Raw genomic sequence first — 57,671 nt, forward strand, 5'->3', positions numbered from 1 at the left:
GTGAAGATGGTGACCATCACATTGGTTACAAAGATCTAGTAACTGGTAAGGTAACTTACAATAAGTGGACTGCAGAAGGCTCTGATAAATGGACTGCAGTAGATACGCCTGCTATTACTGAAAAAGATGGTTCAGTTTACACACCAACGATGACAGCTGATGGCAAGACAGTAACTTCAATTGATGAAGTTACTGTTGATCCAGACACAACCAAGGACAGCACTGTAACTGTTGCTTACAAGGAAACTACTATTCCAGTTCCATATAAACAGGGCAAAGATGGCGTAACTGATGGTATGGATGAATACATCAAACGTACGATCACAGTTAACTATCCAGATTCTGTAACTGGTAAGGTTCAGCCTGAACCACAAGTTGTTCACTTCACTCGTAAGGATGACAAGGGTAATGCAGGTTACACTACTGTTGATGCTAACGGTAAAAAGACGACTACGAAGAATGACTGGCATGCAGTTGGCTCAGATACTTGGGCTGAATTTGATGCTCGTGTAGTACCAGGCTACACTGCAAACCCAACTAAGGTTGATGCTAAGCAAAGTTTCATCCAATGATAAGGATGCTAGCGTTGAAATTAACTACACTGCAAATGATCAAACAGCTAAAATTTACTTTGTAAACAATGCAGATCATACTGATATCGTAAAGACTCAGACTGTTGATGGTAAGACCGGTGAAACTGTTAAGTTAAGTCAAGATGGTGCTGAAGGTATAACTAAGTTAGTCGTACCAGAGGGATGGACAATTGTTCCAGGAACTCAAACTCCAGAAGCAATTTCATTTGGTTCAACTCCTATTCAAGATCAAACTGTTTACATTGAACACAAGAAGGACACCGAGAGTGGTCTTGATGATAAGAATAAAGACAACACTAATCTTCGTCGTCAGGTAACTCGGACTGTAGTCATTTCAGTACCAGGACAAAAAGACCAAGAAATTCCACAAACTGTAGATCTTTACAGAACTAAGACTGTTGATAAAGCTTTGAAGGCTGAAGGTAAATCTGAAGATGAATACACTACTTACAGTGAATGGAAGTCCAATATTGTAGGCAACAAGATGAAGTTAATGTTTCTAAGAACAACAGGGGTGAAGAACTTGCAGTAGGATATACTCCAACCGCTAACGTGGCCCTTGAAGATAAGAATGGCGCTAAGTTTGTTCCGGCTCAATCAGCTTTGCAGGATGGCGAACCTGTAACAAACTACACTGTTATTGTTGATTATCATAAGAATGGTGATACGCCAGTTCCTTATAAGCCAGGCAAAGATGGCGTTGACGACGGGATGAACAAGTGTGTCACTCGGATCATCACTGTTAAGGAGCCAGGCAAGAACTATTCACTTCACTAATGAAGATGCAAATGGTAACGGTGGCTACATTGATCCAACTAATGGTAAGACCACTTACAACACTGTATGGCACATTGCTGGTGAGTTGAACGAAACTACTGGTACTTGGGATGAATTTGATGCATCAACAGTATCTGGTTACACTCCAGGTCAAGCCAAGGTTGAAGCTAATAACGATGTCACGGTTGACACACCAGCTGTTAGTGTAACTATTACTTACACTAAGAATGCTGCACCAACTCCAGAGACTAAAAACTTTACTTAACGCATTGTTTATAAGGATACTAAGGGCAATGAAATTGCAACTGAAACTCCTGTAAAAATCACTGGCACATTTACTTCTGATAAACCAGCAACTCCTTCTGCTGAAACTATTAAGAGTGGCATGCCAAAGGGCTGGAAGATTGTCGGTGCTTACCCAGCTGACATTGTGGTAACTATTGCACATGCAACTCATGTAGTTAAACCAGGTGATCATGGTGTTGATCCAACTAAGGATGCTTACAAGGATATGTTCAGTCATGTAACTGGAACAATTGACATCTCAAACCCAGATGGTACAGAGATGATTCAAATGTCCAACGCGCTGACTTTAGTCGCTCAGCTGTCATTGATGATGTAACTGGCAAGGTCGCAACAGACTTTACTGGTGATATTGATGGCGTTCACTTCATTACGGCTACAGTGATTTGGACAAGTCTGAAGCTGTTTTAAGCAAGTTCTCAACTCCGGATAGACTTATCACGCTTATGTTAGTAATCAACAAGTTGCTGAAATTGAAGAATTAGTTGTCAAACCAGGCGATACTTCTTCAACTGTAAAGGTAATTTACTCAGTTGAAACTCCAAAGGACAATGATGTATACGAACCTCACTATCCAGAAGTCGTAACTACTTCTGGTAAGACTACAACTACCGAAGTTAAGTACGAAGGTGACAAGCCAACTGGCAAAGTAATTTATACTAAGACTCCAGATAAATTGCTAGAAGGTACTACGGTAACTTGGAAGCAAGGCGAAGAACCTGATCCTAAGACACCAGGTACAACCGACAGTCACGTAATTGTTACTATTCCAGGCCAAGATCCAGTAGAAATTTCTACTAAGGTAACAATTACTGCTAAGACTTCAACTGATACGAGTGATGATGATAAACCTCCAGTAATTCCACCAGCTCCAGAAGGTCACAAGCCAGAAGAGACTAAACCACCTAAGAAGGAACCTGAAGTTAAGAAGCCACAAAAGAAACACATTAAGAAGGATGATACTAAGAAAGCAATTATCAAGAAGACGGTGAAGAATGTAACCAAGAAGGCAGCTAAGACCGAAAATCCATGGGCAACCAATAGCGGTGTTCACGGTGAAGGTCTTGATGCTCGCGAGAAGAAGGGTTACAACTCTAACGCAGGCGTTTACGGTGAAAGCATGAATAATGGATTCACTACTAATACAGGCGCTAAGGGTGCCGACGTTAACGGAACTAATGCAGTTGCTGCAGGCGATAAAGAAAATGCCAAGACTTTGCCACAAACTGGCGAAAAGGACGATAAGACTGGCTTGCTCGGCTTGTCTGCAATGGCATTAGGTGCAGCTGTCGCATTGTTCGGTGAAGTCGTTGACCGTAAGCGGAAAAGGCAATATCTAATTCAAACACATAAAATTGATTAAAGACAGGCAATATAAAAGTTGCCTGTTTTTTGTTTTGTTCGCTTTTCTTCAGAAAACTCGTTTGGTATAATTTTGATATTCAGAACGTACGTACAAAAAAACTTACCTAGAAAGGATCATGGAATGACTAAACTAACAGAGGAAATGTTTCAAATTTTTGATCAACCAGGGTTTTCTTTTAAAAAGATTATATAAGAGTGCGCAGTGGCAAGACAGACCTGCAGAATATAATGAATTACTTACCATTTTGCCTGAGTGGAGCAAACGGCTTTACTTGACTGACTGACGTATTTGGAATGGTGAGATGGCGTCGGAATTTGATGATCATCTTGAGTTGCGCGATTACTTGAATGATCGGCAAAAACAGGCTGAATTCAAAGCTGGTTTAGGGGATGCAACATTTTTAGTTGGTAAATTTATTTTTCGCAAGCAAGCGCCAGACATTAGTATGGAAGATTTTATTAAGCAAACAATTAATGAATTAATACCGCTCTATGAAAAACTAGTATAATTGTTCCCGTTACTATTAGTAAGTTATACAATAAAAGTGGTGAGAATAATGTACGATTATCGAAACAATATCAAAATAATTTTAAATAAGACTGAGGCTGATGATCGCAGCCTTGAAAATAGCTTGAATGCCATTAAGGCGATAATTAATATGGCTGAAGGCGGAACTGCTGAAAAGCCGAATGCTAAAGCGATAACTCAACCTAAGAAAAAGATTGCCAATACCCAGTCGATTGCGCAAAGAAACGCAGACTTGAAGCAATTTAAACAATTGTTAACCGGCTTAGCGCAATTAATTGAAACTCCAGGGGATGAATCTGCTAAGAAAACCTCACTGGAAGCACTGCATAAATTGACTTTTGTACCAGGAGTTGGTAAGCACTACGGCAATGTTCTAGGTAAGTTGGGTCAGGCTATTCAAAAATCGAAAACGACTAAAGAGGCTGTAAACAAGAAAATCTTTGAAGAGGCAATGAAACCAAAAGAGCAGCCTAAACGTGATTATCGTAAAGGCCGACGCTATACTGTTATTCGAGCCTTATCAGGTTGCAATTTAATTGATGATAATGGTCAGATTGTTTATCGCATTAAGGAATCACAAATTCACTCGCTAAACTTAAAGAGCGGCGATATTGTCGAAGCTGTTGAAAGCCAGACTAATCCTAGTTATGAAGCAGAAATTCTACGTGTGGTAGGCTATCGTAAATTGCGCACGCGAGATTATGATCCGATTGAGGAATTTCGCTATGCTGTGGTTCGCGGCAAGACAGGTCAATTAGCTATTACTAGAAACATCAAAGGCGAAAAGCTGCGAATTCGTGGCAAAGATATTAAAATTCCGGTTGATTCCAGCTATTATCAAGGCGAAAATATTCATCTTGAAGATGGATCAATCGTTGATTTGGCCTGGTATACAGGGGATGTACGTATTAAAAAGAACCCAGCTGATGCTGTGCAGATTCGTTGGATTTATCAGGTGGATCCGCCTAAGCAAGCTGATTTATCTTACAAAAAGAAGGATAAGACGAAAAAAGCAACACCAGAGCAATTAACCCAGCTAGACATGAACTTACACTACCAGCGGGTAGGAATTGCCATTGGTGATAATCAAAATGAAGGGATTTTAGAGGGCATCGTTTCTCGTTATAATGGAATTCCAATTCCGATCAATGCTTTTGAAGGTAAGAAAAAGGTGATGGAGCGGCAGATTAAAGATTTAGACATTGTCATCTTAATGACCGCTTATGCTGCCCATGATGCTACCTGGAATATTCAAGAGTTTGCTTCAAAATATGGCGTCAAATTTGCAGTTTCTTCATCTAAAGGCTACCGATCATTTGAACGTGCCCTTTACCGAGCAGAAAATGGTTTGCCAGCATATGAAGGTACGCAAACAATAGATTATAAGGAAGTTAAAAATAAATAATTTATTAATATTGCCGCATTTGATTGTGGAAGGGCATGATTTTTAGTTAAAATAATAATACTAACTAAAAGAAAGGACGCTTAATAATGAAAAACATTAAACAACGTTCCTGGATGAGATGGCTAGTATTCTTAGCAGGACTTGAAATTATTGCACTGTCAATTAACCTTTTTTATGGGCCAATTAATATTGCAGCCGGTGGCTCAACTGGTATTTCAATTTTAATTGACGCCGTTTGGGGAATTAATCGATCGATTACTGTCTTCGTCGTTAACGGCTTAATGCTGATTTTGGCAGCGATTTTTTTAGGCAAAAAGACGACTAAGAATGTTGCCTTAGGGAGTTTGCTTCTGCCAGTTTTGATGGAGATTACCCCAAGTTTTAAGGCAGTTAATAATGGTTTGTTAGCTGTAATTTATGGTGGAGCTTTGATGGGGTTAGGAGTATCGCTACTTTACCGGGTTAATGCTTCAAGTGGTGGAACGACAATTCCACCAATGATTTTAAAAAAGTATTTTTATTTAAACCCAGCAACTACGCTTTTGTGCATTGATATGGTCATCATCTTCTTAAACATTTTTGTTGATGGCTGGAATGCCTTTTTCTTAGCTGCTTTTTCACAGGTAGTGACTGCAATTACAATGCGATATGCAGAAACCGGGTTTGATAAAAAGTATCAAGTTAGAATTATGAGTAATTCTGCCTTGAATCAAATTCAGGATATGCTTAAAGAAGATTATCAAGGTCTAACTATTTATGATGTGGTAGGCGGCTATAGTGATGAAAGCAAGCGGCAATTACTAATCGTAGTTGATCCGCGGGAATATGGCCCCTTAATTTCTAAAATTCATGAAATTGATCAAGATGCATTTATCATTACAGAAAATGTGGCTAAAGTGCACGGCGGTCAATGGGGAATGTGAAAAAATAATTGATCTTAAACAAAAAGCGTTGTATGATATAGGAGTTGTATTTGTGGAAACCTCCACATCTGCAACCGCACGGCTCGGGGTCAGAAGTCTTCTTATGTGAGAAGCACCTCAGTTCGGCGAGTCTAAGTATTTTTTCGGAGGTGTACAAATGTACGCAATTATTAAGACCGGTGGTAAGCAATACAAAGTTGCAGAAGGCGACAGCGTATTTGTAGAAAAGCTTGATGCTGAAGAAGGTAGCTCAGTAACTTTTGACGAAGTTATCCTTGTTGCTAATGGTGACGACGTTAAGGTTGGTACTCCATTAGTAGATGGTGCTAAGGTAACTGCTAAAGTTGAAAAGCAAGGCAAGGAAAAGAAGGTTGTAACTTTCAAGTACAAGCCTAAGAAGCACTCACACAGCAAGTATGGTCACCGTCAACCTTACACTAAGGTTACAGTTGAAAAGATTGAAGCTTAATTCAGAGGTGAAATGAATATGAACATTTTAGGTATGAAATTATACGCTCACCACAAGGGTGGTGGTTCTACTGCCAACGGTCGTAACTCAGCTGGTCGTCGTTTAGGCGCTAAGGCTGGTGACGGTCAAACTATCCACGCAGGTACTATTATTTACCGTCAACGTGGTACTAAGATTCACCCAGGCAAGAACGTAGGTCAAGGTGGAGACGACACTTTATTTGCACTCGTTAACGGCGTTGTTAAGTTTGAACGTCTTGGCAAGTACAAGAAGCAAGTTTCTGTATACCCAGCTGAAGAAGCTAAGTAATTCAGAGATTAACCTAAAAAGGCGAGTAGCATAGGCCACCCGTCTTTTTTTATGGCTTTTTCCCTCCAGAAGTAGGTATAATTAAAGCAATATACTATAAAAGAAGGTTTCTGAGATGGAAAATAAGCAAGAACTACTATCTTTAATTAATCAGCGAATTGCACACGTAACCGATTTGATTAAAGAAGAAAATGCAGATGCCTTGATTATCTTTAATCAGGCTAATTATCGCTATCTAACCAATTTTACCGGTGAAGAAGCACAGCTAATTTTAACAGCGAGTGGTGAACGAGTATTGTTGTCAGATTCTCGTTTTGCCGGTCAAATTAAGGCTCAGGCACCAGGTGAAATGGATGTCGTAATGAAGCATTCAAGTGATTATGAAGAGCTTACTAAGGCTTTGAAAAAGATGAATGTCAAAAAGGTCTTAGTTGAAGGCGAGTTTGTCTCAGCTAGTGAGTATGAAAAGCTAAAGCAATTAAATCCAGAACTTGAATTTGTGATGGTTGAAGAATTGGTTGAGCGAGTACGTAATATTAAAGATGACCTTGAAATTGCCGCATTGCGCAAAGCAATCGATATCTCAATGGAGAGTTTTAAAGGCATTTTGCCAATGATTAAACCCGGGGTTAAAGAACGTGCAATTGGTGCCAAATTAGACTATTTGTTTAAAGTTAATGGCGGTGATGGTCCTGACTTTGACACAATTGTAGCTTCTGGCGTACGTTCTGCTTGGGCTCATGGTGTTGCTAGTGACAAGGAACTAGCTGAAGGCGACATGATTGTCATTGACTTTGGTAGCTTTTATCATGGCTATGCGGCCGATATTACTAGAACCGTTGCCTTAGGTGAAGTTGATGCTGAAATGCATAAGATTTATGATATTGTGCATGAAGCACAGCGCCGCGGCATTGCGGCTGCAGTTGCGGGCAATACTGGCCATGATGTTGACAAAGCCGCGCGTGATTATATCACCGAACAAGGCTATGGACAATATTTTGGTCACGGAATTGGTCATGGGATTGGCTTAGAAATTCATGAATTATGTCAACCTGCCTTGCCATTTAGAACAACTAAGTTGGTAAATAACATGGTTCACACAGTTGAACCAGGAATTTATTTGCCAGATAAAGGCGGAGTTAGAATTGAAGATGATATCTTAGTTCATGACCAAACACCAGAAACTTTGTCAACTTTGCCTAAAGATGAGCTAATTTCACTTTAATAGCTATTTAATTTGTCGTATTTATGGCAAAAAGGCTTCAAGATTGGTAAGATAATAATTGTAGAAATGAGGGACTTAATATGACAATGATTTCAGTAAACGAATTCAAGAATGGCTTAACTATTCAATACAACAACGACTTATGGCGCATCATTGAATTCCAACACGTAAAACCAGGTAAGGGTAGTGCCTTTGTACGTTCAAAGCTTAAGAGTTTAAGAACTGGGGCTGTACAAGAAAATACTTTCCGTTCAACTGCTAAGGTTGAAACTGCAGACATTCAAACTAAGTCAATGCAATACTTGTACAACGATGGTTCAAGTTACGTATTTATGGACACTTCTACTTATGACCAATTGGCTATTCCAAATGAACAAATTGGCGATGAAGCTAATTACTTATTGGAAAACATGGTTGTTAACGTAATTATGCACGAAGGTGAAACTTTAGGTATTCAATTGCCTAACACTGTTGATTTGAAGGTTGCTAAGACTGAACCTAATATCAAGGGTGATACGTCATCAGGTGGTGGTAAGCCAGCTACTATGGAAACTGGTTTGGTAGTTAACGTACCATTCTTCATTAATGAAGGTGACGTTTTGACTATCAACACTGCTGATGGTACTTACGTATCACGTGCAAACAAGTAGTTTATTTGAGGTAAACAAAATGGCAGATAGTTCAAAGATTCTCTTAAGTGGTGAAGGAAACAGCGAACAAATTAAAATTGATCCAAGTGTTCTAGAAGTTATTTTGGGTATTGCTGCAGAAAAAGTTGATGGCGTTGCTGGGATGCGTGGTAGCTTAAAGTCAGGTCTTAACTGGGTTTTAGGCCGCGAAGATCACGGCAAGGGTGTAAATATTGGCGTTGATGAAGATGGTAAATTAGTTGCTGATATCTATGTTTACCTTGAAAGCGGCGTTAATGTTCCTAAGGTTGCAATGACCTTGCAAAAGAAGCTTAAAGCACAATTACTGCAAATGACAGACCTTGAATTAAAGGCAATTAACGTTCATGTTGTAGGTTTAGTTTTCCCAGAAGATGAAGACGAAACTGAACAGGCTACTTCAGAGCTGTTTCCGGAGGACGAAGAAGAGAAATAATGAACCAACACGAAAGTCGAAAAGTTGCTATGCAAGCAGTCTATTTGGCTAATCAAGAGCCAGATTTAACTGCTGAAGAAGTTGAAGCAAAAGTCGTCGCAACACTTAATTTAAAACAGCTTTCTACCTACTCTAAGAAACTGATCGAAGGCGTGCTTGAAGACCGTGAAGATTTGCAGTCTGAACTAACTAGCCATTTAAAAAAAGGCTGGCGTCTTGAACGTGTAAGTCAAACTGTAGTAGCTATCATGGAAGTTGCTTTGTTTGAAATTAAACATAGTGATGAAATTGATGCTAAAGCGGCAGTTAACGAAGCTTTAAATTTATGTGACGAATTTGCTGAGCCTAAAGAAAAGCCATTTATTAATGGTATGTTAGCAAACTTTGTTTAATAGCGATGAATAGCCGGCATTTTGCCGGTTATTTTTTTACTAAAGGAGACGATTTAATGGGAAAAATTCTTGATGGTAAAGCATTTGCAAATGAGTTAGGACAAAATCTTAAAGAAAAGGTTAATAATTTAAAAAAAGAAGGAATAACACCACATTTTTGCGTAATAAATATTGGAGACAATCCTGCTAGCAAGATCTATGTCCGGACAAAAAAACGGCGTGCAGACAAGATGGGGATTATTCAAGATATTTATCAATTGTCGGCTGATACAAAACAAGAAGAAGCATTGACTTTAATTGATAAATTGAATGCTGATCCTGAAATTAATGGCGTAATGGTACAATTGCCAGCGCCAAAGCAAATTGATGCAGATGAGTTACTGGAGAGAATTGATCCTAATAAAGACGTTGATGGTTTAACGCCGATTAATGTTGGTCATCTTTGGATGGGAGACCATTTCGTTGAACCCGCTACAGCCGAAGGAATTATTGCTCTTTTGAAGCATTATGAAATTCCGTTAGCTGGTAAAAAGGCAGTAGTGATAGGCCGCAGCAATATTGTTGGAAAACCCATGGCAGCTTTGCTACTGGAAGAAAACGCAACAGTTACTATTTGTCATCTCTATACTGAAAATTTGGCTGAGATCACTAAGCAAGCTGATATCATTGTCTCTGCTACTGGACAGGCATTTCTAGTCACTGCTGATATGGTAAAAGATGGAGCAGTTGTAGTTGATGTGGGGATGAATCACGTTGATGGCAAATTGGTCGGCGACGTAGATTTTGATAGTGTGAAAGAAAAAGCTAGCTATATTACCCCAGTCCCTGGCGGTGTCGGTCCACTTACAGTACAATTCTTAATGGAAGCAGTAGTTAAATTGACTAGGAGACAACATGACCGAGAATAAATATTTAACGGTTACTGATTTAAATTACTATATTACGCAAAAATTTAAGAATGACCCGTATTTGCACAAAGTCTTTTTACAGGGTGAATTATCCAATTTTCGCTATCGGCGTAATTCGCATCAGTATTTTTCATTAAAAGATGAAAAATCAAAAATTAATGTGGTAATGTTTCGTTCTTTCTTTGATAAGGTGAAATTTAAGCCCGAAGAAGGGATGAAAGTCTACGTTGTTGGCTATGTTAGTGTTTATGGCCCACAAGGTTCATATCAATTTTATGCAGAACAGATGGAACCAGCTGGTCTGGGAGCTTTATATGAACAACTAAAGCAATTGCAAGCAAAATTATCCAAGGAAGGATTATTTGATCCTGCTCATAAAAAGCCTTTGCCTCATTTTCCCGATCGAATTGCGGTAGTTACTAGTGCTTCGGGTGCGGTTATTCACGATATTATGGTGACTGCTAATCGGCGCTTTCCTCATGCTGAAATTGATTTGTATCCTGCACAAGTACAAGGAGATACCGCAGCTGATTCTTTGGTAAAAGCAATGCAGCAAATTGCCGTTCAGGGCGATAAATATGATGTAATGATCATTGGTCGTGGTGGTGGTTCGCTAGAGGATTTGTGGCCATTTAATGAGGAGAAAGTTGTACGACAAGTTTATGCAATGCCCATGCCAGTAATTTCTTCAGTTGGGCACGAAACTGATACTACCTTGTGTGACTTGGTTGCTGATGCGCGGGCGGCAACGCCAACTGCAGCGGCTGAATATGCTACGCCGAATACGCTAGATGAAATTGCTCATCTCAAGCAGTTAACTAGTCAGTTGGTAGCTGGTATGCAGAATATCATTCGTTCAAAACGTGATCGTTTAAGTCGTGTGCAGAATTCGGTAATTATGCGCGAGCCTACTAGATTATATGATCAACAAATTCAACAAGTTGATCAATTGCAGCAGCGACTGCAAAATAGTATGCAGAATCAGCTTACTCATGTTGATCAAGGCTATCAATTGTTAAAACAACGTTTATTCAGTGCTAGCCCGGATAAAAGAGTTAACCAAATGAAGCAGCAGGAGCAGTTCTTGCAAAAGCGTTTAGTTGATAATATGCAACACTATTTGAAGAACAAGCATAATGAATTTGCTCAGGTGATGCAGCAGTTAGATGACTATAGTCCTTTGAAGACCTTAGAGCGTGGTTTTGTTTACTCAACTGATGAACAAGGACAGACAATTAGTTCTGTTAAGCAAGTACATCAAGATGATCATTTGTTATTGCATTTTAAAGATGGACAAGTTGATGCAGTGGTTACGAAGATAAAGGAAAAATAAAATGGCAGTAAAGAAGAATAATTTTGAAGAGCAATTAACTAATTTGGAACAAATTGTACAAAATCTTGAAAATGGTAACGTACCTTTAGAAGATGCCTTGAAGGAATTTCAAGAAGGCGTAAAAATTAGCCGTGATTTAGAAAAGAAATTAAATAGTGCTGAAGAAACTGTGGCTAAGTTAATTGATAGTGATGGCACAGAACATAAATTAGATCCTAATAACGCATCTGCACCAGAGGAATAACAATGACAGCATTTACTTATTTTAAAGAGCAATGGACACCAGTGATTGATGAGTATTTAGCTAAGCATTTAGCTGGTGAAGTTGAAGACGAAAAAATTAGTCAGATTATGGCTTATTCAGTGATGGCTGGTGGCAAGCGACTGCGTCCCTTATTATTTTTGGCTACCCTCAATGCCTTAGGTAAAAAGATTGAAGAGCCAGAAATTCGAATTGCTTGCGGAATTGAATTAATTCATACCTATTCTTTAATTCATGACGATTTGCCAGCAATGGATAATGATGATTATCGGCGCGGCAAGCTGACTAGTCACAAAAAATGGGGCGAGGCAGAAGCAATTTTAGCTGGCGATGCACTATTGCCAATGGGAATTCAATGGATTGCTGAAGGAAGTAAATCTGCTCGTTTAGTAGAATTAATTACTAAAGCAGTTGGTCCCAATGGCATGGTTGGCGGACAATATTTAGATATTGATTCAACTAACAATGCTAGTGTTGTTGGTGACGCTAAGTTCATTAATAAGATGGAATGGTTAAAGACTGGGTGTTTAATTCAGGCTAGTGTTGAAATGGCAGCAGTTTATGCTGATGCTAGCGAGATTGAACAAGTAAAATTGGTTGATTTTGCTAAAATCTTCGGTCGTTCATACCAGATTTATGATGATTTAGTTGATGTAGTCGAGACTAGTGAGGAAGCTGGTAAAGCAACTCATAAGGATCAAGAAGAAGGGAAAAACAATACTTTAACTTTATTGGGAATTGACCAAAGTCGCAAAGAATTAACCGACTTAATTAAGCAAGCTCAAGATGACTTGCACGGTCTTAATGGTGAAGTATTAGCTGGCTTTTTAGATCTTTATCAAAAGGTGTTATAGATGGCAAAACAAAGAGCAGATATTTTATTAGCTGAGCAAGGTATGTTTCACTCTCGTTCCGCTGCACAAAGAGCAATTATGGCAGGTTTGGTTTCTGATCATAATCATCAGCGGATCGATAAAAGTGGGACTAAGTTTCCTGAAGGTGAAAAATTTTATGTCAAAGATGATGGCAAGAAGTATGTTTCTCGTGGCGGTTTTAAGTTAGAAAAAGCATTAAAAGTCTTTGGTATTGATTTAAAAGATAAAATTTGTTTAGATATTGGTGCTTCAACTGGCGGTTTTACTGATGTTGCTTTACAAAATGGTGCTAAGATGGTTTATGCCTTAGATGTTGGCTATAACCAATTAGCTTGGCAATTGCGCGATGATCCGCGAGTAGTCGTGATGGAAAAGCAAAATTTCCGTTACTCTAAGCCAGAAGATTTTGATCAAGGTTTGCCTGATTTTGCTATGACTGACGTATCTTTTATTTCATTGGATTTAATTATGCCGCCAATGTATGACATTTTAAAAGATCAGTGCGATGCTGTTTGCTTGATCAAGCCACAGTTTGAGGCTGGTCCTGAAAATGTAGGCAAACATGGCATTGTTCATGATCATGAAGTGCATCGGGCAGTAATTGAGCATACGATGCAACAGGCACTAGCGCTTGGTTTTAATGTCCTAGGAGTTGATTATTCGCCAATCAAAGGTGGTAAAGGCAACATCGAATTTTTGATTCATTTACGAAAAGATCAAGCAAATGGCGGTCAAAACTTGTGGCAGGGCAATCCAGCTGAAGTGGTTGATCGTGCCGTAAACGGCTTATAGAGGTGAAACTATGCTAGTTGAGCTGGATATCAAAAACTTTGCAATTATTAAAAGCTTAAAAGTTCGTTTTCAGGAAAAAATGACTGTGATCATCGGTGAAACTGGTGCGGGTAAGTCAATTATTATTGATGCTGTTTCATTATTAATGGGTGGTCGCGGTCAAAAAGAAATGATTCGTTCGGGTGAACCCAAGGCAATCATTACTGGTTTATTTGAGTTAGATGAGCAAAAAGAAAAGATTGCAGAATTATGTGATCAATATGGTTTGCCTCATGATGATGATCAATTAGTAATTAGCCGCGAATTGGCAATTAAAGGTAGAAATGTTGTGCGAATTAATGGTCAATTAACTACAATTAATGTTTTGCGGGAGATTGGCAATTACCTAGTTGATATTCATGGTCAGCATGACCAACAAATTTTGATGGATCAAGATCGGCAGATTGATTTAGTTGATAATTATGCCCCTGCTTCTTTTAAGAGTAAGTTAGCTGCTTACCAAAATGATTTTGCTCAATGGCAAAAGCTGACTAGTCAATTACGGCATTTACGCCAAGATGCCCAAGAATTAGCTCAAAAGCAAGATATTTTGCAGTTTCAAAATAATGAGCTAGAAGCAGCTGATCTGGAGGATCCGCAAGAAGATGAAAAGCTTGAAGAAGAATACAACGAACTTAACAATTATCAAAAGATCGCAGATACTGCTAACTATTTCATGCAATTGTATGATGACGATGAGCACGGAATTGCGACTTTATTGGGGGATGCACAAAATGCGGCAACTGACTTGACTGAATTTGGTTCTAAGTTTAAAGACTTTGCTAAAACTGTTGATGATGGTGTTTATGCATTGAATGATGCCCGAAGCGAATTGTCTAATTTAATGGATGCAATGGACTTTGATGAAGAACGCTTCCAATATGTGACTAACCGTTTGGATACTTTGAATTCGTTGAAGAAAAAATATGGTCCAACCTTAGCTGATGTTTTTGCCTTCTATGAAAAAGTGCAAAAAGAACTCAGTCAATTTGAAACTGGCGGATTAGATGAAGAAAAGCTGCAAGCAGAAGTTGCTAAAATTGAAGAGAAACTGACCCAAGAAGCTCGCAAGCTGCATTTAACCCGAGAAAAAGTGGCTCATTCACTAGAAGAACAAATTAAGCAAGAGCTGGCTGATCTTTATATGGAAAAGGCTCGTTTTTCAATTAATTTTGATGAAACCAAGACTTTTACCGATAAAGGAACCGATGCGATTGTATTTTTAATTGCTCCTAATCCCGGTGAAGATTTGATGCCATTAGTAAGGATTGTTTCTGGTGGTGAGCAATCAAGATTAATTTTAGCTTTAAAGGCAATCTTTAGCCGAGTTGAACCAGTTGGCACTATGATTTTTGACGAAATTGATACCGGTGTTTCTGGTCGGGTATCAGCATCTATTGGTAAAAAAATGCATTCAATCGGCCGCAATAAGCAGGTCATTGCGATTACGCACTCACCTCAAGTGGCTGCAGCCGGAGATCAGCGTTATTTAGTGGCTAAGCAGGTTAAAGATGGCTCAACTTTCACGCAGATTGGGCCGCTTAGCAAGGAAGAGACCATTACGGCAATTGCTCAAATGATGGCTGGACAAGATGTAACAGATGCAGCAAAGAAAAATGCTGCTGATTTGATTAAGAGTATTAAAGATGACTAGTATTAGTAAATTTTGGCGTGATTTTTGCACGAAACATCAGGTTAATCCTGCAGCATTAGAAGGTGCATTTGCATTTGGTGCGAACAGTCATGATGCTAATGTACTTAGTGATTTAGTCAATCGCGGTATTAAAACAGCAACAACCAGCATTTATTCAACGCAAGAGGATGTACCAGTTGTAGGGATGTATGCGATTGTTTTAAATGGACAAAATGAACCGGTTTGTGTTGTCCAAAATGAAACTGTTGAAATCATGCCTTTTAAAAATGTTTCAGCAAAACATGCCTATCTAGAAGGTGAAGGCGATCGTTCATATGAATCTTGGCGTCAAGTGCACCAAATTTTTTTTGCTCGAGAATGTCAAGAACTAGGACGTGAATTTACAGATGAGACTGAAGTTGTCTGTGAAACTTTTAAGAAAATAGATTAGAAAGGCAGGCAAATTTTTGTCTGTTTTTTTACATGTAAAGAGAAAACTTGAAAAACAAGCAATTTTAGTGCAAACTAGATATATTACTAGTTAAGAGGAGTTCAGCATGGCAGATAAAGGTTTATTACTTGTGCTTTCTGGTCCTTCCGGCGTTGGTAAAGGAACTGTTAAAAGTGCGATTGTTGAGAACAAAGTTTTTCCTTTTGAATATTCAGTCTCAATGACTACGCGTAAGCCTCGACCAGGTGAAGTTGATGGTCAAGATTATTTCTTTGTAAGTGAAGAACGTTTTCAAGAAGCTATTAAAAATGGTGAGTTATTAGAATATAATAATTATGTTGGTCACTATTATGGTACGCCTCTTGCTCCAGTAAAAGAAATGCTTCATGAAGGCAAGGATGTTTTATTGGAAATTGATGTGAATGGTGCACAAAAAGTTCGTGAGAAGATGCCAGATGGTGTATTTATCTTTTTAACGCCACCAGATTTACATACATTACATTTGCGTCTAGAACACCGGGGCACGGAGTCTGAAGATGTAATTCGTGGTCGGATTAAACAGGCGCGTAATGAAATTTTAGAGATGGAAGACTATGATTATGCAGTAGTTAATGATACAGTAGCTAATGCAGTTGATCATATTAAAGCAATCGTTGATGCAGAACATGTCAGTGTTAAACGTGTAATTGATGACTATCGTAAGATGGTCAAGGAGGATTAATTATGAGAATTACTTACCCATCAATTGATAAATTATTGTCACGTGTTGATTCACGTTATTCATTATCTGTTCTTGCTGCTAAGAGAGCACATGAACTTGAAGCTGGTGATCCACCAACTTTGGAACATTTTAAGTGTGATAAGGCTGTTGGTAAGGCGCTTGAAGAAATTGCTGCTGGTAAAGTTACTGTTGACCCAGCTCATGCCGAGGTTAACCTCGAAGATTAATTTATTGACCTTCATCCTTTGGGGTGAAGGTCTTTTTTACAGGTGATTAAATGATTGCTCAGGTTATTGTTGATGTAGCGGCGCGGCAAACTAATCGTATTTTTGAATATCATATTCCAGCTGAATTAGAAAAAGATATTGCCATTGGCTCAAGAGTGATTGTGCCTTTTGGTCCGCGCAAAGTGCAAGGCTTTGTAGTAGGGATAACTGATCAAAGTGAATTTAAGGGCGAGCTTAAGGATCTTTTAGTTGTAGTCGATGAAATGCCCCCATTAACACCAGAATTAGTAAAATTGTCGGCTGATTTAGCCAAAAATATCTTTTCTTATCGGATTAAAATTTTGCAGGCTATGTTGCCTTGGGTAATGCGTGCAAATTATCGCAAGTTATTGGTACCAGCCAATGATGCGGCTGCTCAGATGCAGGTATTTCAAGGTGATCCCATTGATTTAAATAAAATTACCGATTTAGCCGAGATTAAACAGTTTCGTAAATTGTTGCGAAATGATGATGCCAAAATCGAATATGTAGTCGAAAATCGGGCTAAAAAGAAGAAGGAAAATCAATACGAACTTGCTTTAAAACCGACAGAATATCCTAAAATTTACAATACTTTGAGACAAAACGCGGTTAAACAAAAGAAATTGTTAATGGATATCACCGAAAATTCAGCAAATTATCCTAAAAGTCAAAGTGAGTTAGAAAAGCAACTTGGATTAACAGCAGCTGTTCTAAGTTCGGCTGTTGAAAAAGGCTGGTTGAAAAAGAAAGCTGTCGAAATTTACCGTGATCCGTTGTCTGGCTTTGATGATGGTCAAAAGGATGCCCCGGTTACTTTAAATGACGAGCAGCAAAGTGTTTTGGACCAGATTACGAATGCAATTGATGAACGAAAAGCAGAGACTTTTTTGTTAGAAGGAATTACCGGTAGTGGTAAGACTGAAGTATATTTGCATGCTATTAGTAAAGCTTTAAAACAAGGGCGAAATGCGTTAATGCTGGTTCCAGAAATTTCCTTAACACCACAGATGGTGCGTCAGGTTAAAGCGCGTTTTGGTCAAGAAGTAGCGGTTTTGCATAGTGCTTTGTCTGAAGGAGAAAAATATGATGAGTGGCGTCGAATTCGTCGTGGTGAAACTAAGGTGGTTGTTGGTGCTCGGAGTGCAGTTTTTGCTCCATTGGATAACATTGGGCTAATCGTAATTGATGAGGAGCATGAATCTTCTTATAAGCAAGAAACAGATCCACGTTATAATGCGCGAGATGTCGCTATTTGGCGGAGTAAATACCACCACTGCCCTTTAGTTTTAGGAAGTGCGACACCATCTTTAGCTAGTCGAGCACGAGCACAAAAAGATGTTTATCATCTTTTACGATTAACTAAACGTGCTAATCAGAAAAAATTGCCTCAAGTAAATTTAATTGATTTAAAGCATGTTCAATTTGCAGGAGGACAATTTGATTTATCAATTGAATTAGTCGATGCGATTAAAAAAAGGTTGGCCAAAAAAGAACAGGTCATTTTAATGCTTAATCGCCGCGGTTTTGCTAACTTTATGCTATGCCGCGAATGTGGATTTGTTTTAAAATGTCCTAATTGCGATGTCTCATTGAATTTGCATAAGGACACTAATAGTATGCAGTGTCACTATTGTGGTCATACTGAGCCGATTCCTACACGCTGTCCTAATTGTCAGAGCGCACAGATTCGTTTTTTAGGCACTGGTACGCAAAAGGTTCAAGAGGAATTAGAAGAACTCTTACCAGGTGCCCGGATTTTGCGGATGGATGTTGATACCACTAGAAGAAAAGGTAGTTACAAGAAAATTTTGGATGCCTTTGGTGCACATGAAGCTGATATTTTGCTGGGTACGCAGATGATTGCTAAAGGGCTAGATTTTCCGAATGTTACCTTAGTTGGGGTAATTAATGCTGATACAGGGTTATGGCTATCTGATTATAATGCTTCGGAAAAAACTTTTGAGTTATTAACTCAAGTAGCTGGTCGAGCCGGCCGTGCTGATAAGGAAGGCGAGGTTTTAATTCAGACTTATAACCCTGAGCACTACGCAATTCAATTATCCCAAACGCAAGATTATGAACGTTTTTATGGTTATGAGATGAATATGCGCCATGCTGGGAATTATCCACCATACTTTTATACAGTTTTGATTTCTATTGCAGCAAAAAAAGAACAAAATGCAGCCCGTGAAGCTTTTCGAATTAAAAGATATCTAACAGAGCATTTGCATGAACCAACGATTATCTTAGGACCAACGCCAAGTGCAATTTCTCGCGTAAAAAATCAATATTATTACCAAATACTGGTAAAATATAAAAAAGAACCAAATTTGAATAAATTATTACACCATGTTCAGGACTCCGCGCAGGAAGTTAAGAAATATGGTTTAAGTATTTTTATTGATAACGAACCAGAAAGAATTATGTAAGGAGATGCTTTAATGACATCAGTAATATTTATGGGAACACCAGAATTTTCAGTTCCAGTACTTGAAGGTTTAATTGACGAAGGTTATGAAATTAAGGCTGTAGTTACTCAACCTGATAAAAAAGTAGGTCGTAAGCAAAAAATTACTAAATCACCTGCTAAGATTGCTGCAGAAAAGCATAATTTGCCAGTCTTTCAACCAGTTAAGTTGTCTGGCTCAGAAGAAATGCAAAAATTAATTGATCTGCAAGCTGATTTAATTGTTACAGCAGCTTATGGTCAATTTTTGCCAACTAAGTTTTTGAATTCAGTTAAGATTGCTGCAGTTAACGTACACGGCTCACTTTTGCCAAAATATCGTGGTGGTGCGCCAATTCAATATTCATTAATTAATGGTGATCAAGAAACTGGCATTACAATCATGGAAATGGTGAAGAAGATGGATGCGGGTGATATCTATGCACAAGAAGCAATTAAGATTGAGCCAGATGATAATGCTGGTACATTATTCAAGAAGTTGTCGGTTTTAGGCCGAAACTTATTGCTTAAGACTTTGCCATCCATTATTGATGGTTCAGTAAAAAAGGTGCCACAAGATCCAGACAAGGTTGTCTTTTCACCTAATATTACCAAAGAACAAGAGCGACTTACCGTTGATATGACAGCTGAAGAAGCAAATGATATGATTCGTGCTTTGAATCCAGATCCAGGTGCTTATTTGATGATTGAAGGCAAACGGTTCAAGATTTGGCGAGCAGAAGTCGCAACTGACTCATCAAGTTTGGAAGCAGGCTCGGTAGTTGCTAACAAAGGTCGCTTTGCGCTTAGTTTTGCTGATAACTCAGTGCTTAATTTGCTTGAAGTTCAACCAAGCGGCAAGAAGAGAATGGATGTTAAGAGCTTCTTGAATGGTCAAGGCAGCAAGTTTGTCCCAGGTGAAGAAATTGTCGATTAAGAAAAGTGCACGTGCGATTAGCTTAGAGACACTAATTAAGGTCTTAGAGCAGGGCTCATATTCTAATATTAGTTTGAATAATAATTTGAAGCATTCTGATTTATCAATTGCCGACCAAAATTTAGCAACTAAAATTGTCTATGGGACAATTCAATATCGTTTGTTTTTGGAATATCAGTTAAAAGGATTAGTTAAAACCAAGCTAACAGAAAAATATGTGCAGCCGTTGTTATTAATGTCTCTTTATCAACTTATCTTTTTGGACAAAGTTCCTAATCGAGCAGTTCTTGATGAAGCTAATAAACTGGCTAAGCAATTTGGTAAACCTCATTCAGCTGGCTTTCGTTTAGTAAATGGAATTTTGCGTTCTTTTACTAGACGCGGAGTAATTTTGCCAAATGAAAGCAATCAGGTTGAGTATTTAAGCATTAAAGAGAGCGTGCCAGAATGGTTAGTTAAATACTTAATCGACAATTGGGGCTTGGACAAAGCTAAGTCAGTTTTGGCTAGCATCAATCAACCTGCTAAAAATAGTGTACGAATTTCAAGCCTGGCAAATTCAGAGCAAGTTTTTAGCCAATTAAAACAAGAAAATTATCAGCCAGAGTGGTCTAAGTTATCAAGTCATGATGTGATTTTAAGTCATGGTGGGATTAGTGAGAGCGATTTATTTGAAAATGGTAAATTAACGATTCAAGATGAAGCCGCTAGCTTAGTAGTAGAAGCTTTTGATTTTAAGCCAAAAGAACATGTATTAGATGCTTGTTCTGCTCCTGGAGGCAAGACGGTCCAAATTGCTGAAAATCTCGTTGATGGCGATGTGACTGCGTTAGACATTCATGAAAAGAAATTGCGTTTAGTGCGGGAAAATGCTCAAAGGATGCATGTTGCTGATAAAGTTAAAACAAAAGCTTGTGATGCACGTAAGGCACCAGAAATTTTTACTCCTGGTGAATTTACTAAAATTTTAGTAGATGCGCCTTGTTCTGGGCTCGGATTATTGCGCCGAAAGCCTGAAATTCGCTATACTAAGAGACAACAGGACTTACAAAATTTACAAAAAATCCAATTGGCAATCTTAACTGCAGTAAGTTCACTCCTGAAAAAAGATGGCAAGTTAGTTTATTCAACTTGTTCAATTTCAGTAGAAGAAAATGAGGAAGTAGTTAAGAAATTTTTGCAGACAAATCCTGCCTTTGAGCTAGCTCCATTTAAGCTAACTAAACTTGAATCAGAGACAGGGATGTTGAAAATAATGCCTGATCTAGACGGTAATGATGGATTTTTTATTGCTAAATTTAAGTTACGAGGTTAGATTTTTGATTGAGACAGCATACGCTTCAAGTATCGGTAAGGTACGAAAAAGCAATCAAGATTTTGTAAAAGTTTTTAAAAATCAAAAGGGAATTGTCTTAGCTATTGTTTGTGATGGTATGGGCGGTCATCAAGGCGGTGATGTTGCTTCTACGATGGCAGTTACTCATTTGGGACACAATTTTAGCAGGACTGATTTTACTAATGCTAATCTTGCTCATAAGTGGCTTGATGTGCAATTAAATTCTGAAAATGAAACAATTTTAAAAACTGCTGATAAATTTCCAGATTTAAATGGCATGGGCACTACTATTGTGCTGGCATTTGCATTTGATCAGAGTGCTTTAATTGCCCACTTAGGTGATTCACGCGCTTATAGCTATTCTGAGGGAAAATTCGAGCAGCTAACAGAAGATCATTCTTTAGTTAATGAATTGGTCAAGATGGGCCAAATTACTAAAGAGCAAGCTAAACATCATCCTCAAAAAAATATTATTACGCAAGCATTAGGCGTGTCGAGCACAATTGATCCTGAATTTGATGAGATTAAATTGGGCGAAAACGATATTATTTTGCTGTGTACGGATGGTCTAACCAACTCCCTTAGCGATCCTCAAATCCAACAGATTTTAGCAACTAAAGAACTTAGTTTAAAAGAACGCTGTAACAAATTGATCAGTGAAGCTAATCGATTAGGTGGTGGTGATAATATTACTGTCTGCCTAATTTGGAACAAGGAGGACGAGAGTAGTGATCGATAAAGGTTATCTGCTTGGGGAGCGTTACCGCATCATTGATACCTTAGGTGAAGGCGGGATGGCTAATGTCTATTTAGCGGAAGATATTATTTTGCAGCGTAAAGTTGCCGTTAAAATTTTACGTTTAGATTTACAAAATGAACCGCAAACCCAAGCTCGTTTTCAAAGAGAGGCACTAGCTACCAGTGAATTGAGTCATCCTAATATAGTTTCAGTCCTTGATGTGGGAACTGATCACGGACTGCCTTATATGGTAATGGAATATGTTGATGGCCCAAATCTAAAGGAGTATATTCGCAAAAATGCACCTTTAGATTTGCATGAAGTCATTCGCATCATGGACCAAATTTTGAGCGCAGTCGCTTTAGCCCATAAACATAATGTTATTCACCGTGATTTAAAGCCACAGAATATTTTAATGGACAAGCGCGGTAATATTAAAATTGCTGATTTTGGCATTGCTGTTGCCTTGAATCAAAGCTCAATTACGCAAACTAATTCGGTTATGGGTTCGGTCCATTATATGTCGCCTGAGCAAACTCGGGGCGGGATGGTTACCAAGCAATCGGATATTTATTCATTGGGGATTATTCTTTATGAATTAATTACGGGAACTGTTCCATTTAATGGTGATACACCGGTTGCAATTGCTCTAAAGCATGCCCAAGAACCTATTCCATCCATTCGTAAAAAAGATACTAGCGTACCACAGGCACTTGAAAACGTTGTTTTAAAAGCAACAGCTAAGGATCCGCGTGATCGATATGCCACTGCGCAAGAAATGAAAGTAGATCTAGATAGTAGTTTAGATCCTGAACGGGCAGATGAGCCGATTTTTGTTCCTGATCACGGCAATAACGATGATAAAACAATTGTTTTACCAGGATTAAAATCAGAAAAAGAAGATAAAAAAGTAGAAGAACCGGCGAAAGCGGAAACGGTAGAACCTGATAAACCAGCAGAGAAAAAATCTTTTTGGCAAAATGTTAAAAAACATAAGTGGTGGTGGTTGATCTCGGTTGTTGCTGCAGGGTTGATTATCTTAATGATGATTTTTGCCTTAAGCGGTAATGGCAATAAACATCAAGATGTTAATATTCCTGATGTCACCAATATTGCAGAAAAGACCGCTGAAAGTAAGCTAGAAGCAGCAGGATTACAGGTCGGCAAGATAATTAGACGTCAGTCAGATGATGTTAAAAAAGGTCATGTAATTACAACTAAGCCTACTGCTGGTAACAGTCTTGAGCGCGGCAAAAGTGTTGACTTAATTGTTTCTAGCGGCTCCAGCATGGTAAAAGTGCCTGATATGGTAGGTAAAAACTATGATGAAGCAGCAGAAAAATTAGAAAACATGGGCTTTGATGTTGTTAGAGAGGATCAATATTCAAATAAGGTTGATCCTGATCGAATAATTTCACAAAGTATTGCTGCCGGTGTTGAAGTCAAGCCAACGCAAACTACGATTACGTTAGTAGTTTCTCGTGGTAAGCAAGCTCGATTGCATCAAAAGATGATTACTTTAAAGGATTTAAGCAATTATTCTTTAAAGAGTGCACAAGATTATGCTAAAGAGCATGGTTTGACCTTGCAAATCAATCAAGAATATTCCGATGATGTTGAAAAGGGTATGGTAATTTCAATGGATCCCGGTCCGGGAACCAAGGTTGAACGTGGTTCAACTGTGACAATCAAAGTTTCTCGTGGACCAAAAGAAGATAAGGAAACTACGATTACTAAGACTTTCACTGTTAACTATGTTGGTAGCAATTTAGCTAAAGATGAAAAAACTGACAATGATAAAAATCAGGATGATTCTAAAGCAGAATCTGTTGAAAATAAGGGTGATCATGTTCAGATTTATATCAAAGATGATGATCATTCATTAAGTAATATTTATCGTGATCTTTATATTAAGCACGATATGAGCTTTTCAATTCCGTTTAACATCAGAGAAGGTAGTGGACAATTAAAAGTTGTTCGTAATGGCGATACAATTTTGAATGAAAAGGTGACTAAATAAATGAAACTAGCACAAGGAACCGTTGTAGGTTTAATTGCTGGTTATTATGATGTAGAAACCGCTGCGGGTATCGTTAGAACGCGAGCTCGCGGCGTTTTTCGTCAAAAAAAGCAAAAACCAGCAGTCGGCGATCATGTAGAAATTCAAATAGATGATAAGGGTATGAGTTATTTGGTAAAGATTTTGCCGCGGATCAATCGCATTGGTCGTCCAGCAGTTGCCAATGTCAGTCACGTATTACTAGTAATTTCTGCAGTGGAGCCAGATTTTTCAGTAGAGTTATTAGATCGATTTTTAACTTTCTTTTCTTGGCAAGAAGTTGGTGTGACAATTTATTTATCCAAAGCTGATTTATTGCCGGAAGCGAAATTAACGCCAATTAAACAAGCATTAAGTTATTATCAAAAAATTGGCTATCCTGTTTTTACTGACTATCCTGAATTGCAAACGCAAATTCCAGCATTGATTAAGAAAAATCAAATTTGGACTTTGGCCGGTCAATCAGGTGCAGGTAAGTCAACTTTGCTTAACCATTTAAAAAAGGATGCTAATCAGGAAACTGGTGCAATTTCAACTAGTTTAAATCGTGGTAAGCACACAACTAGAAAGGTTGAACTCTTCAAATTAGGAGCTGGCTTTTTGGCTGATACACCAGGTTTTTCATCGATTGATTTAACTCCAATTAAGTTGAATAAATTATGCAATTACTTCGTTGAATTTAAAAAAGCTAGCGTTCAATGTAAGTTTCGTGGTTGCCAGCATTTGCAAGAGCCTGGTTGTGAAGTGAAGAAATTACTTGAAGCTGGAGAAATCTTAGCCAGCAGATATGAAGATTATTTAGCAATGCGGACCGAGATTAGCGAAGGACGCATGCCAGAATATTTGAAATAGAGGTATTAATTAATGATGATTGCCCCCTCAATTTTGAACGCAAATAATATTGACTTAAAAAATGATATTGAAAATGCAGTAGAAGCTGGAATCAGCCGTTTTCATATTGATATTATGGATGGACACTTTGTACCAAATTTGTCCTTTGGCCCACAATTAATTAAAGATTTTAAGCGCGAATTTCCAATGACTAATGCTGAAATTCACTTGATGAGCAATGCCCCCGACAAATTGGTACCGTCCTTTGTAGAAGCAGGAGCTGACTTAATTGAATTGCATTATGAAGCAATGGATCAACCTAAACTTTATTATTGGCTGGATTATTTGGCTTCTAATGGTGTTGATACTGCTTTAGCAATTAGCCCTGATACGTCAGTTGATGTGATTAAGCAATATCTGCCTTTATTAAAGCAAGTCTTGGTCATGACGGTAAAACCAGGCTTTGGTGGGCAAAGCTTTATTCCTGAATCAATTGATCGAATTAAAGCGGTTAGAGAGATTGTCGGCCCAGATTTTGATATTGAAGTTGATGGCGGGATTAATGATCAAACGATTAAGTTAGCTAAGGATGCTGGTGCTAATATTTTTGTTGTTGGTTCATATCTCTATGAAAATGGCAATATTAGTGGTCAAGTACATAAATTAGAGAAAATTATCAAATAATGAAAGCATATGCATTATTAGGTGGGCCGACAGATTTGTGGCCGAAAGATATTAAAGAAAAACTAGCTAATGCTGACTTAATTATTGGCGTTGATCGTGGCGCCTTATTTTTGGAAGAATTGGGGATAATTCCTGATGTTGCAGTCGGTGATTATGATTCCTTACAAAAAAAGGATTTGCAGCGAATAGAAAGTAATATTTCTGATATTCGCTATTCAAATCCCGTCAAAGATTGGACTGATTCCGAATTAATGTTGCGTGTTGCTTTTGAAGATTATCATGCCGATGAGCTGGTAATTTTAGGAGCGACCGGTGGTCGAATAGACCATTTTTTGATTAATTTATTAATGGTATTGAATCCTGAGATAAGATGCTATGCAGAAAAAGTAACGTTAGTTGATAAGCAAAATTTGATTTGCTTTTTTGATGCAGGAGAACATCTGATTAAAAAACAGGCATCATATCCTTATATTGGTTTTGCGGCTCTAACTGCTGTAGAAGATTTTAATATCAGCGGAGCACTATACGAATTAAAACATTATTCAGGTGATTATCCCCGCATTTTTTCGTCAAATGAATTTTTGGCTAATAGTAATCAATTTAAAATAAGTAGTCAAAAAGGCGTGATTGCGGCAATTTATTCTAAAGATATTAATCGTTTTCATAATTTATAGAATATGATACAGTAAAGTGGAACTATAGGAAAAGAAAACGAGGTAATTCAAATGAAATACATTGACTTTGAAAAAGATGTTGCCGGTTTTGAAGATGGTCGTTATGAAGCAAGACTTGATCGTGCTAAGCAAAATGTAAAAGATTATATGCACAAGAATCATGTTCACGTTTTTGATAAAAAGAAGAAAAAGGAAGTTGCTACAATCAATGGTTTAGCTAGAAATGTAACTTATCAAGACTTGGGTTTACCAACTAAGCTAGGTGAAATGATTACTGAATATGCTTATACGCCAATCGATGAAAGAATGGCTGATTTGATTTCTGATGATGACAAGCACCATAACATTATGAAGTAAGATGAAGTAAGACGAAATAAAACGGTAAGAAGACAGGAATGTTTTCTTACCGTTTTTTAATTGTTGTACAAATGATGTACAAGATACGTATTTTTTTAATGAGTAAAAAAATAGCTTGCAAGATCAGCGATCTAACAAGCTTTTGGTCTATTAGGCACGAGTAACTTTACCAGACTTTAAAGCCTTGGTTGAAACCCATACGCGCTTTGGCTTACCGTCAACAAGAATGCGAACTTTTTGAAGGTTTGGCTTCCAAGCACGACGAGCTGAGTTCAATGAGTGTGAACGTTTGTTACCGAATGTAGTCTTCTTACCTGTTACGTAATCTTTTGCCATTTGCTAAACCTCCTTTATTTGTGATGTCATACTCAATTAGATTATCATATGTTTTGGTGCAATTCAACACCAAAAGGATTTTTTTACAGTATATTTTAATTATTGATTATCTCGTTACTATGATAAAATAATAAACGTATATATAGATAATAAGACGGAGGACGAAACATGGCTGTTAAGATCAAGACAAAAGATGGTTTGATTGATATTTCAAACGGTGTAATCGCAACTGTTGTTGGTGGCGCAGCTACGTCTAATTATGGCGTTGTAGGGATGGCTTCAAAGAATGCCATTCGCGATGGATTTGACGGAATTCTTAATCGTGCCAATTATAAGCGCGGTGTTGTTGTCAAGTCAGAAGATAATGAAATTACGGTTGACGTGTACATTATTGTCGGATATGGTTTAAAGATTTCTGAAGTAAGTAAGAATGTTCAAGATAGTGTTAAATTTAATTTAAAGAATCAATTAGGAATTGACACTAAAGCCGTTAATGTCGTTGTACAAAGCGTTAAGGTACTTGACGAATAACGCAAGCGGAGGTTTTAAATAGTGGTTTTAAATGAGATAGATAGTAAGCAATTTAGAGATATGGTGCGTGTTGCTACCCACCGAATTGGAAAAAATGCTGAGTTTGTTAATTCATTAAATGTTTTCCCAGTTCCTGATGGCGATACTGGTACCAATATGAATTTAACCATTGAAAGTGGTGCAAAAGCTGTTTCTGAAAATCCTAGCACCAGCGTTGGTGATTTAACTGAAAGCTTGGCTAAAGGGATGTTGATGGGTGCTCGCGGTAATAGTGGTGTTATTACTTCACAATTATTCCGCGGATTTTACAAGGCAACCCAAGGAATGAAGACTTTAACTGCACAAGAATTGGCTAATGCTTTTTCAAATGGTGTAGCTACTGCTTATAAAGCCGTAATGAAGCCTGTTGAAGGTACAATTTTAACTGTAGCTCGTGTTGCTGCACAAGCAGGTGCCACTAAGGCAAATGATACTGACGATGTAACTGAAGTAATGAAGGCTGTTGTCGAGGGTGCTAAGAAGGCACTTAAGTCAACCCCAGATTTATTGCCAGTTTTGAAGCAAGTTGGTGTTGTTGACTCAGGTGGTCAAGGTTTGTTGTTTATCTATGAAGGCTTCTTAGAAGGCTTGTTGGGTGAAAACTTTGCTGATCAATATCAACCTGATGAAAATGAAATGGATGAAATGATCAATGCAATGCACCACCAATCTTCAGTGCAAAGTCAATTGGCTACTCAGGACATTAAGAATGGTTATTGTACTGAAATTATGGTCGACCTTAATGCTGACGTGCCTGACAAGAAGAAGTTTGACCTAGAAGAATTTAGAAAGCATTTATCAGGTTTAGGCGATTCATTATTAGCTGTTTCTGATGGTGAAATTGCTAAGGTTCACGTACATACTGAGCATCCAGGTGATGTTTTCCAATATGGTAGTCAATTTGGTCAATTGGGCAAGATTAAGATTGACAACATGAGAATTCAACATGAAAGTATTGTGGACCAGGATGAGGAACAACAAGAAGCAGTTGATTTTGCTGTAATTGCTGTTGCCTCTGGTAATGGTATTCGCAAGTTGTTTGAAAGCGAAGGGGTAAACCGGATTATCTCAGGCGGTCAAACAATGAATCCATCTACGCAAGACTTTATTGATGCGATTAAGAAGTCTGGCGCTAAAAAGGCAATCGTTTTACCAAATAACGGTAACATTGTGATGGCTGCTAAGCAGGCAGCAGAAGTTAGCGACATTCCAGTAGGAATTGTGCCATCTAAGACTATCTCACAAGGTTTGACTGCAATGCTTTCATTTAACCCAGATGCATCTGTTGATGAAAACGTTGAAGCAATGACTGAAGATTTGGATACTGTTGTTTCAGGTGAAGTTACTCAAGCTACTCGTGATACTGAAATTGACAAAGTAGAAATTCATAAGAATGACTACTTGGGTATTGTTGATGGCAAGATTAAGGTTGATAATGCTGACTTGATCAAGACAACTACTGAAATGATTGAAAAAATGCTTGATGATGATTCAGAAATTATCACGATTATGTTTGGTCGTGATGCTAGTGAAGCTCAAGCACAAGAAGTTGTTGATCAACTTGAAGCCAAGCATGATGATCTTGAATTTGAAATTCATGATGGTGGTCAACCTGTATATCACTTCTTAGTATCAGTTGAATAAAATGATTGATAATGCATTATTTGCTCCTGTGACAGATTTAAAGGGTGTAGGAACAAAGACTGCAGCTGCATTAGGCAGTTTAGGCATTTATAGCATTTATGACTTACTCTTTTATTTTCCTTTTCGCTATGACGAATTACAAACGTTACCGTTAGACCAAATCATGGATGGACAAAAGGTAATGTTAAAGGGAATCGTGGCAACTGAAGCCTTTGTTAGTCGATTTGGCTATAAAAAGAGTCGCCTAAGTTTCAAAATGAGAATTGACCATGATGTAATCATGGTCAATTTTTTTAATCAACCATGGTTAAAAAATAAGATTGAAATTGGGCAAGAAGTAGCTATTTATGGTAAATATAATGTCGCGCGGCAAAGCTTATCAGCTTTTAAATTTGTGGCAGCAAAAGAAAATGATAGTGGCATGGCACCGATTTATCCGGTTAATCGGCATGTTAAGCAAAAGAAATTAATTGATCTGATTAATACTGCAATTGATAATTTTATTGATCAAGTTCAAGATATTGTGCCGGAAAAGTTACGTCAAGAATATCGCTTGCTCAAGGATCAAGAAATTATCGAAAAAATGCATCATCCTAAAAATGGACATGAAGCTGAGCTGGCTAAAAGAAGTGCAATTTTTCGTGAATTTTTCATTTTTGAGTTGCAATTAGCTTTGCTTACTCATAACGATGGCAAGCAAGCTGGTTATGCTAAAAAATATGATTTAACTGAAATAGCTCAGCTAACGAAGTCACTTCCTTTTGAACTGTCTGATGATCAAAAGCGAGTAGTTAATGAAATTTTTGCTGATCTGCATTCTGATGGACAAATGCGTCGTCTTTTGCAAGGGGATGTTGGGTCAGGAAAAACTGTAGTGGCCGTATATGCAATTTTTGCGGCCATTACCGCTGGTTATCAAGCAGCCTTAATGGTGCCAACTGAAATTTTAGCAACGCAACATTTTAAGAAAATTGATGAATTATTGCGTCCTTTAGGCGTAAGAGTAGCTTTGTTAACAGGAAATACTAAGATATTAGAGCGGCGAGAGATTTATCGTGAATTAACCGATGGTACGATTAATATAGTGATTGGGACTCATGCTTTGATTCAAGATAATGTTATTTTCAAAAAGCTGGGCTTAGTTATCATTGATGAACAGCACCGTTTTGGCGTAGGACAACGACAAGCTTTGATTAATAAGGGAGATCAACCTGATATTTTGGCAATGACGGCAACGCCAATTCCGCGAACTCTAGCATTGACAGTTTATGGCGACATGACCGTCTCAGAAATCCATCATTTGCCGGCTGGTAGAAAGCCAATTATTTCAACTTGGAAAACTAGCAGTCAAATGAAGGATGTCTACCGTCAAATGCAAGAACAATTAGATCAAGGCTTCCAAATTTATGCGGTAACTCCGTTGATTACAGAATCAGAAACCTTAGATTTAAAAAATGCAGAAGAACTGCATGAAAAACTAAGTCATGACTTCCCTGATCAAAAAGTAGTTTTACTTCATGGTCAGATGCCTGGAGCGCAAAAAGATGAGATTATGGCGGCTTTTGCAGCAGGAGAAATTAATATTTTAGTTACTACTAGCGTAATTGAAGTTGGGGTCGATGTGGCTAATGCTAATATGATGGTAATTTATAATGCTGATCGTTTTGGTTTGAGCCAATTGCACCAGCTTCGTGGTCGAATCGGCCGTGGTCAAACTCAAAGTTACTGCGTCTTTGTAGCTGATCCTAAGACTGACTCCGGAAAAGCTAGAATGAAAATTATTGCTGCCACAAATGATGGTTTTAAATTAGCTGAGGAAGACTTAAAGATGCGTGGCGAAGGTGATTTATTTGGTAAAGCTCAATCGGGTTTGCCAGAATTTCGTGTGGGCGATGTTGTAAATAATTATAATACCCTGGTTGTGGCGCAAAAAGAGGCGCGTGCGCTAGTTGCAGCTGATCCGGATTTATCTAAGTCAGAACACATGGCGCTCAAGCAAGTGCTAGAATATAAGCAATTAGAGCAAAATAGAATTTAAAAAGATTGTGGTGAAAATATATGAGAACAATTGCAATTGATGCGATGGGCGGCGAGAAGGCTCCAGATGCAATCGTTAAGGCAGTTTTACAAGCAAAATCTGAAATGCCTGAGACTAAGTTTTTATTATTTGGTGACAAAGAAGCACTTAGAAAATTAATCCCTGAAGATCAAATTAACGACCAATTAGGAGTAGTGCCAACAACGGAAGTTATTGCTGATAAAGATGAACCAGTTAAAGCAATTAGAAGAAAAAAAGATTCTTCAATGGTAGTTGCAGCTAATTTTGTTAAAGAAGGAAAGGCTGATGCTTTACTTTCATTAGGCAATACTGGTGCACTTTTGGCCTGTGGAATCTTCATTATTGGTCGAATTAAAGGGATTGTTCGCCCAGGTTTAATGCCAACTTTACCTGTAAAAAATAGTGATGATGGTTTTAATATGGTTGATGTTGGTGCTAATGCTAAAAGTAAGCCAGAATATCTTTTGCAATGGGCTGAAATGGCATCATATTATGCTGAAAAGATCCGTGGTATTCAAAATCCTCGTGTCATGTTGCTCAATAATGGAGCAGAAAGCGATAAAGGCGATGAAGTTCATCAAAAAGCTTATGAATTGCTCAAGAATAGCGATTTAAACTTTTTGGGCAATATTGAGGGTAATGAATTGTTACTTGGTAAGGCTGATGTTGTTGTTACTGATGGCTTTACTGGTAATGCAGTGCTCAAGAATATTGAAGGAACTTCGAGTGTTTTACTCCATTTGTTAAAAGACAGTTTATTAAATGGCGGTATGATGACTAAATTAGGTGCTTTAATGGTTAAGGGCTCACTAGCCAGCTTGAAGTCAAAATTTGATACTGCTAAATATGGTGGTGCAGTTTTACTTGGAGTTAATGCTCCAGTAGTTAAAACTCACGGTAGATCAAATGAACGTCCAATTTATTTCACTCTCAAGCAAGTTGATAAAATGATTAAAGAAAAACTTGTTGAAGATTTTAGAGACGAATTTGCTGAAAAATAGTACAATATTTTATTAAAAAGGAGTGTTTTTATGTCAGAAGAAGAAATTTTTAATAAAATTAAGGACATGATCGCCGACAACTTTGATGTTGACAAAGATAAGATTACTGAACAGACTAATTTTATGAACGATTTAGATGCTGATTCAATTGATTTAGTTGAATTTATCTTGCAACTTGAAGATGAATTTGGCGCAGAAATTCCTGATGATGAAGCTGAAAAAATTAAAACAATTGGGGATGCAGTCTCATATATCAAAGCTCATCAAGGATAATTTTCTAAAAAAGCCGTGTCGTTATTTGCATACGACCGGCTTTGTGTTTATAATTAGAAAATAAATAGAAAAGATTAAATGCTTTTAATAAAAAGCTTGAGATGGAGGAATGACCTTTGGAGAAGCAGAGTGATCTTTTATTAGATATTCAACACCTGCATACGGCATACCGTTTGCAAGGGAAATTCTATGATGCAGCAGACGATGTTAATCTAACTCTGAAGCGTGATGAGATTTTGGCCATCGTTGGTGAATCTGGTTGCGGCAAGAGTACGATTGCTTCAAGTATCATTGGATTGTACGACCATAAAAATACTAAAGTAACAGGGGACATTCTCTATAATGAATTAAACCTAGTTGGCTTGAACGAATCACTTTTCAATAAGATTCGTGGTGATAAGATCGGCATGATCTTCCAGGACCCATTGGCCAGCTTGAACCCATTGATGCGTGTTGGTGACCAAGTTGCAGAAACACTTTATTACCACACTGAGATGGACGAAAAGGCACGGCATGCGCGTGTAATCGAATTGTTTAATCAAGTAGGGATGCCTAAGCCTGATGAAATGTACGAAATGTACCCACATGAATTGTCAGGTGGTCTGCGTCAGCGTGTGGTTATTGCCATGGCAATTGCATGTAAACCAGAAGTTATTATCGCTGATGAGCCAACTACTGCTTTGGATGTTACTATTCAAGCTCAAATTTTGGACTTGCTAGAAGATATTCAAAAGCAATCACATTCAGGGATCATTTTGATTACTCACGACTTAGGTGTCGTAGCTGAAACTGCTGATGAAGTTGCAGTTATGTATGCTGGTCAAATCGTTGAAAAATCTGATGTAAAGACAATTTTTGAAAACCCACTTCATCCATACACACGGTCATTGCTTAATTCAATGCCTCAATCAGATGATACGGATGAAGACCTTCACGTAATTCACGGTACTGTGCCATCACTTAAGAATATGCCACGTACTGGGGATCGATTTGCAGCAAGAATTCCATGGATTCCTGCTAGCGCACATGAAGAAAATCCTAAGGTGCATGAAGTTGCACCTGGTCACTGGGTAAGATGTACTTGCTGGAAGTCATTCCACTTTAAAAATGAAAAGACGGCAAGTGGGGAGTAGTTTATGGCAAAAGAAATTATTCAAATCAAAGATTTAAAGGTCTATTACCCAATTCGCTCCGGTTTTTGGAACAGAATTACTGATTATGTTCGTGCCGTTGATGGAGTTAATTTCTCAATTAATGAAGGAGAAACTTACGGTTTAATTGGTGAATCGGGTTCTGGTAAATCTACTACTGGTAAAGCAATTGTTGGGGTTGAAAAAGTTACTGGCGGTCAAATCATGTATAAAGGTTTGGACGTAACCAAAGTAAGTAACCGCAAAAAGCTTGATTACAACAAGGATGTTCAGATGATTTTCCAGGATTCAATGTCAAGTTTGAACCCAAGAAAGAGAATCGAAGACATTATTGCTGAGCCAATTAGAAACTTTGAAAATTTAACTACAGATCAAGAACGTGATCGTGTTCAAGAATTGCTTGATATTGTGGGGATGCCTAGTGATGCCATTTACAAGTATCCACACGAATTCTCAGGTGGTCAACGTCAAAGAATTGGTGTAGCTCGTGCCGTAGCTACTAATCCTAAGTTGATTGTGGCTGATGAACCAACTTCTGCATTGGACTTATCAGTTCAAGCACAAGTTTTGAACTTTATGAAGCACATTCAACAACAATACAACATTGCATACTTATTCATTTCTCACGACTTGGGTGTTGTCAAGCACATGTCAGAAAACTTGGCAATTATGCACCGTGGTCGCTTAGTTGAATTAGGTAGTCGAGAAGAAATTTATAAGCATCCAATTCATATTTATACTAAGCGTTTGCTTTCTGCTATTCCTAAGGTCGACGTTGAACACCGTGCAGAACACAAGAAGCACCGTGAACAAGTTGAAAGAGAATTTGAAGAAGACCAAAGCAAATGGTATGACAAGGATGGTCGTGTATATCCATTGCAACAAGTAGCACCTAAACACTGGGTCGCTTTGCCTGAAGATATGGCCCACGAAGCTAAACTTGAAGAATTAGAAGAAAAGGAGAGTGATTAAGCATGTGGAAAACGATTTTACGGCGTTTGTTAATCATGATCCCTCAATTGATTATCTTGAGTTTACTGGTCTTTCTTTTAGCTAAGATGATGCCTGGTGACCCATTTAGTGGATCAATTAACCCTAACACCGATCCTAAACAAATTGAAGCTTTGAGAAGAGCCGCTGGTTTGTATGATCCATGGTACGTGCAATACTTTAGATGGGTGGGTAACTTGTTCCATGGTGATCTTGGTACAAGTTACATCCAACACGTGCCAGTAACTTCATTGATTGCTGACCGTGCAAGTAACACTTTCTGGTTGTCACTTTTGACTACTATTTTGACTTATAGTATTGCAATTCCTCTTGGTATCACTTCAGGTCGTCATCAGGATCAATGGCAAGATACTAGTGTTAGAATTTTTAACTACATTACCTTGGCAACTCCAGGGTTCGTATTCTATATCTTAGGTTTGTGGCTTTTCGGCTTTACTTTAGGCTGGTTCCCAATCTCTGGTTCTGTTTCAGCTAGTGCCTCTGGTTTCTGGGGCGTACTTGGTAGTAGAATTTATCACATGATTCTACCAGCTATTTTGTATGCTTTGATCACTACTACTGGTACAGTACAATACTTAAGAACTGGAATTGTTGATAACAAGGTTGAAGATTACGTAAGAACTGCTCGTAGTAAGGGCGTTCCAGAAAATATTGTCTTCCACAAGCACATTTTGCGTAACTCATTATTGCCAATTGCTGCCTTCTTAGGTAACACGATTACCGGTCTTCTTAGTGGTTCAATGATTATTGAAAGTGTATTTAGTTACCCTGGTATGGGTAAGTTGTTCCTTGACTCAATTGGACAACGTGACTACACTACTTTGACTGCTTTGATTCTTATCTTTGGTATCTTAACTTTAATTGGTAACTTATTATCAGATATCATTATGAGTATCATTGACCCACGTATTAGAATTCAATAGGGAGGAGAGAAAAAATGGCTGATAAGAAAGAAAAAGCTACAAAGCAAGCTACTAAAAAAGATGAAAAGCAAAAAGCTACTCTCCCACCTTCTGGATTCAAGGTGGCTATGCGTGAAATTTTACGTTCAAAGTCCGCTTTAACTGCTTTAATTATCATTATTGTGATTTTACTGTTTACTTTTGGTGGTTCATTATTCTTGAACCGAGCACAAGTAACAGAAATGAACATTGCTGACTCATACTACGGTTGGGGTGAAGCTGGCCACTTGTTAGGTACTGATGATGGTGGTCGTGACATCTTGAAATTGTTGATTATGGGTGGTCGTAACTCAATCATGATTGGTATTTCAGTAACTGTAATTACTGAAATTGTCGGTTTAGTTGTTGGCTTGGTATCTGGTTACTTTGGTGGAGCAATTGACTCAGTTATCATGAGAATCGTTGACTTCATTCAAATTTTGCCACAAATGCCAATTATCATTGTTTTGACTACTGTTATTCCTAATTATAATGCCGTAACTTTGGTATTCTTAATTGCGATGTTTGGTTGGACGACCACGGCACGTTACTTCCGGTCGTTTGTTCTATCACAACGTGGTCGTGACTATGTTTTGGCATCAAAGACTTCAGGTTCATCCAACTTGCAAATTATGTTCCGTGAAGTTTTGCCAAACATTACTTCAATGATTATTATCGACGTTGTATTAACTATTGCTGGTAACATTGGTATTGAAACTAGTTTATCTTTCTTGGGTTATGGTTTGCCAAGTACCACACCATCACTTGGGACTTTGATTGGATTCGCTAACGACCCGGTTAACGTTATTAACCGTCCTTGGCTGTGGCTTCCTGCGACTATCTTACTTTTGGTGATTTCTTTAAGTATTAATTATGTTGGTCAAGCTTTGCAACGTGCTGGTGATGCTAGACAACGTGAAAACTAATAAAGTAATAATTAAATTAAAACAGCTCTATCGCTTGGTAGAGCTGTTTTTTTATATTTATAACTAAAAACTTATTTAAAACGAATAAAATTAAAATTAAAAAATATCTCATAAAACTATTGCATTTCTAATTTATCGTGCTATGATTTAATCATCAACTTGATTCAAATAACTATTGGAAAAGAAATGTATCCTAGATGGGGGAAACAAAGTATGAAATTATCGAAAGTATTGGGTTCAGTCGGAGTCGTTTCCGCAGCAGCATTAGCTTTAGTTGCTTGTGGCAAGAGCGGTAATAGTAATGGTGATGCTGCAAAAGAAGCAAGCAAGTTTCCTGCAGCTACTCCTAAAAAGCCAGTTAAACGAGGCGGTAGTGTAAGCATTGCGCTTGAAACAGATACTCCATTTACTGGTATCTTTTCAGATGAGTTATCAACTACAGCTACTGATTCTAGTGTCGCAGCACCAGCTGAAGAATCACTTTTCGATACTGATGATCATTACAAGATTAATGATAAAGGTGCAGCTACAATGAAGTTAGATCGTAAGGCTAAAACTGTTACTATTACAGTTAAGAAGGGCGTTAAGTGGTCTGATGGTCAACAAGTAAATGCAAAAGATCTTGAATATCCATACGAAATTTTAGCTAATAAGAAGACTCAAGCTCAACGTTACGATTCAACTCTTGAGGACATTGAAGGGATGAAAGAATACCATGAAGGAAAAGCTAAGACTATTTCTGGTATTGAAATGCCGGACGGTGAGAAGGGGCGTACAATTGTAATTCACTTTAAGGAATTAAAACCAGGTATGTATTATAGTGGTAATGGCTACTTCTGGGAATCAGCAGCACCATATCATTACTTAAAGGATGTACCCTTTAATAAGCTACAATCTAGTGATGAAATCAGAAAAAGACCGTTATATTTTGGTCCATTTAAAGTTCAAAAGCTAGTTCGAGGTCAATCAGTAACTTATGTTCCAAATAAGTATTACTGGCGTGGTAAACCGAAGTTGGATAAGATTGTTATCTCTGTTGTAAATCCTAACTCAGCTACTCAAGCTATTAAGAGTCATAAATTTGATATTGCTGGTGTCCTTAATTCACAGTGGGAACAAGTAAAAGACACAAAGAAAATTAACTTTGTAGCTCAAGTTCCTTTAGCATATAGCTACCTTGGCTTTAAGTTAGGTAAATGGGATGCTGCTAAAGGTGAAAACGTAATGGACAAGAATTCTAAAATGAATAATAAGGCATTACGTCAAGCTATTGGATATGCAATGAACTTAGATGCTGTCAATAAGAGATATAATCATGGCTTAAGCTTTAGAGTTAATACTTTAATTCCTAAAGGCTTTGGTGATTATCATGATAATAGTATTAAAGGCTTTAACTACAATTTGAAGAAAGCAAGTCAACTTCTGGATAAAGCTGGTTATAAGAAGAAAGGTAAATGGCGTGTACAACCAAATGGTAAGCCGTTAAACATTAAGCTTCTCGCTGCTACAGGTAGTGCAATTCAAGAACCAATTATCCAAAACTATATCCAACAATGGAAGAAGATTGGCTTAAATGTTTCATTAACTGGTGGTCGTTTAGCTGAACAAAATTCATTCTTTGATAAGATTCAAAATGATGCCAAAAACGTTGACATGTTTATGGCTGCCTGGAGTTTAGCATCAGAACCATCTCAAGGCTCAATGTATGGTAAGACTTCACCAATGAACTATGAACGCTTTGTAACACCAGAAAACACTGAGTTACTTGAAGAAATGGATTCCCAAAAGTCGTTCAATCACCAATATCGTGTTAATGTATTCCATAAGTGGCAAAAGTATATGTATGATGAAGCTTTTGTAGTTCCAATGAATAATTCTTACTCAATTACTGCACTTAATAATAAGATTACTGGTTATTCAACTAAGCCATCACAAAACAATAACGGTCACCAATTATGGTATCAAGTTGGTTACGCTAAGTAATTCATTGATCATTAGTAAAATAAACTCCAAAATTCTAAACATAAACAAATTCTTTACATTAAATTCTAATAACTAACTTAATAAAAAGACAGGTATCTTAAATTTAGCTACCTGTCTTTTTCATGCTGTTGTTATATTTTTATAATCATGATAAAATTAAAAAGTCAACTTGCTCCAAGTAATGGAGGAATTTTACTGATGAAGAAGGCAAAACTTTTTGCTGGTATTACACTATTATCCAGTGTAGCTCTTACTTTAGCTGCTTGTGGTAAATCTGAATCTCGTTCCGATGAATCAAAGACAGCTTCTAAGTTTAAAGAAGTTGTACCTACTAAGGCTGCCAAAAAAGGCGGTACTGTTAAGGTCGCTGTAGAAACTGATACCCCATTTACTGGTATATTCAATGACGAACTTTCAACTTCAGCAACTGATACTGAAGTTATGCAATATGGTGCAGAATCACTTTTTGGTACGGATGATCACTATGTCTTTAATAACAAGGGCGCTGCTACAATTAAAGTTGATCAAAAGGCTAAGACTGTTACTGTTGAAATTAAGAAGGGCGTTAAGTGGTCTGATGGTAAGCAAGTAACTGCTAAAGATTACGAATACGCTTATGAAATTATTGCAAATAAAGATACTAAGTCACAACGATATACTTCAAGTTTAGCTGATCTTGAGGGCTTGCAAGAATATCATGAAGGTAAGGCTAAGACTATTTCAGGCTTTGAAATGCCAGATGGTGAAAATGGTCGTAAGGCAGTGCTTCACTTCAAGACTATGAGACCTGGTATGAATACTTCAGGTAATGGTTATATTTGGGAAGCAGCTGCTCCTTATCACTACTTGAAGGATGTTAAGTTTAAGGATTTAATGTCTAGTGACAAGATCCGTAAGAAGCCATTGTTCTTTGGTCCATACAAGTTGCAAAAGCTTGTGCGTGGTCAATCAACTACTTGGGTTCCTAACGAATATTACTACAAGGGCAAGCCAAAGCTTTCAAAGATTACTGCTACTGTAATTAACCCTAATTCAGTTGCTCAAAGTATTAAGTCAAGAAAGTTTGACGTTACTCAAGTAATTAACTCACAATGGAAGAACGTTAAGGATACTAAGGGCGTTAACTTTATTGCCAAGATTCCACTACAATACTCATACTTAGGCTTTAAGGTTGGTAAATGGGATGCTAAGAAGGGCGAAAACGTCATGGATCCTAAGTCCAAGATGAACAACAAGGCTCTTCGTCAAGCCATTGGTTACGGCATGAACGTTAATGAAGTTTACAAGCGTTACTCATATGGTTTGTCATTCAGAATTCCAACTTTGATTCCTGCTCAATTTGGTGATTACTTCGATAAGAATATTAAGGGTTATACCTACAATATTAAGAAGGGTAATGAAATTTTGGACAAGGCTGGCTTCAAGAAAAAGGGTACTTACCGTGTTCAACCAAATGGTAAACCTTTAACTATTCGCCTTGCTGCCATGACTGGTAATTCTACTGCTGAGCCAATCGTTCAAAACTACATCCAACAATGGAAGAAGTTAGGCTTGAATGTTAAGTTAACTAGTGGTCGTTTAATTGAATTTAACTCATTCTACGACAAGGTTCAAAATGACGATCCATCAGTAGATATGTTTATTGGAGCATGGTCACTTTCAAGTGAACCATCACCAAATGACCTTTATGGTGCGAAAGCTCCTATGAACTACTCACGTTTTGTAACTCCTGAAAACACTAAGTTGCTTAATGAAATGGATTCACAAAAGGCCTTTAACCATAAGTACAGAGTAGAGAAGTTCCATGAATGGCAAAAGTACATGTTTGATGAAGCTTATGTAATTCCTGTAGCTAATAGTTACTCAATTACTGCCGTTAACAAGAAGCTTACTGGGTACTCACTTAAACCATCAGACTCAATGGGTAATGGCTTCCCTAACTGGTACAACGTTGCTTACGCTAAGTAAAGTTAACGTTAGAATTTAAATGAAAAGACTGTTTCTAAATTTTAGAAGCGGTCTTTTTTCTGTGACCAGAAAACTGGTATAATTTATAGGTATAAAAAGGGGCAATTTTATGGTAAGTACAAAATTTCTAAAAAAATTAAAAGACGATTATAATATCGAATTTAATAATGAAAAATTATTAGAAGAAGCATTTACGCATTCTTCTTATTCAAATGAACATCCTAATGATGGAATTCGCGATTATGAAAAGCTCGAATTTTTGGGTGATGCCGTCCTTGAACTAGCGGTTTCAAATTACCTATATCTTCATTATCCTAAATTGAATGAAGGTGAATTAACTCGGTTAAGATCTAATATTGTTCGAACGGAAGGCTTTTCAGAGTTTGCGGTTGAATGTGGTTTTCAAAAGGAAATTCATCTAGGGAATGGTGAAGAAAAAGCAGGTGCACGTCATCGTAAAACTTTATTGGAAGATGTATTTGAAGCTTTTAATGGAGCACTGTTTCTTGATCAAGGAATGCCAGCAGTGGAACATTTTCTTCATTTAACAGTTTATCCTTTGATTGATAAGGGTGAATTCGATGATTCGCGCGACTATAAGACTGACTTGCAAGAAGTATTGCAACAAGATGGTCCCGTGAATATCGAATACACCGTTATTAGTGAATCGCAATTGCCATCTCACTTTGTAGTAGAGCTAAAAATTAATGGCAAGGTTAGCTCACAAGGTGAAGGTCACAATAAAAAAGCCGCTGAACAGCAAGCTGCAAAGGCTGCTTTACAAAAATTAGAGTAAATGAGGGATGAAACAGTGCCATTAACAGAATTAGTGCTCGATGGTTTTAAATCATTCGCTGATAAGACAACTATTCATTTTAATGATGGAATTACTGGGATTGTTGGACCAAATGGTTCGGGCAAAAGTAACATTACTGAAGCTGTTCGTTGGGTGATGGGCGAGTCTAGTGCCAAATCACTTCGCGGAACGAATATGAAGGATGTTATTTTTGCTGGTAGTCAATTTCGTAAGCCATTAAACAAGGCAGAAGTTACTTTGATCTTTGACAATAAGAAGCGTGAACTAGCTTTTGATGTTGATCAAATTTCAATTACCAGACGAATTCTGCGTTCAGGTGACAGTGAATTCTTAATCAATAATCAACAGGTACGGATGCGCGATGTGCGGACCCTATTTCTTGATTCAGGAATTTCACCTAATAGTCTGGCAATTATTTCTCAGGGGCGAGTTGACCAAATTTTAAATTCTCGTCCAGAACAAAGAAGAGTTATTTTTGAAGAAGCTGCCGGCGTTTTACACTTTAAACAGCAAAAAGAAGCTGCTAAGGCACAAATGGAGAAGACCAAGGATAACTTGATTAGAATTAACGATTTAGTCAAGGAGCTTGAGGGCCGGCTTGAACCACTGCATGAACAAAGTTCATTAGCCAAAGAATATCAATTTCAGAAAAAGGGCTTAGATCAAAAGCTAAAAAGTTTACTAGCTTTTGAGATTGAGGACTTAAATCGGCAAAAAGAAGAAGTTCAGCAAACTGCTGATAAAAATAAAACTCTTTTAGCTAAATTAGATGATGAAGTAAAAGATTCTCAAAATGCGGTTGCTAAAAAGCGAGCTGAATATCAAAAAATTCAAGATGAACGTGAAAAAACACAACGTGAATTACTGAAATTAAGCGATCAATTATCTGAAATTAATACTAATCTGCAAGTTGCACAGCAATCACAACAATTTAATAATTCAACTAAAGTTGAATATCAAAAACAAGTTGAAGAATTGAAAACAAGTTTAGTTAAATTAAAAAATGAATTAGCTGAATTGCAACAGAATAAGGAGCAACTAAAAAAAGAACAAGCTGCCTTACAAAAACAACATGATCAGTTAACTGGTGAGCTGCATGAAGATCCAGAAGAATTAAGCAAGAGACTAGAAGATTGTCGTAATGATTATATTCAGCTTTTGCAAGATCAAGCTACAACTAATAATCAGATTGTTAATTTAAATACTGAGTTAAAGCGGAGTCAGGCAGATACTACTTATCAAAGCAATGATGTAAGTAAACAATTAACTGCTGCTCAAGTTGAACTTGAAAAGTTGCGAGCTGAGGGCAAGCGTTTGACAGCAAAGCGGCAAGAAGAAAAAGAACAATTTGCTCAAGTTAATGATCAAAATAATAAGTTAACTAAGCAAATTGATCAGACACGGCAAGCAGTTAGCGCTGAGAGAAGTCAACTAGAAAGAGTTGAAGCCCGGCATGAAGCTTTGGTTAATATTCAAAAACGCCATGAAGGATATTACTATGGTGTTCGTAATGTGCTGAATCATTTAGCTGACTTTCCTGGTGTAATTGGCGCTGTTGGTGAATTGATTACTTTCCCAGTTGAATTAGAAGCTGCGATGACGACTGCTCTGGGCGGCGGCGTGCAGGATTTGATTACAGAAAATCGGATTAGTGCACGGGATGCAATTAATCAACTGAAGCGCAGTCGCAGTGGACGAGCAACTTTTTTACCATTAGATGGCTTGCGTCAATATGCAATTCCACAATCAACGATTACTACGCTTGAATCGTTTGCTGGCTTTAAGGGCATAGCTAGCGATTTAGTTGAAAGTAAAGCTGATCGTGATATTACTGCTGCAATTAACTACTTATTAGGTAGCGTAATTATTGTTGATACGATTGACAATGCGATGTCGATTTCTCGACGCGTTAATCGCTATCGGATTGTTACCTTGGATGGGGATGTGATCTCACCTGGTGGTTCAATGACTGGTGGACAAAGAAACCAGCGTAGTAATTCACCATTGCAGACAGCTAGTGAGATTAATCAACTAGAAGAACAGCTCCAAACTTTGCGGCAAAATCTAACTGAAGATCAAGAGCAATTAGATGATTTGGTTGCTCAAGGTGAAAAAGTTGCAGCACAGTTGCAAAAATTGCATGATGCTTTACAGGAAACTAATCAGGCAATCAATGAAGCAGCTATTTCATTCCAAAATCAGGAAAAAGAGGTTAACCGCTTAACTGACGCCAATAGTTTATATGAGTCGCGGGTTAAAGAGCGAGAAGATCGTATACAGACCTTAAAGCAAGAAATTGCAGAAGCAAATAAGCAACAAAATGACTTGTCTAAGCAAAATGAAGTACAAAAAGGCAAGATGAATGACTTGCAAGAAAGAATTAGAAATTTCAATAGCTTAAGTCAACGTGTGCAAGATGAATTGTCAAAACTTGATCCGCAGATTGCAGTTTATTCTAATAAATTAGAAAATTTAGCTAGTCAGGAAAGAGAAAAGCAAAATCAAATCGCTAATAATCAAAAACAAACTGACAGCTTAAAGCAAAAATTGACAGAATTAAGTCAAAATGGCGAAATGTCGGTTAAAAAGAATTCTGATTTGCAGCAAGAAAAAGTTGAGACTGAGCAAAAGAATGAAGAATTACAAAAGAAGTTAAATGATCTTAGTTCTCAATTAGGACAGTTTGATGCCCAAATTAATCAGCTTGATCAAGTAGCTAGTCGAAATTATGATTTGCGTAAAGATGCAGCAATTGAGCAAGAAGATTATTCAGTTAAAATTGCTAAATTTAATTCAGCAATTGATCAACGCTTGTCAACGTTAAGCGATGATTATGCCTTAACTTTTGAAGCGGCTTTGGCTCAGGCTGAAGGCGAGAATAATGAAACTACTCGTGGTGAATTAGCTAAAAGCGTGAAATTACACCGCATGTCAATTGAAGATATTGGACCGGTAAATCTGGATTCTATCCAAGAATATGAAGATGTGAAGCAGCGTTATGATTTCTTAAATGGTCAACAAAATGACTTGCTTAAGGCACGTGATGATCTTGAAAAGTCAATGAGTGAACTAGATGAAGAAGTTAAAACGCGTTTCAAGAATACCTTTAATCAAGTAGCAGACAGTTTTAAGAAAATTTTTCCAGTTGTTTTTGGTGGCGGAAAAGCTAGATTAGAACTGACTGAGCCAAACAATTTGCTAGAAACAGGAATCGAAATTATCGCTCAGCCGCCTGGTAAGAAGCAGCAACGTTTAAGTCTGCTGTCTGGGGGTGAGCGTGCCTTAACGGCAATTACCTTATTATTTGCCATGCTGCAGGTTAATCCGGTACCATTCTGCGTCCTTGATGAGGTGGAAGCAGCGCTTGATGATGCAAATGTTACTCGCTTTGCACAATTTTTACTTAAATATGACATGAAGACGCAATTTATTGTGATTACACATAGACGAGGTACAATGAGACAAGCTGACCAACTATATGGTGTAGTAATGCAAGAGTCTGGTGTTTCACAAGTATTATCAGTATCATTAAAAGAAATGAAAAATAAAAATGAGGTGAAATAATTGGGATTATTTGATCGAATTAAAAAATCACTCTTTGGTAAAAAAGATGAAGAGCAAGAGAAATCAATTGAAGAAGAAAAGCAGACTAAGCAGGAAACCGAAACTGATTCTGGAGCTGCAGTAGAGAAGCCGGTTGAAGAAACTGAAAAGGAAGCTGAAACAACTGATGAAGAAGCGATAGAAGAACATACTGAGCCTGAACCTGAAGCTGAAGAGGAAAGTTCTGCAGTAAAAGAGACAGAAACTGAAGCTGATCATGAAGAACCAGCTGAAGAGCCGGTGCAACAATCGGAAGAGCCAAAAGAATCTGAAGAAGTTGAAGTAACAGAAGAAATTACTGAAACTGAGCCTGAGGAGCAAGAATCTGCTAGTGAACCAACACAAGAACAAGAGACTGCTGAAGAAACTGAAGAAGACTCACAGGAACAGCTTTATGAAAAAGGGCTTGAAAAAACTAATAAAGGTTTTGGAGCTCGTTTAAATGCCTTTTTTGCTAAGTTCAGAACTGTTGATGAAGGCTTCTTTGATGATCTGGAAGATTTATTAATTGAATCTGATGTTGGCTATGAAACTGCAGAACAATTAACTGATGAATTGCGTGAAGAAGCTAAATTGCAAAAAGCCAAATCACGTGATGATTTAAAACGAGTAATCGTTGAAAAATTAGTCGACCTCTATGATAAAGGTGGCAACAGTGAAGATGAAAAGTTAACTTATGATCCAAATGCAAAGCCAAATGTTTATCTCTTTGTGGGCGTTAATGGTGCCGGTAAAACTACAACGATTGGTAAGTTAGCTAAACGTTTCAAAGATGAAGGTAAGACAGTTATTTTAGCGGCTGCTGATACTTTTAGAGCTGGAGCTGTTGAACAATTAGTTGAATGGGGCAAACGTGTTGATGTGCCAGTCGTTACTGGTAAGGAAAAAGCCGACCCAGCTTCTGTTGTTTATGATGCTACTGAGCGAGCAATTAAGGAACAAGTTGATTATCTTTTGGTTGATACTGCTGGTCGTTTGCAAAATAAAAAGAATTTGATGGCCGAACTAGAAAAAATTCAAAGAACGATTAAGAAGCTTTTACCAGAACAACCAACTGAAACTTTACTTGTTCTTGATGGCTCTACTGGACAAAATGCTTTACTGCAAGCTAAAGATTTTGATAAAACTACTAAGTTAACTGGCCTTGTCTTAACTAAATTAGATGGTTCATCTAAAGGTGGGGTAGTATTAGCTATCCGTAATGAAATGAATTTACCAGTTAAATTGGTCGGCCTAGGTGAAAAGGCAGAAGATTTAGCAGATTTTGATGCTGCAAATTATGCAATCGGTCTTTTCCACGGCTTAGTCTAGTGATAAAGTTAAGATATAAGTGTTTTTATAAGGAGATTTTTATGAAAGAATATAGTGCTTGTACGACTATCTTAGTTGGTAAGAAAGCCTCAATTGATGGCACCACGATGATTGCTCGTAACGATGATACTTTTCGTCCAATTACCCCACAAAAGTTTATTATTGAACCAGCTCGTCATGGTGAAAAGAAGCATATTAAGTCATGGCTAAATAAGTTCGAAATGGACTTGCCAGCAGACGCACAACGTGTACCTGCTGTACCTAATGTTGATTATAAGCACCGTGGTTACTACGATGAAAGTGGTATTAATCAAGAAAATGTAGCAATGTCATGTACTGAATCAACTTATGGCAACGAAAGAACTTTAGCTTTCGATCCACTTGTTAAGGATGGCTTGGATGAAGATTGTATGCAAACTGCTGTTTTGCCATACATTCATTCTGCTCGTGATGGTGTTAAGTATTTAGGTAAATTGATTGCTAAATATGGTTCACCAGCTGGTAACTCAGTTTTATTTAGTGATAAAGATGAAATTTGGTACATGGAAATCGTTACTGGTCACCACTGGGTAGCTGAACGCATTCCAGATGATTGCTATGCTGCAACTGGTAACCGGGTTGCCATTGAACAAGTTGACTTTGATAATCCTGACTACTTTATGTGGAGTGAAGGTATTCAAGAATTTGTTGAGGAACATCATTTAAATCCTGATCACGAAGGCTGGAATTTCCGTCATATTTTTGGTACTTATACTGAACAAGACCGTCACTATAATACTAACCGTCAATGGTATATTCAAAAGTTGTTCAATCCAGAAATTGAGCAAGATCCACAAGATGGTGATCTGCCATTTATCCGTAAGGCTGCTAAGAAAATTACCAAGGAAGATATTCAATTTGCATTAGGTTCTCACTACCAAGACACACCATATGATCCATTTGGTAAGGGGACTGATGAAGAAAAACACCGCTACCGTCCAATTGGGTTAAATCGGACACAAAATGCGCATATCTTGCAAATTAGAAGTGATGTACCAGCAGACCGCGCTGCTATTATGTGGCTATGTATTGGTGGTCCAACTTTTACACCATTTGTACCATTCTTTGCTAATATGAATGATACTGATCCTTCATACAATAATACTTCAATGGATTACAACATGAACGATGCTTGGTGGTATTACAAGTCATTTGCAGCAATTGTTGAAAGTCATTACCCACAATTTGTTCAATTAGACACTACTTACTTAACTGAACTTAACCGTTACTTCAGAGGCCGTGTAGAAGAAATTATTAAGAGTGCTGATGGCAAGTCAGGTGAAGAATTAACTGCTTACTTGACTAAGGAAAATCAAAAGACAGTTGCTCACACCCGTAAGGAAACTGAAAAGCTTTGGGGACAAATGATGATCGAATCAATCAACATGTCTAAGCTTACTTTTAACATGGATGAAAATCTTTAATTCACTAAAGAACAGCTTAATGGCTGTTCTTTTTAATGTAATAAGAGAAAAAGAAAGGAAAGATAAAAAATGACAGAAGGTACAATTAGTTCATTTTTTACTAAAATTAGTAATGAAGTTGAAAAACAAATGAATGATGATTTAAAGTGTTTTGGGATTGATGCTAATGAATTGGAAATACTTATCGAATTAAATCATCATCAACATGGTAAGACACTACACAAATTAGCTAAAGAGCTCCATATTACAGAAGATAAAGCTAAGGATATAGCCAAGGAATTAGTTGCTAAGGATTTGATTGAAGTCAATGACAAGACAGCAATCGATACTGAAGCTGGAAAAGATTTATGCAAGAAAGTTGAGAAACATCGCTCAGAGACTGATCAAACGATTACGGGGATGCTAAGTAAAGAAGAAACTTTAAGTTTGACTAACTTATTGAAAAAGATGCTTAAATCAAGCGATAATGAAAAATAATCGTTAATAGCCAAAAAAGAAGCCGTTCATTTGAACGACTTCTTTTTTTGATAGAGTTAGTTTATTTGTCTTGTTGTTTATTTAAAATTGAGTGACGTACACCATAACTAAAGTAAATGATTAAGCCTAAGATAAACCAGATACCAGCATAAAGCTTAGCTTGATAGTCAAGTCCTAAGAAGACAATTAAAGTAGCTAAGAAACCTAAGATAGGTAAAACTGGATAAAATGGCATCTTGAATGAAGGATCATCAATATCTTTTCCTTCACGTGGACGTAATTTGTAAATACCTAAAGATACAAACATAAAGGCAATTAAAGTACCAGCTGAAACTAATTGTGACAACATGGAGAAGGGGAAGAATGCTCCAAGTAAAATTGCCACAATAGTCAAAGTCCACAAAGCATTGTTAGGTCGACGTTCAGAATTCAATTTACCTAGCCATTTTGGCAACATGCCATCACGACCAAATGAATAAATTAATCTTGAGCCGGCCATACTCATTCCGATCAACGCAGTAAACATTCCTAGAACAGCAATGGTTTGCACAACGACTGCTACAATAGGATGTCCGGCATACCGTAAAGCTAAACCAACTGGTTCAGCTGAGTTAGCATACTTTTGGTAAGGTACAATACCGATCAAAACCAAACTGACGCCAACAAATAAAGTAACAGCGATAAGCAGTGAGCCTAAAATACCGCGTGGCATAGTTTTTTGTGGGTTAATTGCCTCAGCAGAGTTAGCAGCAATTGAGTCAAAACCGATGTATGATAAGAAAATCATTGAAACACCAGCATAAATTCCTTGCCAGCCACCGAATGGACCATTAGCGGTCATTTTATATTTAGGAATAAATGGAGTAAAGTTAGCCTTTTTAACTGCAAAAGCACCAACGGCAATAAAGAGTAAAATAGCAAATACTTTTAATACAACTAAGGCATTTTCAACACGAGCCGCTCTAGAAACACCATGACCAATTAGTAAGGCAACTAGCAAAATAGAAACTAATGAGATAATATCAATAATGCCATCGTCAGTGCCAAAAGCATTGGATAATGACGCAGGTAGTTTCCAACCTAGCGGTGCAATTAGCGCTCTAAAGTTAGCAGAAAGACCTGAACCAACGAAAGCTAAAGCAATGAAATATTCTGCTAGAAGAGCCCATCCTGCGACCCAACCCCAGAATTCTCCTAAAACTACGTTGATCCATGAATAAGCTGATCCTGCAAATGGCATTGCAGCAGCCATTTCTGCATAGGCAAAGGCCACTAATCCAGCAGCAATTGCTGCTAAGATAAAGGAAATTGCTACTGCCGGACCAGTATGTTTGGCTGCAACTTCACCGGGTAAAGTGAAAATTGAAGCGGAGACGATTGTCCCGACACCTAGAGCTAAGAAATCCCTTACTTTTAATGAGCGAACCAGGTGTCCATCTTTGTTTTCATAGACGCGTGGATCTTCTTTACTGTTCATTTTCTGCCAAAGATTCACAACGCAATTCCTCCTTATGTTAAAATATATGTCTCTAATTATAATTAAAAATACGTTAAAAAATCAACTATTATATATTTGAAATTTCACTTTTTTAGAAATTATCATCTGAGATAGGTTAATCTAGCACTCGCTTATGACCTTTGTTATACTAAAAGTTGGTGAAAATTAATGGATGAACTAACTAAAAATGAAGAGCTAGGCGATTTGTATGCCTACTATGGCTCTTTGCTAACTAGCGGACAGCAGTCTTATTTTGAAGACTACTATTATAATGACCTATCTTTAGGTGAAATAGCTGCTAATCATCAGGTGTCGCGTCAGGCAGTTTATGATAATCTTAAGCGCTCAAGCAAGATTCTCCAGAACTATGAAGAAAAATTGCATATGAAACGCGATGATAATCAAATTGAAGCTGTTTTGGCAGATGCAATTTTATCTTTAGATAATGGTGATAGTGAAGCTGCTAAAAATGAAATAACGAATTTATTAAATCAATTGAGGGGAGAATAGCCCATGGCTTTTGAAAATTTAAGTGAAAGAATTCAAAAAGCATTAAAGAATTTAACAGGAAAGGGTAAAGTTTCTGAGGAAGATATTAATAAAGCTAGTCGTGAGATTAGATTAGCTTTGCTTGAAGCCGATGTTAACTTCAAAGTAGTAAAAGATTTTATCAAAACTATTAAGAAGGAAGCTCTCGGCAAAGAAGTTCAAGAGAGTCTGAATCCAGGTCAGCAAGTCATTAAGATTGTTAATGAACAATTGACCAAAATGATGGGTGAAGAAGCTGTTCCTTTAAATAAATCTAAGCATATTCCAACGATTATCATGATGGTGGGGCTGCAAGGTACTGGTAAAACTACTACGGTTGGTAAACTTGCTTATCATTTACAAAAAAATGCCCAAGCTCGACCGTTATTAATCGCTGGCGATATTTATCGTCCGGCTGCTGTTGAACAATTGAAACAAATTGGTGATCAATTAAAAGTACCAGTATATAGTGAAGAGGGCGAAAAAGATGTAGCTAAAATTGTTCAAGATGGGCTTGCAGAAGCTGAAAAGAACAAGAATGACTATGTTTTGATTGATACGGCTGGTCGTTTGGAAATCGATGAACCTTTAATGGAAGAATTGGAACGGGTAAAGAAAGTAGCAAACCCTGATAATATTCTCTTGGTCGTTGATGCCATGACTGGTCAAGCTGCAACAGATGTAGCTAAAGGCTTTGATGAGCGCCTTGATGTTACCGGTGTAATTTTGACTAAGTTAGACGGTGATACTCGTGGTGGTGCTGCACTTTCAATTCGTGCGGTAACTGGTAAGCCGATCCTATTTACTGGTCAAGGTGAAAAATTAAGTGACCTAGATGTCTTCCACCCAGATAGAATGGCATCCAGAATTTTGGGTATGGGTGACATGCTTTCCTTAATTGAAAAAGCACAACAAGATTATGATGCTAAGGAAGCTGAAAAAGTCGCTGAAAAGATGCGAGAAAATACTTTTGACTTCAATGATTTCGTTGATCAATTACAGCAAGTTCAAAAGATGGGTCCGCTTGATCAAATCATGAAGATGATTCCAGGACTAGCCAATAATCCGCAATTAAAAAATTTAAATGTTGATCAAAAGCAAATTGATCATACTGAAGCAATCGTTTACTCAATGACTCCTGAGGAACGTGAAAATCCTGATCTGCTTAATCCAAGTCGTCGCCGCAGAATTGCTGCAGGTTCAGGTCGACCAGTTGTTGAAGTTAATCGCATGATTAAGCAATTTAAGCAAATGCGCGATATGATGAGTAAAGTTTCTAAAGGCAATATGAAAGGCTTAAGCAATTTGCCTGGGATGGACTCACCAATGGCGAAGATGGCAATGCGAAGAATGAATAAGAACTTTAAGAAGAATAAAAAGAAGCGTTTGCGTAAGGTGAAGAGATTCCATTCCTAAAAAAATAAAGTGTTAAGGGAAAACCCTTTACACTTATTAGATTTGGTGGTATATTATTAATCGTTAAGTTTTAGGAGGAAATTAATTTATGTCAGTTAAAATTCGTATGCACCGCGCTGGTGCCAAGAGAAAGCCATTCTACAGAATCGTTGTTGCAGACTCACGTATGCCACGTGACGGTCGCTTCATCGAACAAGTTGGTTACTACAACCCAGTTTCACAACCAAAGGAATTGAAGCTTGACGAAGACAAGATCTTTGAATGGTTACAAAAGGGTGCACAACCTTCAGACACTGTTAGATCACTTCTTTCAGGTGCTGGCTTGATGGCTAAGTTGCACGATGCAAAATACAACAAGTAATTTTGCTATTAATTAAAAGCTTGATGCCGTGTGCTTCAAGCTTTTTTTATACCTAAAGGAGAAATGATGGAATATTACGATGTTGCTCGAATTCTGACGACGCATGGCTTAAATGGTGAAGTTAAAGTTAATGTAATTACTGATTTTCCTGAAGAGCGATTTGCAAAAGGGATGCATTTAGCAATCAAAGGCGAAACTGACCATACTTTAACTATTCAAAAAAGTAGACCCTTTAAGCAATTTTGGCTACTTCAATTTGTTGAAATTACTGATATTGATCAAGCTGAAAAGTTAAAAGGAAAAGTATTAGTTGTTAGTGAAGCTGATCGTGGCGAATTGCCTGAAGGCGTTTATTATTACAAAGATATCTTTGACTGTGATGTTATTGATGAAGAGTCAGGTGAATACTTAGGTAAAATCACTGACATTGAATCGCCTGGTGCTAATGATATTTGGTTAGTGCATGAAGATAATGGTAAAGAATATTGGATTCCTAATATTGCATCAGTTGTTAAGAAAGTTGATGTAGCTAATAAAAAGGTTTATGTCGAATTAATGGAGGGCTTGCGCGATGAAGATTAATGTATTGACACTTTTTCCTGACATGTTTACTCCACTGCAAGTTTCAATGTTGGGACGTGGGCTTGAAGATAAAAAGTGGGAACTTAATTTAGTTAATTTCCGTGATTTTACAACTGATGTTCATCATCACGTTGACGATACTCCTTATGGTGGTGGTGCTGGGATGGTTTTACAAATTATGCCAATTAAAAAAGCACTTGATTCATTACCATCAACTGGCAAGGTAATAATTACTGCACCACAAGGTAAAACTTTTAATGAAAAAATGGCGCAAGATTGGGCTCAAGAAGATGAATTGACCTTTATTTGTGGACATTATGAAGGCTTTGATCAACGGGTTTATAACCTAGCTGACGAAACTATTTCGATCGGTGACTATGTTTTAACTGGCGGCGAACTGCCAACAATGAGTATGATTGACGCTACAGTAAGACTATTACCTGGTATTTTGGGTAATGCAGCTAGTCCAGTTGAAGAAAGTTTTTCACATGGTTTATTAGAATATCCGCAATATACGCGACCAGCGGATTTTGAAGGGCAAAAGGTACCAGAAGTATTGACCAGTGGTAACCACCAAAAAATTGCTCAATGGCGGCATAGAGAGGCTCTTAAGGCGACATATATGCATCGCCCGGACTTACTTGAAGATCGTATTTTAACTACTGAAGAAAAGAAAATGTTGACGGATATTAAAGCAGAGCTTGATTAAGCGGGTACTACTTGATATACTATTCATCGTGGCAAAAGCCACAAAGAATAAGTTTAGGGGTGTTCCGCTGGCGTTGGTACGTTGATGAATGCCGAAGAAGGAGAAAAATATATTATGGATCCATTAATTCAAGAATTAACTAAAGAACAACTTCGTGACGATATTCCTGCATTCCGCGCAGGTGATACTGTTACTGTTCACGTACGTGTTGTTGAAGGTACTCACGAACGTATCCAGTTATTCGAAGGCGTTGTAATCAAGAAGAAGGGTGCTGGCATCGGTGCTACTTACACTGTTCGTAAGATCGCTTCAGGTGTTGGTGTTGAAAGAACCTTCCCAGTTAACGACCCACGTGTTGCTAAGGTTGAAGTTAAGCGTCATGGTCGTGTACGTCGTGCTAAGCTTTACTACTTACGTGAACGTCACGGTAAGTCAGCAAGAATTGCTGAAGCACGTCGTTAATCATAACGTCAATTCTAAGAGAGTCAGTTCCATTGGAGCTGGCTTTTTTTTACGCAAAATATTTGTCTAAAATGCTATGATGTAGTTATGAGATAGATGAGGTGAAAATAAATGAAATTTAATCAAAAACTTACACTTGTAACTGCCGCTGTATTAACAGTAATGCCTGTAATACCTGTTTTTAATAATTTTTCGGCGGTACAAGCTGCAGCTAAAAAGCCAACTACTACCAAAAAGAAAGCTGCTAAAAATACCCTGCAAGTAGGTAAAACGCCAATAGTTTATGACCGTAATGGTAACTATAATGCTAAATATCATCAAAAATTAAAAACTGGCGCAATATTAAAATATAGTGGTAAACCAATTTACCTTAATCAGCAACGCTTTGCTGCCGGAATCCCTGTACCAACTAGCCGAATTGTTAATGGCAAACTTTTTTATGCAATTGGTAAAGGCAATTATGTTAAAGAGAGTGATGTTCTAACTTGGTTAGGTAATACTAATCTGGTTAATTTGCACTTTCGACACAAGAAAAATTATATTTATAACAAAAATGGCAAAAAAGTAGCTCATTACAATGGTGGCAAGAATTATTTTACTAATAAGCAAAAACCTAAAATAGAAGTACCATATTATAATTCGCCTAAGGAATTATTTAATATTGGCAAAGGTGGATACCTCGACGCAAGTCAAGTGGTTAAAATAAATGGCAAGGGAACATTATTTTTGAACAATAATACGCCAGTATATGATGCAGCAGGCAAGCCGATTAAAAATAAGAGCTTGAAGCAAGGCAGTGTAATAAATTACTATAGCAAACCACAAAAAGCGACTGCTAATACGCAGTTTTATTATTATCAAAATAAAACCAAGATGACTCTAGCGTCAGTAAAACATGGTAATGATACTTATTTGCCAATTAGTAAAACACAGTATATCAATGCTAAAGATATTGCTTTAGTCAATGGAAAAGTATTGTGGGATAAAGGACCGGTAGGCATAACTTTATTGAACGATGTTTATGCTTATACTGCAAAATTTAAGCAAAATAAAAAAGCACTTTATCGTGCCGGGACAAAATTAACGATTGATAAAATGAAAATTGAAGGTAAAAAGTCACCACAGCTATATTTGCATGTAAAGGGAACTAAGAATTATCTTTACTGGGGCAATGAAAAGGATTATGCTGCAAATCCGTTAGATTATCGTCACGGTTCGACCAATATTGTAATGCAGACAATGCTTCATAATTAAGATAGATAATTTTTATTTATCACAAGCAATAAGTGCTTATATATCAGTATGAAATTCCTATATTGTGAAAATGCTTCCCTTGTGAAACTACTGTGTAACAGCTATATATTTCACAAATATTGCTAAAATCGCCAAATAGTACTGATATTGTGCTAATATACATTTGTGAAGTGATTTTTGCAAAAAATAATATTCGATGTGGAATTAATAATCAAGCTAATAGTTATCCACATTAGCAGTCATAAATAATTAATTCCCTAATAAAGAAGGTGAAAAAATGGATTATCCAAAAGAATTACTTGGTGAGGTTAAGAAAAGATCAAAAGGGATGTGGTTAGAAGGAATTAATTCTGGCTCGGGTCCACAACATCCACTCTTAATGATTGTAGGTGAGGCGCCAGGTAGAAATGAAATCGTTAATAATATTCCTTTTAGCGGGGATGCTGGTAAAGAATTGGATAAGTCATTAAAGCAAATAGGTTTAACACGTGACCAAGTTTATATTACTTCTGCTGTTAGAAGCAGACCGTATGCGATTAAAAAAGTTTTTAGCAAACGTGAAAATAAAGATGTAATAAAATATCCTAATCGCAAGCCAACCAAAAAAGAGATATTGGCTCATGCGCCTTTTTTAGATTATGAAATTGATTATGCGCAACCTAAATTGATTGTGGCATTGGGAAATACAGGGCTAGAACGTCTTATAGGGCCAGGGCACAAAATTTCTACAGAACATGGTCAAGTAATTAAAGATACGCCAATCTTGCGCTTAAATGAAGCTGGAGATGGTTATGTTTGGTCTAAAGAAAGATATACTATTTTCCCAGAATATCATCCAGCAGCAGTTTTTTATAATCGTAAATTAACGGATGATATTATAAAAGACTGGGAAAAGATTAAACCTTATGTAGAAAAGGAAAAGACAGAAAATGAGTAATGAGACTTTTTTGATTCCGATTAGACAGAATAATGATTTATCAACTATTGCATTAAATGAACTACGAATGGACTTAGATGAGCATCCCTTGCATCAACGTTATTATACGGATAGTGCTTATTTGCCAGGTAATAATCGCAAATATAGTTTAAATAGTGTGCCGACGGTTGCTAGTCCTTTGCAAGGCAAAAATATTTTGTTTTTAGGTTCATCAGTTACATTTGGCTTTGGTGCATTGGGTGAAAGTTTTGTCGATTACCTTTGGAAGCGCGACGGCGTGGTTGCGGTTAAAGATGCAGAAAATGGTACTACTTTAGTTGACCAAGATACTTATAATCCAGGAGATTCTTATGTTGCCCGCTTTAAGGAAGAATTAAAGGAACCTCAGCCAGAGGCCTTGGTTTTGCAATTATCAACTAATGATGCCAATCAAGGTAAAAAATTAGGTGAAATGGCTACAAAAGATTTTGATACGCAAACAATTACGGGTGCTCTAGAATATATCATTTCAACTGCTCAAGCAAAATGGCATTGTCCTATCTTGATTTATACTAATCCTTATTTTACTAATCCATTGTATAAGCAAATGGTTGAGCGGGCGCATGAATTAGTACAAAAGTACCAAATTGAGCTACTCGATTTATATAACCATTCTGATTTTCAAAAACAAAGTGATCTGTATATGGCTGATGAAATTCATCCCACTCGGGCGGATTATCTAAAAAAATGGCTACCGCTATTTGAAGAAAAGCTGAGCCAAATTTTACAGTAGAAAAAAGTGTCTGGGAAAAAACTAACTCCTGGACCATAAAAAAGAACGATGATTTCCATCTGGATTTCATCGTTCTTTTTCTATACTTTTAGTTTCTTCCTTGATATTATTAAATCACCACAAAATAAAAACAAAAAGGTGGAAACTAATATGTACAAAGATTATATCACAGGTCAAACGGCTTTAACACTCAATTTGGATTTTGCCATTCCCAGCAATCACTTGGCTAATGCTATCAGCTGGTTTGTAGATTCAATTCCAGAGGATGTCTTGCTGGGCGATCCTGCCAAGACAGGTCGACCAGCATACCATCCAGCGATGATGCTCAAGATATTGCTTTTTGCCTATTCCAGAAGGGTATTTTCAGGCAGAAAGATTGAGCTGATGCTGGAAGAAAATCTGCCCATGATGATTTTGGCTGACCAGCAAAAGATTTCATATCATACCATCAATAACTTCAGATCCAGCAGTCATGCCAATGAACTGGTTAAGAAGAGCTTTATCTACTTTACCAATTTGTTGGTGGATGAAGGGCTGATCAACGAGGGAGCCGTTTTTATTGACGGCACTAAAATTGAAGCTGATGCCAACCGCTACACTTTTGTTTGGCGCAAGGCCGTCGAAAAGTATCATGATAAGCTGAAGGGCCAGGCAGTTGAAGCTTACGATGAATTGATTGCCCAAGAAGTAGTCAAAGAAATGAACAAAGAAAAGGTTCAAACCAGCCAGGGTCTAGCAGAGCTTGCTCAAGAAACTGAAGCTGAAATTGAAAAGCTGACTAAAGAAATTGAGCAAGAGCCTAAAGCTATTCCTGGTGGCTCACCTAGAAAGGCAAGAAGACGCGGGCTTAAAAAGCTGCTTCATAAATTAAAGAAAGACTACGTCCCTCGAATGAAGAA

General features: G+C 37.5%; 61 protein-coding genes, 1 pseudogene and 1 other annotated feature (2 of these 63 running past the window's edge). Of the genes and pseudogenes, 60 read left to right on the top strand and 2 right to left on the bottom strand.

Annotated elements, in window-relative coordinates; genetic code table 11:
- From Q0Y84_RS12295 to Q0Y84_RS00885, 34 genes and pseudogenes are all read left to right on the top strand, one after another.
- A pseudogene (locus tag Q0Y84_RS12295) lies at nucleotides 1–107 on the top strand (hypothetical protein) (its annotated part extends 85 nt beyond the left edge of the window); the annotation flags it as partial.
- Nucleotides 108–149: 42 nt separating this feature from the next.
- On the top strand, nucleotides 150–572 hold the full coding sequence (locus Q0Y84_RS00725; protein ID WP_297949762.1) for a hypothetical protein: 423 nt from the start codon (nucleotides 150–152) through the stop codon (nucleotides 570–572).
- Nucleotides 547–1,125 (top strand): hypothetical protein, encoded by a 579-nt coding sequence (locus Q0Y84_RS00730; protein WP_297949764.1) that lies wholly within the window; start codon nucleotides 547–549, stop codon nucleotides 1,123–1,125. The genes Q0Y84_RS00725 and Q0Y84_RS00730 overlap by 26 nt, the downstream gene beginning before the upstream one ends.
- 20 nt (nucleotides 1,126–1,145) lie before the next feature.
- Nucleotides 1,146–1,370, top strand: a complete 225-nt coding sequence (locus Q0Y84_RS00735; RefSeq protein ID WP_297949766.1) for a hypothetical protein — start codon at nucleotides 1,146–1,148, stop codon at nucleotides 1,368–1,370.
- A complete protein-coding gene (locus Q0Y84_RS00740; RefSeq protein WP_297949768.1) occupies nucleotides 1,315–1,635 on the top strand; it encodes a hypothetical protein in 321 nt (106 codons plus the stop codon). Before Q0Y84_RS00735 ends, Q0Y84_RS00740 begins: the two co-directional genes overlap by 56 nt.
- A gap of 120 nt (nucleotides 1,636–1,755) precedes the next feature.
- Nucleotides 1,756–1,992, top strand: coding sequence for a hypothetical protein (locus Q0Y84_RS00745; RefSeq protein ID WP_297949770.1), 237 nt, complete (start codon nucleotides 1,756–1,758; stop codon nucleotides 1,990–1,992).
- A 357-nt stretch (nucleotides 1,993–2,349) separates the two neighbouring features.
- The gene (locus Q0Y84_RS00750) at nucleotides 2,350–3,036 is read left to right on the top strand and encodes an LPXTG cell wall anchor domain-containing protein (RefSeq protein ID WP_297949772.1); all 687 of its coding nucleotides are present in this window, start codon (nucleotides 2,350–2,352) and stop codon (nucleotides 3,034–3,036) included.
- 304 nt (nucleotides 3,037–3,340) lie between these two features.
- Nucleotides 3,341–3,547, top strand: coding sequence for an HI_0552 family protein (locus Q0Y84_RS00755; RefSeq protein WP_297949774.1), 207 nt, complete (start codon nucleotides 3,341–3,343; stop codon nucleotides 3,545–3,547).
- A 48-nt stretch (nucleotides 3,548–3,595) separates the two neighbouring features.
- Entirely contained in the window at nucleotides 3,596–4,972 is a 1,377-nt protein-coding gene (locus tag Q0Y84_RS00760; RefSeq protein ID WP_297949776.1) for a DUF2325 domain-containing protein, read from the top strand.
- Between the two features lie 86 nt (nucleotides 4,973–5,058).
- A complete protein-coding gene (locus Q0Y84_RS00765; RefSeq protein ID WP_297949777.1) occupies nucleotides 5,059–5,895 on the top strand; it encodes a YitT family protein in 837 nt (278 codons plus the stop codon).
- A 62-nt stretch (nucleotides 5,896–5,957) separates the two neighbouring features.
- Nucleotides 5,958–6,038: a sequence feature (ribosomal protein L21 leader region), on the top strand.
- A 14-nt stretch (nucleotides 6,039–6,052) separates the two neighbouring features.
- The gene (gene rplU / locus Q0Y84_RS00770; protein WP_003627604.1) at nucleotides 6,053–6,364 is read left to right on the top strand and encodes a 50S ribosomal protein L21; all 312 of its coding nucleotides are present in this window, start codon (nucleotides 6,053–6,055) and stop codon (nucleotides 6,362–6,364) included.
- Between the two features lie 18 nt (nucleotides 6,365–6,382).
- The gene (gene rpmA / locus Q0Y84_RS00775; protein ID WP_005721978.1) at nucleotides 6,383–6,673 is read left to right on the top strand and encodes a 50S ribosomal protein L27; all 291 of its coding nucleotides are present in this window, start codon (nucleotides 6,383–6,385) and stop codon (nucleotides 6,671–6,673) included.
- Between the two features lie 115 nt (nucleotides 6,674–6,788).
- Complete coding sequence (locus Q0Y84_RS00780; protein ID WP_297949799.1) at nucleotides 6,789–7,898, top strand: Xaa-Pro peptidase family protein; 1,110 nt, start codon at nucleotides 6,789–6,791, stop codon at nucleotides 7,896–7,898.
- Between the two features lie 80 nt (nucleotides 7,899–7,978).
- Nucleotides 7,979–8,548: an elongation factor P gene (gene efp / locus Q0Y84_RS00785; RefSeq protein WP_297949801.1), complete on the top strand. Its 570-nt coding sequence runs from the start codon at nucleotides 7,979–7,981 to the stop codon at nucleotides 8,546–8,548.
- 19 nt (nucleotides 8,549–8,567) lie between these two features.
- Nucleotides 8,568–9,002: an Asp23/Gls24 family envelope stress response protein gene (locus Q0Y84_RS00790; RefSeq protein ID WP_297949803.1), complete on the top strand. Its 435-nt coding sequence runs from the start codon at nucleotides 8,568–8,570 to the stop codon at nucleotides 9,000–9,002.
- Entirely contained in the window at nucleotides 9,002–9,394 is a 393-nt protein-coding gene (gene nusB, locus Q0Y84_RS00795; RefSeq protein ID WP_297949805.1) for a transcription antitermination factor NusB, read from the top strand. The genes Q0Y84_RS00790 and nusB overlap by 1 nt, the downstream gene beginning before the upstream one ends.
- A 56-nt stretch (nucleotides 9,395–9,450) precedes the next feature.
- Complete coding sequence (locus Q0Y84_RS00800; protein ID WP_297949807.1) at nucleotides 9,451–10,302, top strand: bifunctional methylenetetrahydrofolate dehydrogenase/methenyltetrahydrofolate cyclohydrolase; 852 nt, start codon at nucleotides 9,451–9,453, stop codon at nucleotides 10,300–10,302.
- Nucleotides 10,289–11,635 carry an exodeoxyribonuclease VII large subunit gene (gene xseA / locus Q0Y84_RS00805; protein WP_297949808.1) on the top strand — a complete coding sequence of 449 codons (1,347 nt, stop codon included), beginning with the start codon at nucleotides 10,289–10,291 and terminating at the stop codon, nucleotides 11,633–11,635. The genes Q0Y84_RS00800 and xseA overlap by 14 nt, the downstream gene beginning before the upstream one ends.
- 1 nt (nucleotide 11,636) lies before the next feature.
- Nucleotides 11,637–11,879, top strand: coding sequence for an exodeoxyribonuclease VII small subunit (locus Q0Y84_RS00810; RefSeq protein WP_005723152.1), 243 nt, complete (start codon nucleotides 11,637–11,639; stop codon nucleotides 11,877–11,879).
- Between the two features lie 2 nt (nucleotides 11,880–11,881).
- Nucleotides 11,882–12,751: a polyprenyl synthetase family protein gene (locus Q0Y84_RS00815; protein ID WP_297949812.1), complete on the top strand. Its 870-nt coding sequence runs from the start codon at nucleotides 11,882–11,884 to the stop codon at nucleotides 12,749–12,751.
- Nucleotides 12,752–13,564 (top strand): TlyA family RNA methyltransferase, encoded by an 813-nt coding sequence (locus Q0Y84_RS00820; protein ID WP_297949814.1) that lies wholly within the window; start codon nucleotides 12,752–12,754, stop codon nucleotides 13,562–13,564.
- Between the two features lie 10 nt (nucleotides 13,565–13,574).
- Entirely contained in the window at nucleotides 13,575–15,257 is a 1,683-nt protein-coding gene (recN, locus tag Q0Y84_RS00825) for a DNA repair protein RecN (protein ID WP_297949816.1), read from the top strand.
- Entirely contained in the window at nucleotides 15,250–15,687 is a 438-nt protein-coding gene (locus Q0Y84_RS00830) for an ASCH domain-containing protein (RefSeq protein ID WP_297949818.1), read from the top strand. The genes recN and Q0Y84_RS00830 overlap by 8 nt, the downstream gene beginning before the upstream one ends.
- A 106-nt stretch (nucleotides 15,688–15,793) precedes the next feature.
- Nucleotides 15,794–16,408, top strand: a complete 615-nt coding sequence (gmk, locus tag Q0Y84_RS00835; RefSeq protein ID WP_297949820.1) for a guanylate kinase — start codon at nucleotides 15,794–15,796, stop codon at nucleotides 16,406–16,408.
- A 2-nt stretch (nucleotides 16,409–16,410) separates the two neighbouring features.
- The gene (gene rpoZ / locus Q0Y84_RS00840; RefSeq protein WP_003547927.1) at nucleotides 16,411–16,635 is read left to right on the top strand and encodes a DNA-directed RNA polymerase subunit omega; all 225 of its coding nucleotides are present in this window, start codon (nucleotides 16,411–16,413) and stop codon (nucleotides 16,633–16,635) included.
- 50 nt (nucleotides 16,636–16,685) lie between these two features.
- A complete protein-coding gene (priA, locus tag Q0Y84_RS00845; RefSeq protein ID WP_297949837.1) occupies nucleotides 16,686–19,085 on the top strand; it encodes a primosomal protein N' in 2,400 nt (799 codons plus the stop codon).
- Between the two features lie 12 nt (nucleotides 19,086–19,097).
- A complete protein-coding gene (gene fmt, locus Q0Y84_RS00850; RefSeq protein WP_297949839.1) occupies nucleotides 19,098–20,039 on the top strand; it encodes a methionyl-tRNA formyltransferase in 942 nt (313 codons plus the stop codon).
- Nucleotides 19,993–21,354: a 16S rRNA (cytosine(967)-C(5))-methyltransferase RsmB gene (gene rsmB, locus Q0Y84_RS00855; protein WP_297949841.1), complete on the top strand. Its 1,362-nt coding sequence runs from the start codon at nucleotides 19,993–19,995 to the stop codon at nucleotides 21,352–21,354. The genes fmt and rsmB overlap by 47 nt, the downstream gene beginning before the upstream one ends.
- 4 nt (nucleotides 21,355–21,358) lie before the next feature.
- Nucleotides 21,359–22,114 (top strand): Stp1/IreP family PP2C-type Ser/Thr phosphatase, encoded by a 756-nt coding sequence (locus tag Q0Y84_RS00860; RefSeq protein WP_297949843.1) that lies wholly within the window; start codon nucleotides 21,359–21,361, stop codon nucleotides 22,112–22,114.
- On the top strand, nucleotides 22,104–24,134 hold the full coding sequence (gene pknB, locus Q0Y84_RS00865) for a Stk1 family PASTA domain-containing Ser/Thr kinase (RefSeq protein WP_297949845.1): 2,031 nt from the start codon (nucleotides 22,104–22,106) through the stop codon (nucleotides 24,132–24,134). The genes Q0Y84_RS00860 and pknB overlap by 11 nt, the downstream gene beginning before the upstream one ends.
- On the top strand, nucleotides 24,135–25,025 hold the full coding sequence (rsgA, locus tag Q0Y84_RS00870) for a ribosome small subunit-dependent GTPase A (protein WP_297949847.1): 891 nt from the start codon (nucleotides 24,135–24,137) through the stop codon (nucleotides 25,023–25,025).
- Between the two features lie 12 nt (nucleotides 25,026–25,037).
- On the top strand, nucleotides 25,038–25,688 hold the full coding sequence (gene rpe, locus Q0Y84_RS00875; RefSeq protein WP_297949849.1) for a ribulose-phosphate 3-epimerase: 651 nt from the start codon (nucleotides 25,038–25,040) through the stop codon (nucleotides 25,686–25,688).
- Nucleotides 25,688–26,362 carry a thiamine diphosphokinase gene (locus Q0Y84_RS00880; protein ID WP_297949851.1) on the top strand — a complete coding sequence of 225 codons (675 nt, stop codon included), beginning with the start codon at nucleotides 25,688–25,690 and terminating at the stop codon, nucleotides 26,360–26,362. Before rpe ends, Q0Y84_RS00880 begins: the two co-directional genes overlap by 1 nt.
- Before the next feature lie 51 nt (nucleotides 26,363–26,413).
- Nucleotides 26,414–26,719: a hypothetical protein gene (locus Q0Y84_RS00885; protein WP_297949853.1), complete on the top strand. Its 306-nt coding sequence runs from the start codon at nucleotides 26,414–26,416 to the stop codon at nucleotides 26,717–26,719.
- Between the two features lie 150 nt (nucleotides 26,720–26,869).
- On the opposite strand, the gene rpmB is transcribed toward Q0Y84_RS00885, so the two are convergent.
- On the bottom strand, nucleotides 26,870–27,055 hold the full coding sequence (rpmB, locus tag Q0Y84_RS00890; RefSeq protein WP_025005840.1) for a 50S ribosomal protein L28: 186 nt from the start codon (nucleotides 27,053–27,055) through the stop codon (nucleotides 26,870–26,872).
- 168 nt (nucleotides 27,056–27,223) lie between these two features.
- On the opposite strand from rpmB, the gene Q0Y84_RS00895 reads away from it, so the two are divergent.
- From Q0Y84_RS00895 to Q0Y84_RS00970, 16 genes are all read left to right on the top strand, one after another.
- Complete coding sequence (locus Q0Y84_RS00895) at nucleotides 27,224–27,586, top strand: Asp23/Gls24 family envelope stress response protein (protein ID WP_297949857.1); 363 nt, start codon at nucleotides 27,224–27,226, stop codon at nucleotides 27,584–27,586.
- 21 nt (nucleotides 27,587–27,607) lie between these two features.
- Nucleotides 27,608–29,269, top strand: a complete 1,662-nt coding sequence (locus tag Q0Y84_RS00900) for a DAK2 domain-containing protein (protein ID WP_297949859.1) — start codon at nucleotides 27,608–27,610, stop codon at nucleotides 29,267–29,269.
- A gap of 1 nt (nucleotide 29,270) precedes the next feature.
- On the top strand, nucleotides 29,271–31,307 hold the full coding sequence (gene recG, locus Q0Y84_RS00905; RefSeq protein WP_297949861.1) for an ATP-dependent DNA helicase RecG: 2,037 nt from the start codon (nucleotides 29,271–29,273) through the stop codon (nucleotides 31,305–31,307).
- A gap of 20 nt (nucleotides 31,308–31,327) precedes the next feature.
- A complete protein-coding gene (gene plsX, locus Q0Y84_RS00910; protein ID WP_297949863.1) occupies nucleotides 31,328–32,329 on the top strand; it encodes a phosphate acyltransferase PlsX in 1,002 nt (333 codons plus the stop codon).
- A gap of 30 nt (nucleotides 32,330–32,359) precedes the next feature.
- Nucleotides 32,360–32,602 (top strand): acyl carrier protein, encoded by a 243-nt coding sequence (gene acpP / locus Q0Y84_RS00915; RefSeq protein ID WP_297949865.1) that lies wholly within the window; start codon nucleotides 32,360–32,362, stop codon nucleotides 32,600–32,602.
- 116 nt (nucleotides 32,603–32,718) lie between these two features.
- Complete coding sequence (locus Q0Y84_RS00920) at nucleotides 32,719–33,735, top strand: ABC transporter ATP-binding protein (protein ID WP_297949867.1); 1,017 nt, start codon at nucleotides 32,719–32,721, stop codon at nucleotides 33,733–33,735.
- Between the two features lie 3 nt (nucleotides 33,736–33,738).
- Complete coding sequence (locus Q0Y84_RS00925) at nucleotides 33,739–34,725, top strand: ABC transporter ATP-binding protein (RefSeq protein ID WP_297949869.1); 987 nt, start codon at nucleotides 33,739–33,741, stop codon at nucleotides 34,723–34,725.
- Nucleotides 34,726–34,727: 2 nt separating this feature from the next.
- Nucleotides 34,728–35,687 carry an oligopeptide ABC transporter permease gene (gene opp4B, locus Q0Y84_RS00930; protein ID WP_297949871.1) on the top strand — a complete coding sequence of 320 codons (960 nt, stop codon included), beginning with the start codon at nucleotides 34,728–34,730 and terminating at the stop codon, nucleotides 35,685–35,687.
- A 14-nt stretch (nucleotides 35,688–35,701) separates the two neighbouring features.
- Entirely contained in the window at nucleotides 35,702–36,631 is a 930-nt protein-coding gene (locus tag Q0Y84_RS00935; protein ID WP_297949873.1) for an ABC transporter permease, read from the top strand.
- Nucleotides 36,632–36,844: 213 nt separating this feature from the next.
- Nucleotides 36,845–38,614 carry an oligopeptide ABC transporter substrate-binding protein gene (locus tag Q0Y84_RS00940; protein WP_297949875.1) on the top strand — a complete coding sequence of 590 codons (1,770 nt, stop codon included), beginning with the start codon at nucleotides 36,845–36,847 and terminating at the stop codon, nucleotides 38,612–38,614.
- Nucleotides 38,615–38,812: 198 nt separating this feature from the next.
- Entirely contained in the window at nucleotides 38,813–40,582 is a 1,770-nt protein-coding gene (locus tag Q0Y84_RS00945) for an oligopeptide ABC transporter substrate-binding protein (protein ID WP_297949877.1), read from the top strand.
- A 109-nt stretch (nucleotides 40,583–40,691) separates the two neighbouring features.
- Nucleotides 40,692–41,378: a ribonuclease III gene (gene rnc / locus Q0Y84_RS00950; protein WP_297949879.1), complete on the top strand. Its 687-nt coding sequence runs from the start codon at nucleotides 40,692–40,694 to the stop codon at nucleotides 41,376–41,378.
- A 15-nt stretch (nucleotides 41,379–41,393) separates the two neighbouring features.
- Nucleotides 41,394–44,963 carry a chromosome segregation protein SMC gene (gene smc, locus Q0Y84_RS00955; RefSeq protein WP_297949881.1) on the top strand — a complete coding sequence of 1,190 codons (3,570 nt, stop codon included), beginning with the start codon at nucleotides 41,394–41,396 and terminating at the stop codon, nucleotides 44,961–44,963.
- Nucleotides 44,964–46,313 carry a signal recognition particle-docking protein FtsY gene (gene ftsY, locus Q0Y84_RS00960; RefSeq protein WP_297949883.1) on the top strand — a complete coding sequence of 450 codons (1,350 nt, stop codon included), beginning with the start codon at nucleotides 44,964–44,966 and terminating at the stop codon, nucleotides 46,311–46,313.
- Between the two features lie 41 nt (nucleotides 46,314–46,354).
- Nucleotides 46,355–47,776: a C69 family dipeptidase gene (locus Q0Y84_RS00965; protein WP_297949885.1), complete on the top strand. Its 1,422-nt coding sequence runs from the start codon at nucleotides 46,355–46,357 to the stop codon at nucleotides 47,774–47,776.
- A gap of 69 nt (nucleotides 47,777–47,845) precedes the next feature.
- The gene (locus tag Q0Y84_RS00970) at nucleotides 47,846–48,253 is read left to right on the top strand and encodes a MarR family transcriptional regulator (RefSeq protein ID WP_297949887.1); all 408 of its coding nucleotides are present in this window, start codon (nucleotides 47,846–47,848) and stop codon (nucleotides 48,251–48,253) included.
- Between the two features lie 61 nt (nucleotides 48,254–48,314).
- Here Q0Y84_RS00970 and Q0Y84_RS00975 read toward each other — a convergent pair whose 3' ends face one another.
- Nucleotides 48,315–49,748: an amino acid permease gene (locus tag Q0Y84_RS00975; protein ID WP_297949888.1), complete on the bottom strand. Its 1,434-nt coding sequence runs from the start codon at nucleotides 49,746–49,748 to the stop codon at nucleotides 48,315–48,317.
- Between the two features lie 171 nt (nucleotides 49,749–49,919).
- On the opposite strand from Q0Y84_RS00975, the gene ylxM reads away from it, so the two are divergent.
- The 10 genes from ylxM to Q0Y84_RS01025 form a co-directional block, all read left to right on the top strand.
- Nucleotides 49,920–50,261 carry a YlxM family DNA-binding protein gene (gene ylxM, locus Q0Y84_RS00980; RefSeq protein WP_297949890.1) on the top strand — a complete coding sequence of 114 codons (342 nt, stop codon included), beginning with the start codon at nucleotides 49,920–49,922 and terminating at the stop codon, nucleotides 50,259–50,261.
- A gap of 3 nt (nucleotides 50,262–50,264) precedes the next feature.
- On the top strand, nucleotides 50,265–51,695 hold the full coding sequence (ffh, locus tag Q0Y84_RS00985) for a signal recognition particle protein (RefSeq protein ID WP_297949892.1): 1,431 nt from the start codon (nucleotides 50,265–50,267) through the stop codon (nucleotides 51,693–51,695).
- Between the two features lie 88 nt (nucleotides 51,696–51,783).
- Complete coding sequence (gene rpsP / locus Q0Y84_RS00990) at nucleotides 51,784–52,056, top strand: 30S ribosomal protein S16 (RefSeq protein ID WP_003547870.1); 273 nt, start codon at nucleotides 51,784–51,786, stop codon at nucleotides 52,054–52,056.
- Nucleotides 52,057–52,122: 66 nt separating this feature from the next.
- Nucleotides 52,123–52,638 carry a ribosome maturation factor RimM gene (gene rimM / locus Q0Y84_RS00995; protein WP_297949907.1) on the top strand — a complete coding sequence of 172 codons (516 nt, stop codon included), beginning with the start codon at nucleotides 52,123–52,125 and terminating at the stop codon, nucleotides 52,636–52,638.
- Nucleotides 52,628–53,347 (top strand): tRNA (guanosine(37)-N1)-methyltransferase TrmD, encoded by a 720-nt coding sequence (gene trmD / locus Q0Y84_RS01000; RefSeq protein ID WP_297949909.1) that lies wholly within the window; start codon nucleotides 52,628–52,630, stop codon nucleotides 53,345–53,347. Before rimM ends, trmD begins: the two co-directional genes overlap by 11 nt.
- Before the next feature lie 114 nt (nucleotides 53,348–53,461).
- The gene (gene rplS / locus Q0Y84_RS01005) at nucleotides 53,462–53,809 is read left to right on the top strand and encodes a 50S ribosomal protein L19 (RefSeq protein ID WP_297949911.1); all 348 of its coding nucleotides are present in this window, start codon (nucleotides 53,462–53,464) and stop codon (nucleotides 53,807–53,809) included.
- A 111-nt stretch (nucleotides 53,810–53,920) separates the two neighbouring features.
- Nucleotides 53,921–55,063, top strand: coding sequence for an SLAP domain-containing protein (locus tag Q0Y84_RS01010; RefSeq protein WP_297949913.1), 1,143 nt, complete (start codon nucleotides 53,921–53,923; stop codon nucleotides 55,061–55,063).
- Between the two features lie 277 nt (nucleotides 55,064–55,340).
- Complete coding sequence (locus Q0Y84_RS01015; protein WP_297949915.1) at nucleotides 55,341–56,000, top strand: uracil-DNA glycosylase; 660 nt, start codon at nucleotides 55,341–55,343, stop codon at nucleotides 55,998–56,000.
- Entirely contained in the window at nucleotides 55,993–56,772 is a 780-nt protein-coding gene (locus tag Q0Y84_RS01020) for an SGNH/GDSL hydrolase family protein (protein ID WP_297949917.1), read from the top strand. Before Q0Y84_RS01015 ends, Q0Y84_RS01020 begins: the two co-directional genes overlap by 8 nt.
- Nucleotides 56,773–56,922: 150 nt before the next feature.
- The coding region annotated (locus Q0Y84_RS01025; RefSeq protein ID WP_297949918.1) for a transposase crosses the window boundary (this coding region is incomplete at its 3' end): on the top strand, nucleotides 56,923–57,671 show 749 of its 970 nt. The annotated region continues 221 nt past the right edge of the window.

The organism is uncultured Lactobacillus sp., from assembly GCF_947367125.1.
Classification (GTDB): Bacteria; Bacillota; Bacilli; order Lactobacillales; family Lactobacillaceae; genus Lactobacillus.

Bases quoted from the DNA above. Each gene is read 5' to 3' on its own strand.
- Q0Y84_RS00725 (WP_297949762.1), top strand. From the start codon at position 150: ATGACAGCTGATGGCAAGACAGTAACTTCAATTGATGAAGTTACTGTT.
- Q0Y84_RS00730 (WP_297949764.1), top strand. From the start codon at position 547: ATGCTAAGCAAAGTTTCATCCAATGATAAGGATGCTAGCGTTGAAATT.
- Q0Y84_RS00745 (WP_297949770.1), top strand. From the start codon at position 1,756: ATGCCAAAGGGCTGGAAGATTGTCGGTGCTTACCCAGCTGACATTGTG.
- Q0Y84_RS00755 (WP_297949774.1), top strand. From the start codon at position 3,341: ATGGCGTCGGAATTTGATGATCATCTTGAGTTGCGCGATTACTTGAAT.
- Q0Y84_RS00760 (WP_297949776.1), top strand. From the start codon at position 3,596: ATGTACGATTATCGAAACAATATCAAAATAATTTTAAATAAGACTGAG.
- Q0Y84_RS00765 (WP_297949777.1), top strand. From the start codon at position 5,059: ATGAAAAACATTAAACAACGTTCCTGGATGAGATGGCTAGTATTCTTA.
- rplU (WP_003627604.1), top strand. From the start codon at position 6,053: ATGTACGCAATTATTAAGACCGGTGGTAAGCAATACAAAGTTGCAGAA.
- rpmA (WP_005721978.1), top strand. From the start codon at position 6,383: ATGAACATTTTAGGTATGAAATTATACGCTCACCACAAGGGTGGTGGT.
- Q0Y84_RS00780 (WP_297949799.1), top strand. From the start codon at position 6,789: ATGGAAAATAAGCAAGAACTACTATCTTTAATTAATCAGCGAATTGCA.
- efp (WP_297949801.1), top strand. From the start codon at position 7,979: ATGACAATGATTTCAGTAAACGAATTCAAGAATGGCTTAACTATTCAA.
- Q0Y84_RS00790 (WP_297949803.1), top strand. From the start codon at position 8,568: ATGGCAGATAGTTCAAAGATTCTCTTAAGTGGTGAAGGAAACAGCGAA.
- nusB (WP_297949805.1), top strand. From the start codon at position 9,002: ATGAACCAACACGAAAGTCGAAAAGTTGCTATGCAAGCAGTCTATTTG.
- Q0Y84_RS00800 (WP_297949807.1), top strand. From the start codon at position 9,451: ATGGGAAAAATTCTTGATGGTAAAGCATTTGCAAATGAGTTAGGACAA.
- xseA (WP_297949808.1), top strand. From the start codon at position 10,289: ATGACCGAGAATAAATATTTAACGGTTACTGATTTAAATTACTATATT.
- Q0Y84_RS00810 (WP_005723152.1), top strand. From the start codon at position 11,637: ATGGCAGTAAAGAAGAATAATTTTGAAGAGCAATTAACTAATTTGGAA.
- Q0Y84_RS00815 (WP_297949812.1), top strand. From the start codon at position 11,882: ATGACAGCATTTACTTATTTTAAAGAGCAATGGACACCAGTGATTGAT.
- Q0Y84_RS00820 (WP_297949814.1), top strand. From the start codon at position 12,752: ATGGCAAAACAAAGAGCAGATATTTTATTAGCTGAGCAAGGTATGTTT.
- recN (WP_297949816.1), top strand. From the start codon at position 13,575: ATGCTAGTTGAGCTGGATATCAAAAACTTTGCAATTATTAAAAGCTTA.
- Q0Y84_RS00830 (WP_297949818.1), top strand. From the start codon at position 15,250: ATGACTAGTATTAGTAAATTTTGGCGTGATTTTTGCACGAAACATCAG.
- gmk (WP_297949820.1), top strand. From the start codon at position 15,794: ATGGCAGATAAAGGTTTATTACTTGTGCTTTCTGGTCCTTCCGGCGTT.
- rpoZ (WP_003547927.1), top strand. From the start codon at position 16,411: ATGAGAATTACTTACCCATCAATTGATAAATTATTGTCACGTGTTGAT.
- priA (WP_297949837.1), top strand. From the start codon at position 16,686: ATGATTGCTCAGGTTATTGTTGATGTAGCGGCGCGGCAAACTAATCGT.
- fmt (WP_297949839.1), top strand. From the start codon at position 19,098: ATGACATCAGTAATATTTATGGGAACACCAGAATTTTCAGTTCCAGTA.
- rsmB (WP_297949841.1), top strand. From the start codon at position 19,993: ATGGTCAAGGCAGCAAGTTTGTCCCAGGTGAAGAAATTGTCGATTAAG.
- rsgA (WP_297949847.1), top strand. From the start codon at position 24,135: ATGAAACTAGCACAAGGAACCGTTGTAGGTTTAATTGCTGGTTATTAT.
- rpe (WP_297949849.1), top strand. From the start codon at position 25,038: ATGATGATTGCCCCCTCAATTTTGAACGCAAATAATATTGACTTAAAA.
- Q0Y84_RS00880 (WP_297949851.1), top strand. From the start codon at position 25,688: ATGAAAGCATATGCATTATTAGGTGGGCCGACAGATTTGTGGCCGAAA.
- Q0Y84_RS00885 (WP_297949853.1), top strand. From the start codon at position 26,414: ATGAAATACATTGACTTTGAAAAAGATGTTGCCGGTTTTGAAGATGGT.
- rpmB (WP_025005840.1), bottom strand. From the start codon at position 27,055: ATGGCAAAAGATTACGTAACAGGTAAGAAGACTACATTCGGTAACAAA.
- Q0Y84_RS00895 (WP_297949857.1), top strand. From the start codon at position 27,224: ATGGCTGTTAAGATCAAGACAAAAGATGGTTTGATTGATATTTCAAAC.
- recG (WP_297949861.1), top strand. From the start codon at position 29,271: ATGATTGATAATGCATTATTTGCTCCTGTGACAGATTTAAAGGGTGTA.
- plsX (WP_297949863.1), top strand. From the start codon at position 31,328: ATGAGAACAATTGCAATTGATGCGATGGGCGGCGAGAAGGCTCCAGAT.
- acpP (WP_297949865.1), top strand. From the start codon at position 32,360: ATGTCAGAAGAAGAAATTTTTAATAAAATTAAGGACATGATCGCCGAC.
- Q0Y84_RS00925 (WP_297949869.1), top strand. From the start codon at position 33,739: ATGGCAAAAGAAATTATTCAAATCAAAGATTTAAAGGTCTATTACCCA.
- opp4B (WP_297949871.1), top strand. From the start codon at position 34,728: ATGTGGAAAACGATTTTACGGCGTTTGTTAATCATGATCCCTCAATTG.
- Q0Y84_RS00935 (WP_297949873.1), top strand. From the start codon at position 35,702: ATGGCTGATAAGAAAGAAAAAGCTACAAAGCAAGCTACTAAAAAAGAT.
- Q0Y84_RS00940 (WP_297949875.1), top strand. From the start codon at position 36,845: ATGAAATTATCGAAAGTATTGGGTTCAGTCGGAGTCGTTTCCGCAGCA.
- Q0Y84_RS00945 (WP_297949877.1), top strand. From the start codon at position 38,813: ATGAAGAAGGCAAAACTTTTTGCTGGTATTACACTATTATCCAGTGTA.
- rnc (WP_297949879.1), top strand. From the start codon at position 40,692: ATGGTAAGTACAAAATTTCTAAAAAAATTAAAAGACGATTATAATATC.
- Q0Y84_RS00965 (WP_297949885.1), top strand. From the start codon at position 46,355: ATGAAAGAATATAGTGCTTGTACGACTATCTTAGTTGGTAAGAAAGCC.
- Q0Y84_RS00970 (WP_297949887.1), top strand. From the start codon at position 47,846: ATGACAGAAGGTACAATTAGTTCATTTTTTACTAAAATTAGTAATGAA.
- ylxM (WP_297949890.1), top strand. From the start codon at position 49,920: ATGGATGAACTAACTAAAAATGAAGAGCTAGGCGATTTGTATGCCTAC.
- ffh (WP_297949892.1), top strand. From the start codon at position 50,265: ATGGCTTTTGAAAATTTAAGTGAAAGAATTCAAAAAGCATTAAAGAAT.
- rpsP (WP_003547870.1), top strand. From the start codon at position 51,784: ATGTCAGTTAAAATTCGTATGCACCGCGCTGGTGCCAAGAGAAAGCCA.
- rimM (WP_297949907.1), top strand. From the start codon at position 52,123: ATGGAATATTACGATGTTGCTCGAATTCTGACGACGCATGGCTTAAAT.
- trmD (WP_297949909.1), top strand. From the start codon at position 52,628: ATGAAGATTAATGTATTGACACTTTTTCCTGACATGTTTACTCCACTG.
- rplS (WP_297949911.1), top strand. From the start codon at position 53,462: ATGGATCCATTAATTCAAGAATTAACTAAAGAACAACTTCGTGACGAT.
- Q0Y84_RS01010 (WP_297949913.1), top strand. From the start codon at position 53,921: ATGAAATTTAATCAAAAACTTACACTTGTAACTGCCGCTGTATTAACA.
- Q0Y84_RS01015 (WP_297949915.1), top strand. From the start codon at position 55,341: ATGGATTATCCAAAAGAATTACTTGGTGAGGTTAAGAAAAGATCAAAA.
- Q0Y84_RS01020 (WP_297949917.1), top strand. From the start codon at position 55,993: ATGAGTAATGAGACTTTTTTGATTCCGATTAGACAGAATAATGATTTA.